This is a genomic window from Symplocastrum torsivum (assembly GCF_059505465.1).
Genome location: NZ_JCACKQ010000061.1, coordinates 1 through 40,447, shown reverse-complemented (window position 1 = coordinate 40,447; position 40,447 = coordinate 1). Strand labels below are relative to the sequence as shown.

32 protein-coding genes are annotated in these 40,447 nt (G+C 47.4%); 10 read left to right on the top strand and 22 right to left on the bottom strand.

The annotated features are described in order from the left end of the window. Window positions 1-21 precede the first annotated feature (21 nt). Window positions 22-447, top strand: a complete 426-nt coding sequence (locus AC5JL3_RS19050; protein WP_496075983.1) for a hypothetical protein — start codon at window positions 22-24, stop codon at window positions 445-447. A gap of 208 nt (window positions 448-655) precedes the next feature. On the opposite strand, the gene AC5JL3_RS19045 is transcribed toward AC5JL3_RS19050, so the two are convergent. Continuing rightward, a complete protein-coding gene (locus AC5JL3_RS19045) occupies window positions 656-1,060 on the bottom strand; it encodes a hypothetical protein (protein WP_496075982.1) in 405 nt (134 codons plus the stop codon). Window positions 1,061-1,560: 500 nt separating this feature from the next. Here AC5JL3_RS19045 and AC5JL3_RS19040 point away from each other — a divergent pair, with 500 nt between their 5' ends. Next, window positions 1,561-1,914: a hypothetical protein gene (locus AC5JL3_RS19040; protein ID WP_496075981.1), complete on the top strand. Its 354-nt coding sequence runs from the start codon at window positions 1,561-1,563 to the stop codon at window positions 1,912-1,914. 230 nt (window positions 1,915-2,144) lie between these two features. Here the strand turns inward: AC5JL3_RS19040 and AC5JL3_RS19035 are convergent, their stop codons facing one another. From AC5JL3_RS19035 to psb34, 6 genes are all read right to left on the bottom strand, one after another. After that, complete coding sequence (locus AC5JL3_RS19035; protein WP_496075980.1) at window positions 2,145-2,513, bottom strand: transposase-like zinc-binding domain-containing protein; 369 nt, start codon at window positions 2,511-2,513, stop codon at window positions 2,145-2,147. Between the two features lie 17 nt (window positions 2,514-2,530). Then, a complete protein-coding gene (locus AC5JL3_RS19030) occupies window positions 2,531-3,703 on the bottom strand; it encodes a recombinase family protein (RefSeq protein WP_496075979.1) in 1,173 nt (390 codons plus the stop codon). Then, a complete protein-coding gene (locus AC5JL3_RS19025) occupies window positions 3,591-4,127 on the bottom strand; it encodes a recombinase family protein (RefSeq protein WP_496075978.1) in 537 nt (178 codons plus the stop codon). The genes AC5JL3_RS19030 and AC5JL3_RS19025 overlap by 113 nt, the downstream gene beginning before the upstream one ends. Window positions 4,128-4,454: 327 nt before the next feature. After that, on the bottom strand, window positions 4,455-5,543 hold the full coding sequence (locus tag AC5JL3_RS19020; protein ID WP_496075977.1) for a hypothetical protein: 1,089 nt from the start codon (window positions 5,541-5,543) through the stop codon (window positions 4,455-4,457). A gap of 299 nt (window positions 5,544-5,842) precedes the next feature. Beyond that, window positions 5,843-6,925 (bottom strand): photosystem II q(b) protein, encoded by a 1,083-nt coding sequence (psbA, locus tag AC5JL3_RS19015; protein ID WP_496075976.1) that lies wholly within the window; start codon window positions 6,923-6,925, stop codon window positions 5,843-5,845. Between the two features lie 569 nt (window positions 6,926-7,494). Then, complete coding sequence (psb34, locus tag AC5JL3_RS19010) at window positions 7,495-7,674, bottom strand: photosystem II assembly protein Psb34 (RefSeq protein ID WP_496074715.1); 180 nt, start codon at window positions 7,672-7,674, stop codon at window positions 7,495-7,497. Between the two features lie 532 nt (window positions 7,675-8,206). Here psb34 and AC5JL3_RS19005 point away from each other — a divergent pair. Beyond that, a complete protein-coding gene (locus AC5JL3_RS19005) occupies window positions 8,207-9,442 on the top strand; it encodes a hypothetical protein (protein WP_496075975.1) in 1,236 nt (411 codons plus the stop codon). Between the two features lie 668 nt (window positions 9,443-10,110). Here the strand turns inward: AC5JL3_RS19005 and rppB are convergent. From rppB to AC5JL3_RS18975, 6 genes are all read right to left on the bottom strand, one after another. After that, window positions 10,111-11,535: a two-component system sensor histidine kinase RppB gene (gene rppB / locus AC5JL3_RS19000; RefSeq protein WP_496075984.1), complete on the bottom strand. Its 1,425-nt coding sequence runs from the start codon at window positions 11,533-11,535 to the stop codon at window positions 10,111-10,113. Next, window positions 11,522-12,223, bottom strand: a complete 702-nt coding sequence (gene rppA / locus AC5JL3_RS18995) for a two-component system response regulator RppA (RefSeq protein ID WP_496075974.1) — start codon at window positions 12,221-12,223, stop codon at window positions 11,522-11,524. Before rppA ends, rppB begins: the two co-directional genes overlap by 14 nt. 11 nt (window positions 12,224-12,234) lie before the next feature. Then, window positions 12,235-12,732: a copper resistance CopC family protein gene (locus tag AC5JL3_RS18990; protein WP_496075973.1), complete on the bottom strand. Its 498-nt coding sequence runs from the start codon at window positions 12,730-12,732 to the stop codon at window positions 12,235-12,237. Between the two features lie 285 nt (window positions 12,733-13,017). Further along, the gene (locus tag AC5JL3_RS18985) at window positions 13,018-13,308 is read right to left on the bottom strand and encodes a hypothetical protein (RefSeq protein ID WP_496075972.1); all 291 of its coding nucleotides are present in this window, start codon (window positions 13,306-13,308) and stop codon (window positions 13,018-13,020) included. 146 nt (window positions 13,309-13,454) lie between these two features. Beyond that, window positions 13,455-16,580, bottom strand: a complete 3,126-nt coding sequence (locus AC5JL3_RS18980) for an efflux RND transporter permease subunit (protein ID WP_496075971.1) — start codon at window positions 16,578-16,580, stop codon at window positions 13,455-13,457. Between the two features lie 68 nt (window positions 16,581-16,648). Further along, the gene (locus AC5JL3_RS18975) at window positions 16,649-18,346 is read right to left on the bottom strand and encodes an efflux RND transporter periplasmic adaptor subunit (protein ID WP_496075970.1); all 1,698 of its coding nucleotides are present in this window, start codon (window positions 18,344-18,346) and stop codon (window positions 16,649-16,651) included. A gap of 307 nt (window positions 18,347-18,653) precedes the next feature. Between AC5JL3_RS18975 and AC5JL3_RS18970 the strand changes: the two genes are divergently transcribed. From AC5JL3_RS18970 to AC5JL3_RS18960, 3 genes are all read left to right on the top strand, one after another. Then, complete coding sequence (locus tag AC5JL3_RS18970; protein ID WP_496075969.1) at window positions 18,654-19,613, top strand: tyrosine-type recombinase/integrase; 960 nt, start codon at window positions 18,654-18,656, stop codon at window positions 19,611-19,613. Window positions 19,614-19,680: 67 nt separating this feature from the next. Then, window positions 19,681-20,442 (top strand): ParA family protein, encoded by a 762-nt coding sequence (locus tag AC5JL3_RS18965; protein WP_496075968.1) that lies wholly within the window; start codon window positions 19,681-19,683, stop codon window positions 20,440-20,442. Next, window positions 20,439-21,395 carry a ParB/RepB/Spo0J family partition protein gene (locus AC5JL3_RS18960; RefSeq protein WP_496075967.1) on the top strand — a complete coding sequence of 319 codons (957 nt, stop codon included), beginning with the start codon at window positions 20,439-20,441 and terminating at the stop codon, window positions 21,393-21,395. Before AC5JL3_RS18965 ends, AC5JL3_RS18960 begins: the two co-directional genes overlap by 4 nt. A 515-nt stretch (window positions 21,396-21,910) precedes the next feature. Here AC5JL3_RS18960 and AC5JL3_RS18955 read toward each other — a convergent pair. Further along, window positions 21,911-22,642, bottom strand: coding sequence for a DUF7873 family protein (locus AC5JL3_RS18955; protein WP_496075966.1), 732 nt, complete (start codon window positions 22,640-22,642; stop codon window positions 21,911-21,913). Window positions 22,643-22,740: 98 nt separating this feature from the next. Here AC5JL3_RS18955 and AC5JL3_RS18950 point away from each other — a divergent pair, with 98 nt between their 5' ends. Further along, window positions 22,741-22,863, top strand: coding sequence for a hypothetical protein (locus AC5JL3_RS18950; protein ID WP_496075965.1), 123 nt, complete (start codon window positions 22,741-22,743; stop codon window positions 22,861-22,863). 170 nt (window positions 22,864-23,033) lie between these two features. Here AC5JL3_RS18950 and AC5JL3_RS18945 read toward each other — a convergent pair whose 3' ends face one another. Genes AC5JL3_RS18945 through AC5JL3_RS18930 form a run of 4 tightly spaced genes read right to left on the bottom strand, consistent with a single transcriptional unit; the run spans window position 23,034 to window position 33,756 of the window. Continuing rightward, on the bottom strand, window positions 23,034-27,347 hold the full coding sequence (locus AC5JL3_RS18945) for an amino acid adenylation domain-containing protein (RefSeq protein WP_496075964.1): 4,314 nt from the start codon (window positions 27,345-27,347) through the stop codon (window positions 23,034-23,036). Then, entirely contained in the window at window positions 27,344-33,454 is a 6,111-nt protein-coding gene (locus AC5JL3_RS18940; protein WP_496075963.1) for an amino acid adenylation domain-containing protein, read from the bottom strand. Before AC5JL3_RS18940 ends, AC5JL3_RS18945 begins: the two co-directional genes overlap by 4 nt. Next, on the bottom strand, window positions 33,454-33,624 hold the full coding sequence (locus AC5JL3_RS18935) for a helix-turn-helix domain-containing protein (RefSeq protein ID WP_496075962.1): 171 nt from the start codon (window positions 33,622-33,624) through the stop codon (window positions 33,454-33,456). The genes AC5JL3_RS18940 and AC5JL3_RS18935 overlap by 1 nt, the downstream gene beginning before the upstream one ends. Next, window positions 33,625-33,756 carry a hypothetical protein gene (locus tag AC5JL3_RS18930; protein WP_496075961.1) on the bottom strand — a complete coding sequence of 44 codons (132 nt, stop codon included), beginning with the start codon at window positions 33,754-33,756 and terminating at the stop codon, window positions 33,625-33,627. A gap of 527 nt (window positions 33,757-34,283) precedes the next feature. On the opposite strand from AC5JL3_RS18930, the gene AC5JL3_RS18925 reads away from it, so the two are divergent. Then, a complete protein-coding gene (locus AC5JL3_RS18925; protein ID WP_496075960.1) occupies window positions 34,284-34,466 on the top strand; it encodes a hypothetical protein in 183 nt (60 codons plus the stop codon). Between the two features lie 288 nt (window positions 34,467-34,754). Here the strand turns inward: AC5JL3_RS18925 and AC5JL3_RS18920 are convergent, their stop codons facing one another. The 4 genes from AC5JL3_RS18920 to AC5JL3_RS18905 form a co-directional block, all read right to left on the bottom strand. Then, the gene (locus AC5JL3_RS18920; RefSeq protein WP_496075959.1) at window positions 34,755-36,032 is read right to left on the bottom strand and encodes a M23 family metallopeptidase; all 1,278 of its coding nucleotides are present in this window, start codon (window positions 36,030-36,032) and stop codon (window positions 34,755-34,757) included. A 2-nt stretch (window positions 36,033-36,034) separates the two neighbouring features. Continuing rightward, window positions 36,035-36,220: a hypothetical protein gene (locus AC5JL3_RS18915; protein WP_496075958.1), complete on the bottom strand. Its 186-nt coding sequence runs from the start codon at window positions 36,218-36,220 to the stop codon at window positions 36,035-36,037. 64 nt (window positions 36,221-36,284) lie between these two features. Continuing rightward, the gene (locus tag AC5JL3_RS18910; RefSeq protein ID WP_496075957.1) at window positions 36,285-37,394 is read right to left on the bottom strand and encodes a hypothetical protein; all 1,110 of its coding nucleotides are present in this window, start codon (window positions 37,392-37,394) and stop codon (window positions 36,285-36,287) included. Continuing rightward, on the bottom strand, window positions 37,391-38,281 hold the full coding sequence (locus tag AC5JL3_RS18905; protein WP_496075956.1) for a hypothetical protein: 891 nt from the start codon (window positions 38,279-38,281) through the stop codon (window positions 37,391-37,393). Before AC5JL3_RS18905 ends, AC5JL3_RS18910 begins: the two co-directional genes overlap by 4 nt. A gap of 178 nt (window positions 38,282-38,459) precedes the next feature. Here AC5JL3_RS18905 and AC5JL3_RS18900 point away from each other — a divergent pair, with 178 nt between their 5' ends. Both AC5JL3_RS18900 and AC5JL3_RS18895 read left to right on the top strand, forming a co-directional pair. Next, window positions 38,460-38,990: a hypothetical protein gene (locus AC5JL3_RS18900; RefSeq protein WP_496075955.1), complete on the top strand. Its 531-nt coding sequence runs from the start codon at window positions 38,460-38,462 to the stop codon at window positions 38,988-38,990. Between the two features lie 18 nt (window positions 38,991-39,008). After that, window positions 39,009-39,338 carry a hypothetical protein gene (locus AC5JL3_RS18895; protein WP_496075954.1) on the top strand — a complete coding sequence of 110 codons (330 nt, stop codon included), beginning with the start codon at window positions 39,009-39,011 and terminating at the stop codon, window positions 39,336-39,338. Window positions 39,339-40,447: the final 1,109 nt, after the last annotated feature.

Sequence of the window (40,447 nt, the reverse complement as noted above, 5' to 3'; positions counted from 1 at the left end):
TGGATTGAGGTTGGTAATTGAATGAAAACCAATTTGATTACGCGAACCTCTCCCAGTCCCCTTGGAACCACAAGCGGTAGAGATTCGGCGGCACCTTCCTCCGATTGTGCGGTCAGTAGCCGAATCTCTGGCTCGACGCGACCCAGACAGTATACTGATATCAACTGGGTTTGGCGTAACCTGCTGACACAAGGAGAGCGGGAGAAGTTAAGGACGATCACGCAAACTGAACAACTTAATTTGCTCTCTCTAGCTCCAGGTGCGGCTCAGGCAGAAGTTTCGACAGCGGGGGCAGAAGTGGTAGAGGTTGTCTTTGCTCCAGGTGACAAAGTACCTCATGCCGAATTTGGCGAAGGGATTGTAGAGCAGCAGATACGAGATATGGTATTTTGCCGATTTGCCTGTGGTAAGCGTTCGCCTAGGGTTTGGGAGGTGCATCTCACATAAACTTATGTTTGTGTTGGGTATTAGTTGTAACTAGCTTTTGCTACTAACTAATAACTGAGTATTAGCTACACCAACGAATTACCAATAAAGCGGATGACCCACACCCCAAATATCAATGGGAGATTTCAGATGAAGCCTGGGTTATTACCCAGTGGTGCCAGTGCAATGGCTTTTACACGCTCGAAAATGGGGAGACTTTTTATCCATCTCAGGACGTTCGTTCTGCTTGAGTAGCCACTGTTACTATACGAACTCTGGAGAGGGAGGCTCTCGCTGCTCCGTTCCATCCTCGGCGAGTTCGAGGAGAGCGAGTTGTGATTGCAAATAAATAATGAATTTGATATTGGCTAATCATCCTTAGCCAAAAAATATTTTCTATATGAAAACTATCGAGTAAAGGACTTCTAGCAAACTCCTCTATTAAGGTCGAAATACTACAGTCTTCCTCCTTGGCTTTGGCATCTAATCTAGTAATTCCCGTTGGGGTAATTGTTAGGTTTAATTTTTGCTTTCTCTCGTCATAAATTAATCCTTCGCCTCGCTTTCCTTTCTTGCCTTTGTGAGAAGGTTTTTTTCGGTATCTTGAATCACCAGAATCTTGTTTCCTAGCCATTTGCAAGAGGTTAGTTTATGAACATGAGCTTATTTTAGGCGAAACTGGACAACCTCTTGAGAAAAAAGGCTGTGTTACATAGACTGGAAACCGCTTCAGACATAACTTTAGTTTATCCGCCTTAACGGATAATTTTGGGGCGTTACATAGCTATGTAACCGAGCTTATGTAACACTTGCTCTACAAAAACGCCTCGCTCTTTGACTCAACTTAATTCCTGTAATCCTTACTATCTCTAAGTTCTGGTGACGTTCCAAGCACTACCTAGAGGCGCTCTCACGTCGATTTTCCATACCCCATTGTTCTTAAGGTACAGTGTGCAAAAAAAAACAATCATTCTACTGTCCAAAACTTTACGGACAGTCCATAAAGTTTTGGACAGACCGTAAAGTTTTGGTAGTTCATAAAGCTTTGGACAGTCCATAAAGTTTTGGACAGGTAAAATAAGAACAATAAAGGCATAAACACCATTTATTAGTGAGTCATTAGTGAGAGAGTTCATGACAAAAGAGGAGTTCTTAATGCTTAGCTGTCGGGCTTTAGAGGCAAAAACAGGAATCGGCAAAACCCAGTGGAACAACTGGTTTCGAGAGGAGAACTCACCCACACTCAAGACGTTACGGGATACCGCAAGAATAATGAAAATGCCGCTGATAGATTTCATTGAGATCTTTGTTGCGCGGATTGAAAAGGCTCAGCAGCGGCAGTTAATTGCTCAGGAGGCAACAGAGCCTATAAAGGCTGCCAAAGAGTTCTCTACTAAAAAGGAGTACAGAGTCGTCTACCGTCCTTACGCAGTAATGAGACTAGTAGATGTTGTAGAAGAAGACCCTGGAAAAGCAGCCGATCATTGACTTCATTTCATGTCGATCGTGGGAATGCTTGAGAGAACAAGCTTTTCTTAGCTGTTCTTTAGCTTAACGACTAAAATTTCTCCATCAGTATACAAAGGCTTTATAGAAAAAACTCTTTTAAAACAACTAATTATCTCCCTAAATTTGTGCAATTGTCACTTCAGTGACTCCTAAGGGGTCTAAGTGATGACCACTCAAACCCCTTGTCAACTAACTCCCCTTAAAATCGGTCATTTCGGTTGAGGCGGTTGAGGCAATACACCTTGCAGTTGTTCAACACTCCAATCAGCCAATTCCTTAACCCGTTGCTCAGCCGCTTGCAGATGAAACTGGAACTGCGGGCAATCCTGACACTTGGGAACTTGCCCAACCACCAAACAATCACACTTAAACACAGGACGTTCGTGGAATCGACGCTTGCAACGACAGCAACCGTAGCGCTGTTTGCCATTTTCAACACCGCACTTGACGAAATCAGTAGACTGACAAAAAGGACATTCACGTCCGTAAACCCTTGGTTGATGCCCATGTTCAACCAGCACTTGCTGAAGAGCCACCTCAGCCCGCAGCTTGATAAGAGCGAAATCGGATTTAATCATTGGATGCTCCTCCAGAGCTAGGCTTTTAACTCAATTGATTTGACAAGTCCATTAGCGACCGTAATGCGCTCGACCAACCGGGGAATCACCGCCATCCTTTCATCAGCACTCAGCAGATTCCAAACCGCTAAATTATTTCCAGCTTGGATAATTTCTTGAGCCGTCTTACGCTCCAAAGAGCGCTGGGAAAAAGGATTCAGCTCGTCCTGAATTTGTTGGCGGATATCTTCCTTGAGACGTTCTAACTCGTTCGAGTGCATCTGCATCTTTTCCAAGCTGGCTAAATCCGCCTCCAGTTGCTTGAGTTTCTCAGTGTGCTGAGGAACGACTTGGGACATGTCATTTGGTTCAACGACAATTACCTGAGACTGCTGTAAAAAGTACTTGCTCAGTTCCTCCTCAATCAGGTGTTTACGAGTGCCCTTCAAGTTGTTACAAGTTGTTCGTGCGTTGCGGCAGGCGAAGTATTGGTAGACTTGCTGACCATCCTTGTAGTACTTGGTTTTTGTGGTTGCTTTGGCATGGCACTCAGCACAAAAAACTAAACTCCGAAGATAGGAAAACTCTCGGTAGTTATCAACACTCTCTAAATCCGCCGTGAAAAAGTTTCCACCAACATGACGGGCAGTGAACTCAAGGATTTGATGAATCTGCGCCGCCTGTTCCGGCGTAAGTAAGCACTCTTGGGGATGCGTATCCCGGACAATCTGCCACTGCTCCGGCGGCAAGTGTTGTCGTCTCCCATCGGGTAACGTCCGGCGCTTCTGGTAAGCCGTATGTCCCTGTAGAACCGGATTTGTTAACCAACGTTTTAGACCAAGCGGGTTCCAGTGGAAGATTTTGTCATTACCATTCTTCTTACTTCTAGAGCGCTGGATACCATATTTGTTAGCAATGCGCCCAACGGCTTTACTAACGCTTTGAGTTTCCAAGAAAAGGCGTATACAGTCCTCTCCAAGTTGTGCCTTAGACAGTCCTGGTAACGGCTCCAGCTCGAATTGGTAAAAGTCTTGGTAGTTAGCCGGACGCTCCTCTAACAGACAAAGAAACAGAGTACGATCCAGAGCATAGCGTTCGTTAACCGTGGTGTAGGCAAAAGGGATACAAGAAGAAGCGAGCTGTTGATTGCGTCGGTGCTGATTGCCGTGGTGTACCCCGCTCGGAGAGTTGATCCACCTCCATCTCAGCAAAACTTGCTAAAAGATTGAGCATGAGCCGTCCACCGGCATTACCTAAACAGATGTCTTGATCTAACACCCGCAGGTTGACCTCGTACTGTTGGAGGAGATCCACGCATTTGCGAATGATTGCAATACGTCTGCCTAAGCGGTCGATGCGAGTGATGATAACTTCAGAAACCTCACCCCCTTGAATCAGGGCTAATACCTCCATTAGCCCTGAGCGATCATCTTTTTTGCCACTTTGAACATCATAAATAATCACATCAGGCTTTTCATTTTCCAGGCGTGTGAGTTGCTGTTCAAGGGCATGAGAATTAAAGGCTTGTTCACGAGAGGAAACCCGTCCATAGGCAACAGACTTTTTTTTCCTAGGAGTTGTTGAAGGCTCGGAATCTATTGGTTTAAAGCCACGTGGCGGTGGGAGTTGTGTCATGATTTGTTAAGTTCAATTAGTGGGTAGTTATTGACAAAAGAGCAGCAAGAATTTGTGCATCACCAGGAGGAGAGGGTGATGCACAAATTCCTCGCAAAAACTCTTGAGTAAAACGCGACAAATCTCTTTTTTGTCAGGTCACTACTCTGGCTTTTGGAGATTTGGTTGAAGCCGTAAGTTCTTAAAAGGTCTAGAGTTGATGGTGTTTTGGGTAGGAGAAAACTGGCCATAAGGTGTCCGGGTGTCTATCAACAGAAAGAAAGGTGCTATAGACACTACCAACCCGGACAGTTAGTCAAGCGGTTTTTTTGAAATTGTAAAGAAATATTAAGCCCAGAGCCAAAGAATATAGCCGAGTGGGTCTATGACTCCTTCAACTCGTTCCACCTTGTTACTTGCCCTTTTCTTATAAGGTTGTCCTCCACGCCACTCGAACGTCGAGACATGTAATTCTTTCCCAGCTTTCAAAGTCTTGATGTAATCAGAGAACCGACGGCTGAGTTGCTTTTCCCCAAGTTGCTCTTTGTCATAGAGTTTTCGCAGGGGCAGGAGCCACTTATCCTCCCAGCCAGCATTCTTCAAATATTTAAGATAGTCTTTTTTCATCTGTGGGTAAGGCGGTCTCAGGGAATTCCCTGGTAGCCACTTGGTCTTTTCCAGAAGCCGTATCCGCGCAGAGATGTTATCTTTTTGTTGTGCCTTAGATAGCCAATAGGGTTCTGAGTTCATTGGACCTAATTGCCAAAGCACTAGGAAATTCTGCTTTTGAATTTCTCTGAAGAGTTCGAGCGCGTTGTTAAAGGGGTAGGGAATCTTTTTTTTAACTGTCCACTTTTTGATGTGTCGCTCTCCCATAACTAGCAGTCTGAGTTGAGCTACGTCCATATTTGTGAGTAAGTCCAGGTCTTCTATAAGGTTTTTTGGTAAGTAACGTCCGAGAACTCCTTGTTCTTCGATTGGGTTGGGAATCACTCCAAAAAGCTTATAAGCCAAAAGGACTCCTCTTGCCTGCCAGTAGTAATGCTCGGTCTTGAGCCAGTAAGCCTGATTCTGGTTTTTGGGGATGATGTTAAGGGAAGGAATAATTTCTCCGAACGCGTTGGCAATGTTGAAAAACCTTCTTCCAATCGGAGTGTCTGGGATGTATATCTCGGATGTGGGAATCCAGGGTCGCTCAATCGAAAGTCGCAAGTCATCTAATGTGGCTTTTGCCATCCATTCATTTAAGGCTGCTATTACAATTGGCGACTCTTGAAAAAATTCTTCATATCTCTGAAAAAAATACTCTGGGACGAGAATCAGAGGTAATTCCAGCAGAGCTGGTTGCCGCTGAAATATCCGTTCCGCCCAAGCTCTTTTTTCTTCTTCTGTAGTTGGAACTACTCGGTCAGTCAGGACTCTGTAGGAGCGCACCACGGGTTTCAAGTGAAGCGAATGGTTCAGAATCAGTCTACTGCCTTAACCGACGTTAGTACAAGTGTTCGCTAACCTGAACCATCCTAAATTCTTTTGTGCTGAGTCGTCGCTCATTATTTTTGTGTCTGGGATGGGGAAGCCGTCGCCACAGTACAAAAGGGTAAAAGAGGGTAAGCTCTCAACTGTCACACCGTTCACACGCAACTAGAACGCAATAAGAATCTTTATTGAGGATGGAGTGTCATGCAAAAAGCGCCCCCTTAAAGGAGGCGCTTCTGATTAAGCTAGATGCTTAAGAATTAGCCATTGATAACTGGAGCCGTCAGAGCAACAGGAGTTGCCTCACCAGCAGCTAGGTCTAAGGGGAAGTTGTGAGCATTGCGCTCGTGCATCACTTCCATACCCAGGTTGGCGCGGTTCAACACATCAGCCCAGGTGCCAATCACACGACCCTGTGAGTCAATGACCGACTGGTTGAAGTTGAAACCGTTCAGGTTGAACGCCATTGTGCTGATGCCCAACGCGGTGAACCAGATACCGATGACAGGCCAAGCCGCGAGGAAGAAGTGCAAGCTGCGGCTGTTGTTGAATGAAGCGTATTGGAAGATGAGACGACCGAAGTAGCCGTGAGCCGCAACGATGTTGTAGGTCTCTTCTTCTTGTCCGAACTTGTAACCGTAGTTCTGTGACTCGGTTTCGGTTGTTTCACGTACCAGTGAGCTGGTTACCAAGCTTCCGTGCATTGCACTGAAGAGTGAACCCCCGAATACTCCAGCTACACCTAACTGGTGGAACGGGTGCATCAGGATGTTGTGCTCAGCTTGGAACACGAACATGAAGTTGAATGTTCCACTGATTCCCAAGGGCATTCCATCAGAGAAGGAACCTTGTCCGATTGGGTAGATGAGGAATACGGCGGTTGCTGCTGCTACAGGCGCACTGTAGGCTACGGCAATCCAAGGACGCATCCCTAAACGGTAGGAGAGTTCCCACTCACGTCCCATGTAGCAGAATACGCCGATGAGGAAGTGGAAGATTACGAGCTGGTATGGACCACCGTTGTAGAGCCACTCATCTAAGCTAGCGGCTTCCCAGATTGGGTAGAAGTGTAAGCCGATGGCGTTAGAAGAAGGAACTACTGCACCAGAGATGATGTTGTTTCCGTAGAGTAAGGAACCAGCAACAGGCTCGCGGATACCATCGATGTCTACTGGAGGAGCAGCGATGAAAGCGATGATGAAGCAGGTGGTGGCGGCAAGCAGTGTTGGAATCATCAACACGCCGAACCAGCCTACATAGAGGCGGTTGTCGGTTGAGGTTACCCAGGAGCAGAAGCGTTCCCATTGGGAAGCACTGCGCTCTCTTTGTAGTGTGGTTGTCATTGTTTTATAAGTGCGGTTGACTTGTGTAGTCGGAATTTGATGATGTATTCAGAATAGTCGGGAAGTTTAAGTTTTGTAAAGATTGTTAACAATAGCGTTCCTTATCAGAGTGATAAGTCTGGCTGATAAGGTGTCTTGACTTGAGGCACTGCCCTGTTAAAAGGTATTAGTTTCTAATACAGTTGAGTATCCGCAGCGTGGCAGCGGCGGCATTGTTACATCGTGCCGCCAGATTAGGATTAAAGGCGTTTTCCGTGGTCTAAAAAAGAGTGCCGGGGGTGGAAGCAAGTTTGAGAATGTGCGATCGCTTCTCGGCGCTTCATGAGTTCAAGAAAACAAAAAGCCCTCACGCTTAAGGTGAAGGCAATCATCAGGGTGCATCTACCTCTCTCCTATTCGCTATCACAGTGGTTAGATCAGGAGAAATCAGTCGGTACCTCTAGAAGTACTTCTTAGAAAAGCTTTTTGGAATTGACTTCAAAAACAAACCCCAGTAACCGTCTGGGGTGGGGAGATTATAAGAATAATTCATCGAACAATGCTGTCAAGGCGGTTTCCCTCTGGAGGAACTAGCCTAAAGAGCTAACGGAAAACGCAATCACAATCATTAAGCCAACGAACACAGTAGCGAACGCACCTTGTAGAGCGTAGCGGCGCTGCTCCCATACGGCTGGGTACTCGGCTGTGTAAACAGCGACTTTCGGAGCGTAGTTGTTGAGGATACCGTCTTCGTTAACTGTGGTGAACATGTCGTTTTCCTCGTTGCCCTGGTGTGTTAGGGGTTTATGTAAATAAATGTAACTGACTATTTACAAAAAAGCAAGGGGTGAGCTAATGGATTGGGTTCTCTCTCCAATATGAAATCTCTCACTGACGGGGTAAACCTTCACGACAAATGTAGTGAATGTACTCGGCAATTCAAGGAATACTCATCTCCCTTGGGGTATGCCGCTGAAATGAAACAGCCAACTGATTCATCCAGTCCAATTTGTGGATTGTCCACTCCTGACTGACTCAGCACACCGACCTCTACTCAGACTCCTAAAAATCGCTCAAATCTTTTCCACTATGCATTCAAGAGTTGCCGACACTCCCGTCAACGAACTAAGGCGATTAGCCGTTAAACAACCATAAAGGTTTGCCTGCACAAGCCAAGCTCTCGGACGCTCACTTGCGCTTTACAGTCGAATTGTTGACGACTCTGGAAGGAGGTGAACCCAACACCAAACTTCTATAAGAGTCATCACCGCCGTCATTCGAGCCAGGAGCCGAGCTTTTACCGTGAACGCCACCACCACCAACTCCCTACATCAAACTTCTTTCTCAACCGACAACGCTCCGGAAAATTCTACTGTTACTGACACAATGGCGTTGAGTGAGCTATTAAAAGAAGAACTGATACTTCAGCTTGGTTCCCTACCCAGCAACGCTCTTCTCGTAATCAACCGCATCGTGGTAGAAGTCGAACGGATTTGTACCAAGAGTGAGCGCATCCAAAACGGCGGTGACGTTCGTTCGTGGGAGTTAACCTTGGCACGTCATCGTCTCTCTAAGTGTATTGAGTACTATAAGTTGGGTTCAAAGCAAGGTCGTGTGGAACTGCACAGCCACCTCAGCGTGATGATATATCGTCAGGTGGCACCTGAAAGAGCGCAGTTAAGCTTTGCGGCTCGATACCTCTTAATTGAAGACTTCTTGCAAGACTTTTACGCCGATTCCCTCAAAGCCTTGAGGCGGGAAAATTATTTAGCTGACAACTACACCCCGCGTACAAGAATCGAACTCGCTGAATACATGGCGTTTACTGAACAATACGCCAAGCGACGAGTGATGACGGGTTATGGTGCTGTGCAATTACTGGTACTTAGAGCGAAAAGCTTTGCCAAACGCCAACCCAGCGATACAGTCATGGACATTGAACAGGTGACCGAGTTTGCCAAAGGTGAAGAAGCACAGATGCAAAACCGCTCACCCGTGATGCAGCAGGTGCGAGAGCGTCTAGTTGCTGATACTCTTGACCCTCATGATACGGTTGTGCGAGAGCGCGTGATTGGTGAGCTGGTGCAATACCTAGAGTCTCAGGGTCATAATGATTGTGCGGATTACTTAATCTTAAAGCTGCAAGACTTGGCTGCCCCGGAAATCGACGACATCTTGGGTTTAACACCACGCCAACGGGATTATCTGCAACAGCGTTTTAAATACCATGTGGAAAAATTCGCTCGCTCTAGTCACTGGCAACTGGTACACCAATGGTTAGGTGCAGAACTTGACCAGAAGTTGGGACTTTCCTCTCCGCAGTGGGAGGCATTTGTCGGTCAACTTGACCCGAGGCAACAGCAGTTGTTATCACTCAAACGGGCGAACCATAGCGATTTTGAGATTGCTAAAGCGCTGAAAATTACACCGAAACAGGTGCAAAAGCGCTGGAGTCATCTATTAGAGATGGCAAGTCTTGTCCGCAACAAGGCACCAGAGAGTTGCAATAAAGGCATTAACCACTCAATCGCTGCCTAATTCCCCGATTTATAAAGTAATAGAGGTTAGTTGTGGGGCGAACGGCGACACTAATGTCGTGTCTGCTCGGATGCGAGCGCTTTTGGTGGGTGAACATTAGCCTGAGCAACACTATTAGCAAGATAAATCATTCAATCTCAATAGTTCTGGGTTAGTTCTCAATAACCTCGGAAAAATCGGTACTCGATAAGTTGTTTTTTCGGAATTAGCCCTATCAACGATATAACGTCATTAGAGCCATTGTCCTAGGTTGCGTACTGTGAGATTATCGGTATTAGTTAGTGTGAAATACGTCACCATTGATAATTTTGGCGAAATAACATCAGTGAAATAGCTTCAGTCCCGTGATTTTTGTGTCCCAGATAAACATCTCTCTAATTCAGACAATCTTGCCTGGGGTGCGAGGGTACGAAAGAATCAGAGTGAAAAAGGACAAATTGTTCGGGGGTTCAAATGGAACTTAAGCGCTCCAGGTTACTCCCCAGCCCGGAAAACCTGCCCGACCGTCAAGTTCAACTCAGGGAACGAGGGTGACGAGATTGTCTCACCTTCCCTGAACTGTGTCACCAGATACTCACCCTTGACAAAGTGGTAGACACTGATAGTAGGTCGCTTCGGGTTGCCAATGTACCGCAATCCTCCGTTTTTGAGAGATTAAATTGACGGCTCTACCTTTTGAATCTAAACTTCTTTTTGGATAGGTGGCGATACAGCCATTTGAATTGAAAGCTAGAGCGATCGCTTTCAGGCGATGTAACTCCCAAGGGTAATCGAATGGTGAACGTACTACCTTTGCCCGATTCACTCAGCACTTGTATGCTACCTTGGTGTGCTTGAACAAGTGCTTTTGCGATCGCAAGCCCCAATCCCGACCCACCTGTGCCACGAGAGCGATCGCTATTCACTCGGTAGAAGCGATCAAAAATCTGCGTTTGCTCAGATGGCGCAATGCCAATGCCTGTATCGCGTACTTGAATCAATGCTTGATGGTCGTTGCGATCTAAGACAACTGTTACCTGACCCTCGGCAGGGGTGTATTGGATAGCATTAACGATTAAGTTAGAAACTAGGCGATAAAGTTGCTCTTCATCACCCACAACGTTCAGTGGATTATGTGTCTGTACCAAAGAAGTCAGCGCCACTGATTTAGAGAGTGCCAACGCGGCAAATTCCTCTACTAAATCGCTGACAAGATCATTCAGGCAACTCATCTGACATCGCCTTGGCACGGCTTGTTGCTCCAGACGAGCCAACAGCAGCAAATCGGCAACTAGCTGATTCAGTCGCCGATTCTGACGTCCTATCGTATCGAGTATGTCCTGCACCTCTTTTTCATCCAACTGAGGCATTGAGCGTGCTGATTCTACCGTCGCCTGTGTTGCGGCTAGAGGTGTCCGAAGCTCGTGGGCAGCATCCGCTGTAAACTGTTGGATCTGTCTGTAGGATTTGTAAATGGGTTGCATCGCTAACCCGGCTAACCACCAACTGGAGATGCCTACCAGAATCAACGTTGTTGGGCTACCCAACTTCAAAATCCATTTCACGTTATTGAGGTAGTCGTTGAAGTCTTTAAGACTCCGCCCTACTTGAAAATACCCCCAATCACGATTGGAGCGAGTATGCAGGGATAGAGAAATTTGGTGATAAACGTTACCTTTGCCATCTTCTAGAGTTTGCCAGCGTTCCTTGTTTAATACTTCGGGGAGTCCCTCTGGATGAACACCCGCGATGGCAATCAACTGTCCTGAACTATCAAAGAAACGGACATAGTAGTTGCCTTGGTTAACGGCGCTGAGAACATGGCGAGAGGAACTCAACGGCTGTGTCATACAGTTATCGCCTCGATGACAAAGATTGGGTAAAAGCTCCTCTACAATTGGCTCTAAGCGTCCGGGTTGGTTCAATTTCAGTTCAATACTGTCATGCAGCGTCCCCGCTACAGACTCCAACTCACGGTCTAAGGCTACCCAATGGGCGTGCGCGATCGCTTCGTAGACACCGAGTCCAGACACGCTCAATATAAAACTCATGACTCCTGCATACCAAAGAGCCAATCGCCAGCGAGTCCGGTTAAACAGTTTATTTTGATGCATCTGGATTGAAGCGATATCCCATACCATGCAACGTTTCAATCAAGTTCGACCAACCAAAAGAAGCCAGTTTGCGACGCAACAAACGCACTTGAGCTGCCACTACATTACTAATCGCTTCTGCATTCACTTCCCAAAGCTGATTCCGAATCTGGTCACTGGTAACAATCTGGTTGGGGTGCTTCATGAAGTACTCCAACAGTTGGAATTCCTTAGTAGTCAGGGAAATAATCTGCTTTTCACTCAAGGTCTTTTGAGAACAAACCGTGCGGGTACCGTAATCTAAAATAAGAGTGCCAACCGTTAGCTGTTGCGGTTGGAGTTGAGGCGATCGCCTCTGCAATGCCCGCAAACGTGCCAGCAGTTCTGCCATCCCAAACGGTTTCACCAGATAGTCATCCGCGCCAGCATCTAGCCCAGCGACCTTATCTTCCATTTGGTCTTTGGCTGTAAGCATCAAAACTGGCAGAGGGCTGTGCTGCGATCGCAGTCTATGCAGTAGCTCTAATCCTGACAGTCCTGGCAGTAACCAATCGAAAATCGCCAGCGTATACTGGGTTGCTTGGTCATCGAGAAAGTTCCAAGCTTCTGTCCCATCAAGAACCCAGTCAACGACATACTTGTTCTGATTCAGAACTCGCTTGATAGCCGCACCCAAATCAGGCTCATCTTCGACTAGCAAAACTCTCATAAAATCGATAGTTATTGATTAAAACTAAAACGACCATCTACCTTTTGTCCGTCAATGTCCGAAGTGACTTTTACCTGATACTGACCCGATGCATTTCCGGGAAGTAAAGCTGCGTAGTGTTTCCCTTCAGCGTCATAGGTAAGGGGAAGGGTCTTTTGAGTCCCATCAGGTAGCTGAACTTGAGCCGTTACTTTGGCATTAGGGATTGCTTCGTGATTGTCGCCTTTCTGCAAATAAAAATCTAAATGAGTTCCGTTATCTTCTTTCTCAGGGACAAACTCCAAATGGTAGGGTCCTGACTCAACAACTTGACCGCCTGCTAGGGGTTTGGCTGCATGACTGGACGATCCTGCTTTAGCGGCATCAGTTGGTTGTACTGTTGATTCAGCGGGTTGGGTAGTTGTCGGGCTACTATCTGAGTTTGTGGCTTGATTGTTGTTACCACAAGCTCCCAGAAAAATCAGGCTCACACTGCCTAGAGCAATCAACATAAACTTGAGAGATTTCATACTTTTGGTTCCTGACACTAAACAATTGCAAGTTTCTTTTTCCATAAGAAAATAGCAGCACTAACTCAAAACAGAGATGGTGCCGCTGTTTGGTAATTCGAGCCTATCCCCCTGCTAAAAATTCATAAGGGAATCTACACGCATTAGGGGGCAGCAAAGCTCACTTTCTGTACTCATACCCCTTCAATCCTTTTCAGCAACAGCGTTAAATCACATCAACTCTCCTTAGAGTGACACCCGAAAATGAAACCCGGATGAAATTTCAAAGGGTAAAAGGAGAAAGTCCTATCTGGATTGATTGCTCTGTCCACCCATCATTCCCGGCATATTGTTCATCATGTTTTTGCAACAGCTACATACCGTTTGGTTTGGTTGCTGTGGCGTCTGGTTCGTTTGCGCCGTTGTTTGGCCCGTCTGCTCTTGAGCCAGTTTTGCCTCATTGGTACTGGAGGCTGTAGTAGGTGTCACGGTCTCATTGTGAGTGTCTGCTAGCGTTGGACTCGCTGTCAACGTTAGCAATGCCATACAAGCGATCGCACCACTCAATACTGTTTTAGCTCGTGTAGTCAGGCTCATCTTTTACTCTCCGTGCTTGTGTGAATTTACAAATTCTTAGCGAACTAAAGCCATACTAGACTCTCTAGTCAAGTGGAGAGTCAAGCCAGTCATTCAAGAAATTTGCATAACCTGCTCATAAATCCTGGCAAATGAGGGCAAGACAATTACCTCTCAAAGACGGCTTTGACTACCTTTCCATTGTTAGAAACTGACGGTATTTGTTTAGGCACTAAGAATTTCCCAAACTTGGCGTACAACGCTGGTAATACCATTAGCGTTAATGCTGTAGAAGTAAACAACCCACCCAGCACCACTATAGAAAGTGGTTGCAGAATTTCCTTCCCTGGTCCACCCTCTACTACCAGGGGTGCTAAACCCAGTGCAGAGGTGAAAGCCGTCATCAGGATGGCGTTGAGCCGTTCCATCGACCCAGAAATCAGAACTTCTTTAAAGGGCATCCCTTCTGCAAACTTAGTATTGTAATTGTCCACCAGTAGCAGTCCATTACGGGTGGCAACCCCAAACAAGGTAATAAAGCCAACTAGAGAGGCGATGGAAACGATGCCTCCAGTCAAAGCGACCGAAAATACTCCCCCTACCAAAGCTAAAGGCAAATTAATCATGATCGCGGCGGTAGAGGGAATAGATTTAACAGAAAGGTACATGATTACTGTAATGACGACAAAGGCTATGGCACTGGAAATTAACATATTCTGGGTGGCTCGTTCTTGGGCTTCAAATTGTCCCGCATACTGGATATAGTAACCAGCTGGAACTTGCACTTGTTGCTTAACTTTGTCTTGAATTTCATTCACAACAGAACGCAAATCTCTCCCCTTCGCATTAGCCGCCACAACAATCAATCGGGAAACATTCTCGCGGTTGATGGTATTCGGACCCGTGCCATTATCAATTATTGCAACTTGGGCTAAAGGAATTTTTTGATTGTTTGGAGTATCAACTAGTAAATTGCGAATGGCATCCAGATTTTGACGAGCATCTGGCTTTAACCACACCACGAGGTCGAAGGTTTGTTGCTTTTCTAAGACTTGGGACACGACTCGCCCATTAAGTGCTGTTTCAATAATTTCAGAAAGTTGTCCGACCTGAAGACCATATCGAGAAGCAGCAGCTCGGTCAAATTTGATTTGGATCTGTTCAATTGGCACTTGGGGTTCGAGTTGTAAATCTACGATTCCCTCAACCGTTTTCATCACATCATTAACTTGTTGCCCAATGATGCGAAGTTGTTCTAAATCGGGTCCGAAAATTTTAACGGCGATCGCACTTCTGACTCCAGACAAAACTTCATCCATCCGGTGAGAGATAAACCCCCCAATATTAGGCGCAACCCCTGGTAATTTGGCAAATTCCTCCCGTAGCTTCTCAATCGTTTCCTCCCGGTTTTCCATTCCGGCTTCGCTCAACTCGATGTCCAAATGCCCCAAATTGACCCCCCCTGCATCAGCATCCCCTGGCGCACGTCCCGATCGCAACTGCACGTAGGGAAATCTGGGGTCACCCTTAAGTGCCTCTTGAATTGCTCCTCCAGCGCTATTGGTAGTCTCTAGAGAGACACCAGGATATAGCAGCACGGTATTCACCAAAGTTTGCTCCTGAAACTCTGGTAAAAACACCCGTCCAAACGAAGGAACAATAACAATTGCCGCCACAAAACTAGCAATAGCGAGGCTCAAGATGATTCCAGAACAACGCAGAGAAAACGTTAAAAGGGGATGATAAAGCCGCTTAAAAAATCTCGCTACCCAAGGTTCCCGTTCTGGCAAGCGACCGTGAGGTAGTAAGATGGCGCATAAAGCCGGAGTCACTGTTAAAGCCGTCACGCTAGAAGCAATAACTGCCGCCATATAGCCCAACCCCATTGGAATAAAAATGCTACCTTCTACGCCAGTCAAAGCGAAAATTGGGGAGAAGACAACGATTGTAATGATGGTGGCTCCGAACACTGAGTCGCGTACCTCTTGGCAACCTTCAAATACAACATCCAAAACGGGACGGGGGTTGGGAGAATATTTATTTTCCCGTAGAGAACGGAAGACATTCTCCGCGTCTACAATCGCATCATCAACGGCTGAACCAATGGCTACTGCTAATCCTCCTAAAGTCATCGTATTCAAACCTTGTCCCAGCCAATTGAGGAGTAGGACTCCGATTAGCAAAGACAAGGGAAGAGCCGTTAGACAAATAGCAAGGTTTCGCCAATTCATCAAAAATGGGATAAGGATAAGGGCAACAATAATGCTGCCTTCAACTAAAGCCTCCCTCACATTCTCAATAGAAGAATCGATGTAGTTTTCCTGACGGAATGTAGCAGTAACTTTTATATCTTTAGGTAAGCCTGCTCTCACCTCTTCCATTGCCGCTTCAATCGCACGGGTGACAGTGGGAGTATCGGCAAGAGGCTGTTTATTAATCATCACGATAATTGCCTTTTGACCGTTAAAGCTGCCATCGCCGCGTTTGAGTTCTGCACCAATTTGTACGTCAGCGACATCTGCTATGTTGACAGGCTTACCATCGCGAGCCGTAATTACCGATTGCTGTAAGTCTTCGATCGATTCAATCCGCCCAATACCCCGGATTAGCTTTTCTCGGTCAGGGGTGATTAAATAGCCACCCGGAGCATTAACATTGGCAGCGGATGATGCTTCCACAACGTCTTCTAGAGAGACATTAAAGGCTTTTAGTTTCTCTGGATCAACTAATACTTGATACTGGCGGATATCGCCGCCATACGCTACCACTTGACTAACCCCAGGAACAGCCAAAAGACGATTGGTTACTTGCCAATCAACAATACGCCGCACTTCCATTAGGGACGTTGTTTGGGAGGTGAAGGCATATTGGAGTACAGTGCCGACAGGGGAGCTAATCGGAGAAATTTGTGGCGTTTCCACCCCTTCAGGAAGCTTACTTGCCGCTTGCTGTAGTCGCTCTGTTACTAACTGGCGAGCTTGATAAATATCGGTTCCCCAGTTAAAAATGACTTTGACAACGGAAATCCCCGCAGCACTAGAAGAGCGTACCGCTGTCACTCCTGGTGTCCCGTTAATCGCACTCTCAATCGGTAAAGTTACCAGAGATTCCAATTCTTCTGGCGCAAGTCCGGGGGCTTCGGTTTGAATTTCAACTTGGGGAGGGGCAAAGCTAGGGAAGACATCCAGCGGCATCTGGATGATCGTGCGAAATATCCAAAAGGTAACAACAATTGTACCGAGGATGACCAGCCAGCGTTTAGCGATCGCCCATTTGATAATAGCGCTCAGCATCTTTAAGTATTAGCTAAAAATATACTTTTGAGTTAAGGAGCTTTTTTAATTCAAAACTCATCACTCGTTTAAGAGCGCGGTTCTTGAGGCTCGTCATGCTCCCCAAGACGAGAGCTAGAATGAGACGCGATCGGCTGCTTGGAGTTGTTGAGATGAGGCTCTGTTTCATAGCTAAGGGCGTTGTACTCCATGTTGCCTACGGACAGCAGCCGACGCTGAGTTCGACGTGCAGCCCACGAAGCTCCAGCCAAAAAAGTGCCAACAGCGATCGCACCCCCAGTAGGAATGACCAACCACCAAGGAAGCTCAGAACCCCTCTTGTTAGAATCAGTCGCCTGAGAGGGTGCAGGAGCCTGATCATGTGCATCGTCGGCATTAGCACTGCTACCACCTCGCAATGATTGAGCATAAAGTTGAGGCGCACGCTGGGTAACTACCAAATCCCCCTCAAATAGACCTGTTTTCACCTCAACCATGTCTGCTGACGTTTGACCTAACGTGACTTCAACAGGCTGATAGGCATTGCCATTTTGGAGATAGACTTGTTTCTTGCCGTTCGCCTCAACCACGGCTGAAGTAGGAATGGCTAGGATAGCTGCCACTGTTCGATCTGTTAGGACTTCTAGTTCGGCAAACATCCCTGGTTTGAGTACTCCGCCAGGGTTGTCGAGTTCCGCTTTCACTGGCACCACCCGCGTTTCGCCTTCCACCACCGAAGCGATCATGGCAATCCGTCCACTGAAGGTACTCTTAGGCAAGCTACTGACCTTGACACTCACCCGTTGACCCGTCTTTACTTTGTCTAAATCTTTTTCGTAGATATTCGCAGTCGCAAAAACACGATTGTCATTTACAATCGTCATCAGCTTGCCGCCCGCATCCTCGAAGGCTTGACCGAGGGTAACTTCGCGATCGCTAACTGTGCCAGAGATGGGAGATGTCACCGTCACCAGTCCTTTGTCATTGGCACGAGTTCCCAATTGTTGCAGCCTTGTCTGATAGGCGGTATCACTCAGGCGGATACGGGACTGGGCTACCTCAACAGCAGCTTGGGCGCGTTTGAGTTGGTTCTCTGCTTCCAGAACTTCCCGGCTACTCGCTGCCTTGACGAGTTGAGCCTCGCCTTCTCTCAGGTGCGATCGCGATTCCAGCATCTGGCGTCGTGGCAGCGCTCCTGCACTCACCAAACCTTGGTCTTTGTCATATTGTTCGCGAGCTACCTCAACTTCAGTGCGAGCTTGTTCGATTTCAGCAGCGGCAATTTGACGTTGACTCTCTAGATTTTGTTCGGCTAGTCTCAAGTCCGCTTGAGCTTGCTGTAAATCGGCTTGAGCCTCTGCTTGTTTTTCCTGGGATTCGACGCGCAGTTCCACTAAGTCCGGTGCAGCTAGGACAGCGACAGGTTGACCTGCTCTCACAGAAGCACCAGGTTCCACCAATAGCTCAGCAACTTTCCCTGGAATTGGTGCAGTCACCTCGACTTTTTTACTGGGCAGGGTTTCAATCTGACCTGTAGTTTTAATCCCAACCACTAGCTGCTGGCGTTTGACTGGCTCAACTTTAATTCCCAGCCGTTTTGCGATTTCGGCATCAACTTGAATAGAACCAGTCGCTTGACTCGCTTCATCTGTGTGTTGAAATTCGTTACCATGACCGCCGTGAGCTAAAACAGCTACGGGAGTCGTCAGGAGGATAAGGCTCAGGAGTGCAAAAGAAACGCAACCAAGCGGCGCAGGGAGTTGGGAACGGTCAGACTGACGCATCATTGGGAATGTCCTTAAGTACCGAAGGAGCTAAAGTAATGTCAAAAGAAAGGCAGTAAAGAAACAAGTTGCATAAACGGCATAGCTAAAAGTTTTCGTATCCCATTGAAGAACCCCCCCATTAGCGTGAGGCGTTGCCTATTAACTGGAGAGAACGCAAGTTTCAAGGCAGCGCTGCTGCACTTACTACCCAGTTTTCCACCCAAAAATGAAATCACGATGAAATGTTCCTACCTCATTAGTAGGAAATCGTTACTACCTCAACAGAAGGTGAGAGTATAAGTCGTGAGAACGTTTTCTTGAACGAGTAATGACCCCTCATCGAACCGACTCTCAGGCTCCGGATAACCTGAAGCTTGCTGCACCCGTGCCACTCATACTGCATCCAGCAGCCGTTTATTTATCGGGGTTGGGGAAGGGGTCACAGGCGACAATCCGTTACTCCCTTAACTGTATCGCCGAATTGCTAACGTCAGGTGAGTGTGATGCCTTGACCCTAGATTGGTCAAAGTTGCGCTATCACCATACTGCCGCAGTGCGGGTGGCTTTGATGGAAAAATTTGCACCGGTGACAGCGAACAAAATGCTTTCTGCCCTGCGTCGAGTTCTTCTGGAAGCTTATAGACTGGCTTTGATGGAGGCAACAGATTACACAAAAGCTGTGGATTTGCCCAACATTAGTGCTCAAAGCGAACCGAAGGGGCGTGCCCTCACCGAATCAGAAATCGCGGCGCTCTTGAAAACTTGCGACTCACAAAGGGCCATTGATGTTAGAGATGCCGCAATCCTCGTGATTTTGCGAGGGACAGGAATACGTCGGGCGGAACTGGTTAAGCTGGAGCTATCTGACTTTAATCCCACAGAAGGCGCGTTGGAGGTACGCAAGAGTAAGAGGGGCAAAAGCCGTAGAGTGTATCTGCCGAGGTCAGCGATCGCGTTTGTCGAAAGATGGCTATTAGTTCGGGGAAGAGAACCGGGTGCGCTGTTTTGTCGAATCCGTAAGGGAGGTCGCTTGCAGCTAGACCACATGCATCCTGATGCTATTTGGCGGATACTCCAGAAGCGGGGTGAGATGGCTGGTTTGGAGTCGTTCTCCCCCCATGATTTTCGCCGGACGTTCTGCTCTGACTTGCTGGAAGCTGGGGTGGATATTGTCACGGTGCAGAAACTTGCGGGTCATGCTTCGCCCCTCACTACTGCTAAGTATGACCGTAGGGGAGAGGAGACCAAGCGCAAGGCTGTGCAGAATTTGTCGATTCCTCAGCTTTAGAAGATAGAAAAACCGAGCAAAGGGAATGCTATTGTTTACGCTAAGAACAGAAACCGAGTAGGCGTTCGTGGCAAAGGTCATATCCATCTTCAATCAGGCTGGAGGTGTCTCCAAATCGACGGTGACGCACAATCTTGGCTACCACCTTGCCATCAGAAAGCATAGCGTTCTCCTGGTTGATATGGACCCTCAAGCCTCTCTCACCACCTTTATGGGGTTAGAGCCGCCTGACCTGAAAAAGACGATGTACGATGCCCTGTCGAAGGAAGAGCCACTGCCCATTGAGAAAGACTTAGATGGTCTGGATTTAGCCCCATCCAATATCCTTTTGGCGGATTGTGAGCAGGAGTTGGTACTTGCCTTAAAAAGGGAGGAGCGCCTTAAAGAAGTCTTGGCTCTCGTCACAGAGCAATACGATTTCATTTTGATTGATTGTCCCCCCAGCCTAGGCCTATTAAGCTTGATTAGCTTAGTGGCATCGAATCATGTCCTAGTACCGATTGAAACCCAATACAAGGCTTTTAAAGGGACGGATTCACTTCTCAAAACAATTAGTAAAGTTCAACTTCGGCTGAACAAATCTCTACGAATAGCCGGCTTTGTGCCTACTAAGTACGCTTCCAGAAACTCGCTTGATCGGCAAGTTCTAGAGGCAATGCAAAAACAGTTATCACCCCTAGCTCCAGTCTTTTCTCCCCTCCCTACCGCTACGTCTCTGGCACTCGCTTCAAAGAAAGGAGTACCTCTAGCCCTGTGTTCTGGCAGCAGTAGGAATCAGCCCATTCTCACTTTGTTTGACGAGCTAGCGGAGGCAATGGAAGAAGTATGACCTCCCGTAAGCGCTCGACTCGCTCAGATGATGACCGGCTAAATCTCAGGAATACCAAGTCGGTCGGGATTGTCAGCCAGTTGGAAGAGGACGTTCCTAATGCGGCAACAAACCTCCCCCTCGACAAAATCTCGCTCTCTCCATCTCAGCCACGCAAGTACTTTGATCGTGAGAAGATGCAGCGGTTGGCGGAGTCAGTCAGACGTGACGGTATCCTCCAACCTTTGTTGGTACGTCCCTTAGCAGGTGAGTGCTTTGAATTGGTAGCCGGAGAGAGGCGGTACAGGGCAGCCGAGACGATGGGATTAACTGAAGTCCCTGTCACGATTCGGGAAATGTCAGACGACCAAGCTAGACAATTCGCCCTAGTCGAGAACCTGCAACGGGAAGACCTTAACCCAGTAGAAGAGACAGAAGGCATCTTAGGACTTTTGGCGCTCCGTCTAGAGAAGACTGTTAAAGAGGTTATCTCTCTCCTGCGGCGCCTGGAATTTGAAGTGGGGGGGAAGGCTACCAATAACGTTATTGGTAGTGAGGACTCGTCAGCCGTGGTTGAGGTTTTTACCAGCTTAGGACGGATGAGTTGGGAGTCATTCGTTAAGAATCGGTTGGCAATTCTGAATTTGCCATCAGAGGTTTTGGAAGTCTTGCGCTCTGGTCAACTTGAGTACACTAAGGGGAGAGCAATTGCTCAAGTCAAGGATGAGTCCTTGAGGCAGCAGATCTTGGAAGAGGCGGTTACACAAGGGCTATCTCTTAACCAAATTCGAGAGAAGATTAAGGCGTTGAAATCGCCTGACTCGCTCCAGCCACCGCCAGAAGCAGAGGAACTCCGAAAACAGTTGGGGAAACTTAACAGACTATCAAAGAAGTCTAAGGCTTTAGAAAGTTTTAAGACCAGGCAGCAGGTAGAAAAATTGCTGTCTCAGCTTCAAGATTTGTTGTCTGAATAATGAGTAATTGAGAGCAAGTTTCTCTAGTTAATTGCCGCTACACCGGAATAAATTACGAAAGCCTCCTTGCGGAGAGTAAAATGAGCGCCACTCGATGCCGGAGGAAGTACTCGATTGCTCCCAATTTTAAACCCCGGCACTCGTATCCTGAATACCGGGGCAGATTTAGATCGCTGAGCCTGTATAAGAGATTTCCAGTTTCCGCAGAATCAATCTGATGCTGTGAGGTTTTTCCACTAAACTACCTCCCCACACTCAAAGGAGAGGGCAGGATTTGAACCGGCGTCTCGCTAGCCTTGTTCTACAGAGAATGATACAGGGAACGAGTTTTCAGTCATCAGCTTGGAGCAATAGCTTGAGCTTTATTGTGAGCTTAAGGCGCTAGGGTGGCTTTACCATTTGCCTACCCCCAGATCAATGGCTAAATCAACTAGCAGATAGACTGGGGGGCAGGATTTGAACCTGCAAATACCCTACTCGCTAAAAATGAACTTGTACTCCAAATTCAGTGTAATCTAATCGGCAAATAGATAGCTAAATATTGCATTGGCAACTTGTCGCTGCTGCACTTCCCTACCATTGGCTTCTTCTCTAGCTTGAATCACGGCTTTTTGTAACATATCCACTCGACGCAGCATTAGATTCACCCGATCTTGAGGAAGTGCGCCTGAGAACTCAATTAAACTCCAGGTTCCTTCTACAACATCTTTGGAAACTTCTTTAATTTGAGCAGGGTGATGTTCCGTTGCTTCATAGGCAACAACAAAATCAGTAATTTTTTTGGTTTTCACAGTTTCTTTTGGATTGGTGACGTAGCATCCTCGATTGGGGTCATGCTGCCAGTCTTTGTCAATTGAAAGTACGGGTAGCGACGCAATGAATGTCTTCACATCCTGAAGCTGCTTTTCGAGAAACAATAGATAGGAGACAGGGACATCTGAAACAATAGTCTGTCCCTCCACGCTCACAGAGGCTCTAGCCTCTGTATTAGCGTAGTCCTGAGTAGCGGCTAGGTCTAAAAATTCAGCACAAGATTGCACAAACTTTTCGATCAAGTCATCAGCCTTCAGCGTCAGTTTCTGTGATTCAGGAGGATAGACGAATCCATCCTCTTCTCTAGGCTGATAGGTTCGGCTCAATCCTTGAAACAATGCACTCTTGTGACACAGTTGAGATACCTCTGTTTTACCCTTATTGGCATTGGCTTTAACAGATTGCAATACAGCGAGCAACTGATTTAGCTTCATATAACCCCCTTTCCTGTCAACTCAATTATTGCCCAGCCGATAAACCTGACCCGTGAACACCGGATAAGCCTTTATCGGCACGCTGGCTGGGCAGTTCTGTGAGTAATATCAGTGGTGAGCGCCAAAGAAACTTGCAAAAGTCCTTTCAAGTAGGCGTTTTAGCGTTTTCCCTTGTCGGGATTGTCCGGTTAGGCGACATTCGCATATTTCCCGGTTCCTAATGTTTCGATTAACCCTTCATCAACAGCAGCGCAACGCAAAGAGCTGTGCGCTCTGATTAGGTGAGTCAATGCTTTTTCTTGGCTTTGGGCAATTGTTTTGGAGGTTGAAAGAGGTTGACAAATACACCCTAAAATCCGAAGTTATTTTTGGACAGCTCAATAGCGGCAGATCACAAATGAGTTTCTGCCTGAGCCTTATCTAAGTAAGCTTTCAATTTTTCGGCTAACACTTGTACATGGGGTTCTTGTAACATGCCAAGGTGGGTACCAGGAACCTCATGGCGCTCTAATCCTCCAGTAGCAAGTTCCCCCCAGCCCAATTGAGGGTCACGGTAAGAGCTTATATCGATAATCTGATCTCTAGACCGGAAGAGGGTTACTCGACCAGGGTAGACTTGCGGTACATAGTTTTTTGATGCCTGATTGTTTTCCTGTTGAAAAGTGAAGTCTTGAAGATTGTCAGGCAAGGGTCGTCCGATACCTAGGTAAAACTTGCAGCCAATCTCGTTGAGGCTATGATTGAGCTTATCGTTGAAACTCTGGATTTTTCCCTTCACGTTATCCTTCGCCTTCTTTAAAACATAGATGGGTCCGAGTTTTAAAAAGTTATTCCAGTGAGCAGAGAACCGCTCACCGCTTGATATTTGTTTGACTGCCTCTGAAGCGTATGTATCGAATAAGGCTAGCAGCGCTACCTTTTGACCTTGCGCGACTAGCTGCTGAGCCATCTCAAAAGCCACACTGCCCCCAAAAGACACACCAGCCAGAAAATAAGGTCCCTCGGACTGGAGAATCCGCAATTCTTTAATATAGTGAGCGGCTAGGTCTTCAACCCGATTTTGGGGAGCATATTTTCTATCCATAATTTGTGCGGCTAGTCCATAAAGGGGTTGTTCTAGACCCAAATGATGTGCCAAAGGGCGGTAGAATTTGAGACCTCTGCCAAGGACATGGATACAGAATAGAGGCGGTTTGGAACCATTAGGTTGAATCACTATCAGTGAGGAACAAGGCGCTGACAATCCCGACTGATTCAGAAGGTTAGTTGCGCTCTCAAGCTGCATTGTTGATTTCTTCTGTTCTGAGCTATAGTCTTGTTGGTTGAAAAGGCTAACTAGTTCCTTAATAGTCGGTGCTTGGAAGAGGTTAGCTAGAGGGAGATTTCTGCCCAATTTCTTCTCGATTTGTGCGAATAGGCGTGCAGCCAGCATGGAGTGCCCCCCCAATTCAAAGAAGTTGTCGTTAATACCGACCTGTTGTCGTCCCAAAACTTCAGCCCAGATAGCCGCTAAGATTTCTTCAGTAGGGGTGCTTGGTGCGACAAAATTATCTTCCTGTTCCCTCCGAGCACTATCTGGTATAGGTAGGGCGCGGCGGTCTATTTTCCCGTTGGGAGTTAGAGGCATTGCTTCCAAAAAGACAAAGGCTCCGGGAACCATGTAATCTGGCAGCTTGGCTTTGAGGAAGGAACGCAATTCCCTATTAGTAGGAGGCGATGTCTCTAACTTAGGAACAACATAAGCCGCTAGGAACTTGTTGCCAGGAATGTCTTCTCGGACAATCACCTCCACCTCCCGCAGGTCAGGGTGTTGTACCAGCAGCGCTTCAATTTCTCCCAGTTCGATACGGAAGCCGCGAATTTTCACCTGCTCGTCGATGCGACCGAGGAACTCAATGTCACCGTTTGGTAAATAGCGAGCTAAGTCACCAGTTTTGTAGAGGCAAAGTGCGCTGTCGCACCCCGATAGCTTCTCCGGAGCTGCTCCGCTAACGCTTGGATTGTCGATAAAGGGGTTAGCGATGAATTTCTGAGCAGTCAAATCGGGGCGGTTGAGGTAGCCTCTGGCTAAACCCTCACCACTGACGTATAGTTCACCAGGGATCCCAATGGGTATTAGCTGCAACTTTTCATCTAGCAAATAAACCTTCGTGTTAGCAATTGGTCGCCCAATCGGAGGAGCCACATCGGTTCGCGGTTTAGCAGGAATTAAACCGGAAGTAGTGACGACAGTGTTTTCAGTTGGTCCGTAATTATTTACCAGCTCAAAAGGAATGGAGGATAAAGGATAGTTATGGAGTTTGTCCCCCCCAGTTAGCAAAGTTCGCAAAGCTACATTAGTAGACCAATCCAACGACAGAATACTCTCTGCCAGTGGTGTTGGCAGAAAAGAGATGGTGATTGCATTCTTTATTAGCCAATCTCGAAGCTGCTGAGGGAGAACACGGGTCTGTTCATTCGCAATGTAAATACTTGCTCCCGCACTAAGATAAGGCCACAACTCCCAGACTGAGGCGTCAAATGCAGACCCAGCTAATTGAGTTGCCCGGTCTTTTGGCGACACAGCAAAAGTTCGTCGATGCCAGAAGACGAGATTCAACAATCCTCGATGTTCAACCAGAACCCCTTTTGGTTTCCCTGTCGAGCCTGAAGTGTAGATAACGTATGCCAAATTTTTGGGTGTCGCTCCGCTGAAGGGGTTTTCCTCGCTGTATTGGGCAATAACCTCCCAGTCCCCATCCAGACAAACGAGTGGGACTTGATGTTGAGGAAGAGACTCGACTAACCGCGCCTGGGTAAGTAGTACGGACACAGAGGCATCTTCTAGCATGAAAGCCAAGCGCTCTAGAGGATACGCGGGGTCGAGTGGAACGTAAGCACCACCTGCTTTGAGGATGCCAAGCAGTCCCACCAGCATCTCTAGGGAGCGCTCCACGCAGATACCCACCAAAACTTCTGGTCCAACGCCCAGCACTTGAAGGTAGTGCGCTAGTTGATTCGCTCTTGCATTTAGTTCTCTGTAGGTTAGCTGTTCCCCTTCAAATACCACCGCTACGGCATCGGGTGCTTGCTCCACCTGAGCTTCAAACAACTGATGGATACATTTATCCTGGGGATATTCTTTTGTGGTGTTGTTCCATTCCACCAGCAACTGATGTTGTTCGGCTGCTGTCAGCAGTGGTAAATCTGAGAGACGCTGTTGAGGGTTGGCGACGATACCTTCCAGTAAGGTCTGGAAATTCCCCAGCATCCGAGTAATGGTGGCGGCGTTGAAGAGGTCGGTGTTGTATTCCAACGAGGCTCTCAGTCCCTGTGCTGTCTCTATCATGAATAGGGTTAGGTCGAACTTCGCCGTTTTGCTGTCAATGTTCAGAGAGCTGACGGTCAGACCTGGTAACTCTAAGGCGGAGGTTGGAGTGTTCTGTAGAACGAACATCACTTGGAACAACGGCGTGCGGCTTCGGTCTCGTTCGGGCTGTAGTTCTTCTACGAGCTTTTCAAAGGGTAGGTCTTGGTGGGCATAGGCTCCTAAAGCTACCTCACGTACTCGACCGAGCAGTTCTTGGAAACTTGGGTTGCCAGTGAGGTAGGTACGCAGGGCTAAGGTATTAACAAAAAATCCAATCAGACCCTCGGCTTCCATCTGGTTGCGACCGGCGATGGGAGTACCTACGATCATGTCTTCTTGCCCGGTATAGCGGTAGAGGAATGTCTGGAATGCTGCTAACAGGGTCATGAACAGAGTGACCCGCTCCTGCTGGCTCAGGGCTTTGAGTGCCTTGGTTAGGTTTTTGGGTAATTCCAGAGATTGGTACCCACCCTGATAGGTCTGAACTGGTGGGCGCGGGTAGTCAGTGAGCAGTTGTAGTATGGGGAGGTTGCCATTTAGCTGCTGTTTCCAGTAGTCCCGCTGAGACTCTAGGACTTCACCCTGTAGCCACTCGCGCTGCCAGTGGGCAAAATCAGCATATTGGATGGGCAGTTCAGGGAGGGGTGAGGGCTTGCCACTGGAGAAGGCATCGTAGAGCGCTGCCAGTTCCCGTAAGAAAATATCGTAAGACCAGCCGTCGTAAACAATGTGGTGCATGGTCACGAGCAGCATATGTTCCGCTTCTTCCAAGCGCAGAAGTTTGACGCGAAACAATGGCCCAGTAGATAGGTTGAAGGGTTGTTGAGCCTCCTCGGCGGTAAGGAGTTGAGCTTCAGAAAGCCCTTGGTCTGGAGGAAGTTCCCTCAGGTCTATTACTGGCAGTGTTAAAGCTGTATCTGGGGAGATGACTTGCTTAGGTTGGCCATCCACAGATGGAAAACTGGTTCTGAGGACTTCATGGCGTTGGACAATTTCATTCAGGCTCTGCGAAAGTGCGGTCACGTTGAGTAGACCGGTTAAGCGAAAGGCAGCAGGAATGTTATAGGCAGGACTGTCTGGTTCCAATTGAGCGAGGAACCAGAGTCTAGCTTGAGCAAAGGAGAGGGGGAGGTTTCCGTCCCTTGGGACAGGCAATATGGGCGAAAGATTGGAACTAGTTGCCGCATTAGCCTTGTGCAGAAATGCCAGGATTTCTGCTTTGCGCTCTTTTAGCTCTTGCCGCAGGGCGGGTGTCAGTGTTTCTTTGGGAGCTTTATAACGCAAGCGATCGCCTTCGTTCCATAACTTCACGTCTAGACAGCGAAGCTCAGACAAAAACTCATCAATCGTTTTCATAGTTCTCCCTCTTCATAATCGCCCATTGTGTCGCTCTTATGAGCTTGCAACTCTTGCGCTGCCCAACGAACTGTCTCAAGGCGAGTGCCTAAGTCAGCCACAGTAGGTGCTTCAAATAAGGCACGCACGGGGAGTTCCACTCCGAAGGCTTGGCGCAAGCGAGAAATAACTTGGGTTGCCAGCAGGGAATGTCCCCCCAATTCAAAAAAGTTGTCATGGACGCCGACCTGCTCCAGTCTTAGGACTTCAGCCCAGATATCAGCTAGCTGCTGCTCTATGGAGGTGCGAGGAGCCATAAACTTGACTGACTGGTCTGGTCGTGACTGGTCAGGCACTGGTAGAGCGCGGCGGTCTACTTTGCCGTTAGGGGTTAGGGGCAGGGTATTTAGCAGTACGAAGGCTGATGGCACCATGTAGTCGGGCAGTTTCTGCTTGAGGAAGCGGCGCAGTCCATCAATAGTGGGTGTCTGCTCTGGGTTAGGTACGATGTAGGCTACTAGACGTTTATCGCTGGGGATATCTTCTCTGGCTATGACTGCGGTTTCTCGCACGCTGGGGTGTTGCAAGAGTGTTGACTCAAGTTCGCCTAGTTCGATGCGGAAGCCGCGAATCTTTACCTGATGGTCGAGGCGACCGAGAAACTCAATGTTGCCGTCGCTTAGGTAGCGGGCTAAGTCGCCAGTTTTGTAAAGGCGTTGCCCAGGTTCATCGCTAAAGGGGTTGGGGATGAACTTCTGGTTGGTTAACTCCGGGCGGTTGAGGTAGCCTCGGGCGATGCCTGCGCCGCCGATGTGAATTTCGCCTGGTACACCTATAGGAACAGGATTCAAATATTTATTCAGCAGATAGATCTGCATATTGGCAATGGGGCGACCAATCGGAACCTGTGTTCTGATTCCCGAAGGCTGACAATGATATACACTGCTCCAAACCGTTCCTTCTGTTGGACCATATTCGTTGAACAAAGATGTGTTCGCCAGCAGCTTGCTATGGTGTTCAACCAACTCTCTGGAACACGGTTCGCCTGCCACAATAACAGTACGAAGACAAGTGAGCTGTTGTGGTTCCGCTTGCTCCAAAATCAGGTTATAGAGAGATGGAAGACTCAATAAATGCGACACATGATGTTGAGCAATTAACTTTGTAAGCTGTAATAGCTCTTGTTGGAACTTTGCTGGTGGTAGTACAAGTATGCCTCCCTGGCACAATGTCCAAAAGATGCCCGCGATCGAACTGTCAAAGGCAAACGACGAAAGTAATAGGAAACTGGTGACGGGTTCGCTGTAATAAGAAATACGAGCACTGGTGGAGTGGACTAGGTTTTGATGGGTTACCAACACTCCTTTGGGTTTCCCTGTAGAACCTGATGTGTAGATTGTGTAGGCGAGGTTATCAGTCGTTACGCTGCTGAGGGGTTTTTCCTCGCTTTCTTGGGCGAGTACTTCCCACTCAGTGTCCAAGCAGAAACGGTGCCCTCCGTACTCAGGAAGATCTGCCACTAGCTTCTGTTGGGTTAACAGCACCGACACCTGGGCATCTTCCAGCATGAAGGCTAGACGCTCCTGAGGATACGATGGGTCTAACGGCAAATAAGCCCCACCAGCCTTGAGAATGCCTAGGAGTCCTACGACCATCTCTAGCGATCGCTCTACACAAATTCCGACCAGCATCTCTGGCTCGACACCCAATTTTTGCAGGTGGTGTGCTAGTTGATTCGCCCGTTGATTCAACTGGAGGTAGGTTAGCTGTTCCCCTTCAAAGACCACCGCGACGGCATCGGGTGTGCGCTCCACCTGCGCCTCAAACAGTTGGTGGATGCACGCCTCCAAAGGATAATCCGCTTTTGTGTTATTCAACGCCATTAGTTGCTGCTGTTGGGCTACCGTCAAGAGCGGTAATTCCCAGAGGCGCTTGTCCGGGTCAGCCACAATCCCTTCGAGTAAAGTCTGAAAGTGGTCGATCATCCGTGAGATAGTGCTGGCGTCAAACAAATCCGTGTTGTATTCAAAGCGACCAATAATCCCTTCCGGTCTTTCGTCTAGTTCGAGGGTCAGATCGAGCTTCGCCGTATCGGTTTGGATATCCAGCTGACTCATAGTCCAGCCACAATTCAAAGATGGCATTGGAGGTTCCAAAACAAACGCCACTTGAAACAGGGGGTTATGGCTTAGATTGCGATCGGGTTGGAGTGTCTGTATTAGCTTCTCAAAAGGCAAGTCTTCATGGCCATAAGCCCCTAGTGTTATTTCCCGCACTCGTCCCAGTAGCTGTCGAAAACTAGGGGAACCTGACATATCAGTACGCAACACTAGAGTGTTGAGGAAAAACCCGATTAGCCCTTCAATCTCCGGTCTGTTGCGACCTGCGCTGACAGTGCCCACCACAATATCTTCCTGCTCTGTGTAGCGATAGAGCAAGGTTTTGAACGCGGCCAGCAGCGTCATGAATAGCGTGACTCCCTCTTGTCGCGAGAGAGCTTTGAGCGACGAGGTCAGGTCTTTGGATAGTGTCAGACATTGCCTTGCACCTCGGAAAGTCTGAACGGCGGGTCGCGGACGGTCATAAGGCAGCTGTAGTACAGGCAGGTCGCCCCGTAGCTGCTGTTTCCAGTAGTTTAATTGACTTTCCAGAATCTCTCCAGCCAGCCATTGTCGTTGCCAGAGGGTAAAGTCAGCGTATTGTATGGGCAGTTCTGCAAGTGGGGAGGGTTTGGCGGTAGAGAAAGCTTCGTAGAGTGCTGCGAGTTCTGGAACAAACACGCTGTAGATCGAAACACCATCAATAACGATGTGATGAACGGTCAGGAATAACCTGTAGTCCTGATCTGCCAGTTGCATCAACGTAGCTCGCAGCAGTGGCCCAGAAGTTAGGTCAAACAGCTGCTTAGACTCCCTAATTGCCAACCGCAAAGCTTCGGCTTCCCGTTGGTCTTCTGGGAATTGTCGGAGATCCACTACGGCTAGGTTGAAAGTAGAGGGTGGATCGATCACCTGAACGGGTTGGCCATCTATCGTGATGAAGCGCTCGCGCAGGCTTTCGTGACGTTTGATGATTTCATTGAGGGCTTTTGAGAGTGCATCTACGTCTATAGCACCCCCAAAGCGAATGGTGAAGGGTTCATTATAAACAGGACTATTGGGTTCTAATTGTGCGAGGAACCACAGTCGCTGCTGGTTCCACGAGAGTGGCAAGTTTTGGTTCCTGGAAACGGGTCGGATGGGGGGAGCTTGCAAGAAAGGCTTTTCCTGATGACTTGCCTCGATGCGCTTGGCTAGTTCGGCTACAGTTGGAGATGCAAACAGGCTACTTATAGGTAACTCCACCTTTAAGGTGTCACGCAATCGACTTACAATCCTGATAGCGAGTAAGGAATGTCCGCCCAATTCCAAGAACTTGTTGTGGATGCCGACTCGCTCGATGCCGAGCACTTCAGCCCAGATTTCTGCCAGCATTTTTTCAACGGGCGTGTGAGGAGCCACAAAATCTTCTTCCAGATCGGATCTGGTGGGGTCCGGCACTGGCAGAGCGCGGCGATCCACCTTACCGTTGGGTGTCAGCGGCAGCGCTTCCAGCAGCACAAATGCCGAAGGCACCATGTGGTCGGGCAGTTTCTGCTTTAGGTAGCGACGCAGTTCACTGGCTGGCAGGACTTGCTCCTGACTGGGAACCACATAGGCTACTAAGCGCTTGTCACCAGGGCCGTACTCCTGGTCTATAACTAAGGCATCCTGCACAGCCCGGTTTTGCCTCAGCACTGCCTCAATCTCGCCCAGCTCGATGCGGAAGCCACGAATTTTTACCTGATTATCGATGCGACCGAGAAACTCGATGTTACCGTCCGGTAAATAGCGGGCTAAGTCTCCAGTTTTGTACAGACGTGATCCGGGTTCATCACTAAAGGGGTTGGGGATGAACTTCTGGGTTGTCAACTCCGTTCGGTTGAGATAGCCCCGCGCTAAGCCATCGCCACCGATGTGCAGTTCACCCACGACCCCGATGGGGATGGGTTGGAGAGACTGATCCAATATATAAAGCTGAGTATTGGCAATAGGACGACCAATTGGAACCAGACCTGATAGGGAGGTCTGAGTCGGAACCTCATAGATACAGCATCCAACAACCGTTTCTGTTGGACCGTATTCGTTGACTAGTCTAGTTTCAGGTGCGTGAGTCTGCCAGAATGAAATGCTCTTTTTCGACAGAGCCTCGCCACCGATAATTAAGGCTCTTGTCTGACCCGCCGCCTGCTTACTGGGTAATAACTCACTGAGTAGTGCTAGATGGGCTGGGGTGATTTTGACGAGGCTAAAATTACTTTGAGAACACAAGACGGCACTAAGAGCCTCTATCTCCTGCTTCTCCGGGAGGAAGACTACACTCTGTCCCACCAATAGGGGAGAGAATAAGCTGGTAATGGTCGCGTCGAACCCAATCGAAGAATGAACCGGAGAACCAACCCCATCGGCTACTGCATACGCTTTTATGCACCAGCTAAGATAATTGACCAGTCCTTGGTGGACAATCATCGTTCCCTTTGGTTTCCCGGTTGACCCAGAGGTGTAAATTATATAGGCCAAGTTGGTGGGATTAACCCTGCTGTTGAGATTGTCCTCACTCTCCTGAGAAATTACGCCCCAGTCTGTATCCAAGCAGATCGCCTCCGCACCCTGCTCAGGCAATCCAGCTAGCAACTTTTCTTGGGTCAATAGCACTGACACCTGTGAGTCTGACAGCATGAACGCTAGACGTTCTTTCGGATATGCCGGATCTAGAGGTACGTAGGCTCCACCCGCTTTGAGAATACCGAGAAGCCCCACCATCATCTCAAGCGATCGCTCTACGAAAATCCCCACTAAAACTTCCGGTCCCACCCCCAGTTTTTGCAGGTAGTGCGCTAGCTGATTCGCTCTTGCATTCAGTTCCCGATAGCTCAACTGTTTGTCTTCATAAACTACCGACAGGGCATCAGGTGTCAGCTCCACCTGCTCCTCAAATAACTGATGGATACACTTATCCTTGGGGTAATCTGCCTGAGTATCATTCCACTCCATCAGAATTTTGTGACGCTCCGGCTCAGATAACACAGGCAGAGCGGCAACGCGCTCTTTGGAGTCAGTTACAATGCCTTGCAAAAAAGTAGTAAACTGATCCAAAATCCTGACAATGCTGTCACCATTTAATGCCTCGGTGTTATAGAGCCAACAGCATTCTTTCCCCTCTGACGGAATGACCAAGGTCAACTCATTACCAGACCCAGCTTGGTGATAGTCTAGTTTTTCTACCCGTTCTACGACCACCGGAAACAGCGACTCACGACTCAGCTCAGACAGTGAACGAAGAGCCGGATACCTAGCTACGACATCACGCCCATAAGTCTTTTGAAGTTTCGTCAACTCCACTTGCTTCCTAAAAGCTTCAAAAACTTCCTCAAAATTTTGCTCGTAGTCTATATCTACGCGGCAAGGAACAATTGAGGCAAAAAAGTCTTCCAGTCCTCTCAACTCCCGTTGCAGCTCAACATCTCTAAATCCGATATCAAAACATCCTGTTCCTCCAATACGGGTTAGATAAGTGGCAAATGCAGCAAACAGAAAGTCGCCTTGATTCCATTCCGGCTGGCGCTCCTTTAGGAGGGTTGTGACCTCATGCGGTATGAACATCTTTACACTCGTGTACTGCTTCTGTTCCAAGTGTGATGCCGTCCGATTTGCATAGGGAACCGTGATGGGCTGTAACGTCGCCAGCTTCTCTACCCAAAAAGCTTCGTGCTTAGCGATTAATCCATCAAGCCTCTCAATACGCTTCGCGCTATCTGGCTCAATGTCCTTAAATCGATACCCAACTTGCAGTCCAAATCTCTCGACCAAATCTGGAATCGATAGCACTTGACCATCTATGGTTAGCACCTGGGACAGCACTACCTCGTTACTTGCTGTAGAAACTGTAAGGAAGCCAGGTTCAATCGCTGTTATCGTTCCAGGAGGGGACTCAGACAGGTCGCCTTTGACTTCGAGTTTGGGGATAACGATCAAGTTGCTCCCTATTGCCAACTTCGCCAAACCAAAAGCATTGGGGTAGGAACCAACACGTATTAAGCAGTAAGCCATTAACTCTTATCCTTTAAAAAATACTGCTCCAGCAAATCCTCCCCGCGAACGCCCATCTCCTTCACCATCACCTCAATCTGCTTGAGAACTATCGGCAAAGGCTTCGTCTTGCCCCGTTCCCTACGGTTCACTGACTGAAAGGACATCCCCAGTGTTTTGGCAAACTGCAATTAAGTCAGCCCCAGGCGCTTTCGGCTTTCTTTGATAAGCACAGCAGTGGATAGCGATTCAGTTGTCGGCATGGCGGGAATGTCTCCCAGATAGTCCTTATCGAGGCTAACCGAAAAGGCATTGAATCTCACCTGGTATATTCACCTAATTTTCTAAGCCAAATGGCGTGGACTGAGTATTTTCTAAGGGATAAAACTAAGCCGAGAGTTAGGTCTGTGTCATTAAAACGACCCGTTTCTGGTATAGTCTCGCACCTTATTAAAAAATGGCACTACAGCCTCTAACTCTGTACCAACAACTCGTCACTTAATCTACGTCACTAAAACCCCGGCTTTCTATCTTTTTGGGACGTTGTAGGCATGAGACCTTTATCAAGAATATTTCTTAAGACTCCGCTTAAAGGCATTAGCGTAGTAACAAATTTGTTACTACAGTTGAGCAACTGATAACCTTTCCTTTCACCTCGTAGCTACCTGTGATGTATTTATACTTATCATCACTATCTAACGTACTACAGCATATTTTACAGCTAGTTTACTGATTCTAATTCTCAACAAGTACTTAAAAACAGGCTCCGAAATTAGAAGTCTTGCTAAAACAACGGTATAACGTTAATTAATGGTTGATCTTTTATTATTTGAGCAACCTTAAGAACAAGATGAAGAACAACCGTAACGGTCAAGAAGCAAGGCGGAGCTATGCTGAACAGCAAAACCTGAAACGCCCGAATAATCTTTTGGTTTCTACGTCAGCAGAAATTCTTCTAGAAAGATGTACCAAACTTGGCACATCTTTTACCTTCATCACGGAGATCCGTGACCGAGCCGCTAATTCGTTCTAGATATCTGTGGGTTAGAGATCGTGACGCTAACGATGACCAGGGGAACAAATCTCCCTTTGTGCATAATTTTACCCAAGTAGTTAGTTTACCGCAAACAGCAGCTTTCTACTGCTGAGGACGGGAACAGATTAAGTGCGATCGCTATTGGCTAGGGAAGTTTATGGAGAAAGCCCTTTCTCTACTTGTTGAGCCTCAGCACTCTGGTTAAGATATTAGTGTAATTGAAACGCCATTTCTTCCGTCTCCAGTCGCGAACTTGAATATAGGAATCCCAGGATTGTTGATTGTTCATGGCTTCTTCCCTGTAACAAACCAGTACAACCATCCACTTCGCACTCTTAGCGAGTTGCCTGAAATTAGTGAATTGATTTGTAGGTGTAGATGCGGACCTGTACTATTTCCAGTGCTTCCGATGTAACCGATGACCTCACTCTCCTTTACGAATCGTTTATTTGTGCATCGGCTCAAGTGTAGAAGCTCAAATTCTAAACCAGGAAATAAATTTGAAGTAAACGAAACCACGGTTCCGCCTCCATAGGCATCTTGAAAACATTTCACTTGACCATCTGCGAGCGCATATAAAGGAGTACCCAGAGGTGCTGCTAAATCAACACTTCCGTGATATTCCGGCTTCCCATCTTTCCAATCTTTTCGCCATCCTCGCGCCGATGACACTGCGTATCCGGCTATCATATCTCCTGTTTTTGGGTCTGACTGCCACTTTTTCTCCCAGGTGGCGATAATCGCTTTGGTGTCTGCAAATTTCGAGACAGAGTTGACCGAAGAATAGCGATTCCAGATAGAAGCTGTGTACTCGGCAATGCTGGGATATTTACGCCCGTTACTGTACTGAGGTTTCGTGTTGTTCCAGAGTCGAGGTTGTCCTGAGTACCAGGCGCTGGCAACTCGCCTAATGATTTCTTCTTCGCTTCGCCCTGGTTCAGACTGTTGGTTTAGGTAAAGCCCTAGGCGATGTTTGACAATCTCGTGCTGAATCTGAGGTGAATTCATGAATTGACTATGACTAACCTCACGACCTAAAGCCGCTTTCGACCAACTAGGGATATTGCTTGGCATAACTTGCCATTTACCGCTGGCTCCAGAGTCACCATTGATGACGGTGTGATTCTCGTTTGACTCCTGAGTAGCGATCGCCTTCATCAATCTTTCTAGAGAAATTCCTTGTTTGGCTACAGGTTTAGTCTCCGGTTTAGGAGCTGGTTTAGTTGTTGGTTTAGCTATGGGTGGTGCTGGTTTAGCTAAACCTTTGTCTAAACCTGGCTGCACTTGCTCAGTATGAATCTGAGATTTTTCGCTACTAAAGAATCTCGCTACGGGTGATGAATCAAGACTTCGCATTACGCCAGTAGTAAGTATCGCTGTCGCGGCGATGGTAAACAACCGCTCACGAAGGTAGTCTCTGTCTGAACTTGGCTCAGCATTCAGAGCTTTGAGCAAATTGTTAATCTCTTTCTCAAGCTGCCAAGGATTACGAGTTTTGAGCGCGTGTAGGTCACGCTCTAGCCTGTCTATTTTGTTTGCTATAGATATAGATACACTGCTCATGATTACCTGCTGAGTAGATAGACGATGATGGCGGTTATCAGGCAAGCGCCGCTGGTAACGATGATTCGCTGACGCTTCAAACGTTTAACCTCCTTCCTGAGTTTGATAAGCCGTTGTGCTTCTTCTTCAGAGGGGTCACGCTGGGAGAGAAGTTTGTTGAATTTGATAAACTTGGGTCGATTGGGCATTACAAAAAAGCCCTCGACTCTCCGAGGGCACAAACTAAGGTGAACATTTTGGGTCGCCGCGATGTTAGACTTGCTTTGCTAGCTGGACAAGTTGAGCGGTCACGTTGGCAATGTCTGGCTCATCCACAATGTAGCGATCGCTTCCTCTCATTTCGTCTAATAGGTCAGCGCCGAATAGGTGTGCGCCACCGCCGCCGATGCAAGAACTCTCAATTTCTGGCGGTGTATAATCAGCTATTAATTCGCCTAGTTCTCCGATGTACCAGCCTTTTGCTGTCTCAATTGCCTCACCCAGAGGGGTATCCTCGAAGGCTCCCTGGGGTCGGTAAAATTCAGCACCGCTGTTTACAGCTTGTATAAATTGTGGGTCTTCACTGTTATCTATCCCGGCTTCTTGGGCTACCCATTCATAAAATAGTGATGTTCCTTTGCCATCAAAACTTTGGCTTCGATTGTCGTCAAAGAATCCGTAGGGGTCAACAAAGTTAAGAAGAAAAGTCCGATACCCAATGTCGTAACGCGCTGACCAGACTCCCTGAATTCCAGGATTTTCCGGGGTTGATAGGGCGCGATAAAAGCCGAGGTGATAGCCCTCCGGGTGAAGTTGCAAGCTCTTTATTATGTTAGACATCCGCCCTTGTGGAGTACTCCAAGTTAGCTCTCGTTGTACCTGTTTTAGTGCAGAAGCCTCTTGCGCTTTGAATTTGCCAGCAGTAAAGAAAGTAGTTACAGATAAATCAACTTCTTCCCCATTCCCTAACCCCATTAGGGTGAGAGCGAAGATAATTCTTAGGGTCAATTTGTCCATTTTGTCGCCGTGTAAACCGCTTACACCTCCTAGGCTTGCGCCTTTCATGTCAGTGGTGAAGGTCTTGCCCCTGTAGGTAACTTCTAAGTTTCCTTTAACAGGACTGCTGGCACGGGATGAAGAAACTCTTGTTTTACCCCTTGGTTGCTCTGCAATCAGGTTCAACATCTTTTCAATGGTGATGCCAACCCCGTCGCCAATGGTAACTAGCATTGCAACTTTCTCAAACAAGCTCCCGTTGTCTATAGCGATCAGGGGATTTTTGCTGGGCTTAACTCCCATGTCTGGAGTGAGTGAGATGTTGATTGAGCTGCCGCTATCAAAGCGCGTCATGCGTTGCTTGGTTGGTAAAGCTCTACTAGTCATAAATCTTCGTCGTCCTCTGTAGTAAGTTCTGGATTAAGTGCTACTTCGCCGTAGCGTTCATCTACTGCAATGCGGGTCTCTATGCCTTTGTCCTCAGCAAGCTTGAGCAGCTTGTCTTTAAGAGAGTCAAAGTATTTATCGAACTGTTGGTAGGTAGCTTGACCGACTAGCTCAATTTGCGATCGCAGCTTTGAGTGTCTTTCGTCTCTTTCCTCGGCTGGTTCTGAGTCAAAAATCCATTCAGCCTCGCAGACTTCCGGTTCGGGTTGCCCCTCTGGTATTTGAGTTTCAAACCAACATTGATACTCTTGGCTGCGCTTAGCTACCTCTTCCCAGTACCGGACTCTCAACGGGTAACGATGGTTAGCGATGCCGACTTTCTTAATGTCGCCTCGCTTGTATTTGCTCCAATCATCTGAGGGATAGGTAGTTCGAGCCGTGTTTAAAATCTTGGTTTTGATTTCTGCCACTCCCTCTGGAGTCAGACCATAAGAGTCCCATAGATAACCTGGGGGGAACTTGAAGGTCATTAGCTCTTTAATGTGTTCTCCTACCCTTGCCGCTGAGATCTTGAACACATTCTTGCTGGCATCTTCACGAGTTCGGTACAAGTCCCGATTCTTAGGAATGCCTAGAGCTTGATGCTCATGCTCTCGAAGTTTCCGAAATCCTGCTTTAAAATCCTCCTCCGTATCTGGGATGAGGTGGCGTAGTTCTACCTTTGTCTCCTCAGATTCGGCTTGTGTGGAGGGCTGCGGCTCCTCGAATTCAGTATTAACTGCATACACGTCCTCTACCACCTCCGCTTGAACTGAGTAGGGCGGTTCTGTCGGCGGTGGCACAAGCCCGTTAGTTTCAGGATTTCCCCGCGTCACAGAAAGTCCCATTTATCTCTTGTCTCCTTTAACGCTGTGCATAAGGCAATTGAGCAGGTTCATACCGCAGTAATTCACGGTTCCCTGATGTTGGGGGACTACCTCATCAGAACCGTTTACTTATATTTAGCACAGTTTTATAGAAATACAGTACATTTTTATAGAGATATCTCTGCGAAGAAATGAGAAAATGAGTGAAACTATAGAAACATCTGACTTAATGGCTGAAAAGTTCACCCTGACCTATTACTATGTCTCGCCGCAAGACTCTAAAAGGATTGAGGACTTTAAGAACTGCTCAGGTGATTCAGAGAAAACCTTGGTTACCCAGTATGTAAGGGGGTGGTTAAGCAGGAATAGGGATTACTACTTGGAGCTGGCTCGAATCGATGCAAATGCTAGAGCCATTCCTTTTAGGGAGTGGGGTGAGACTGTTGTCGAGGAAGGAATAGAAGCCCTGCCGGAATACAAGCAGGAAATCAAAGACATCCCTCTTAACCCACTGAGAGACGTAGCACTGTCCCCTGATGCAATTAGGAAAGGAATAAACTACATTGCTCTTGGCAGACAGAACCTAGCTCTACTCAGAGTAGGCATCCTCTACGACCGGGATAATGCCATAGGTTTCGTATCGCGTATCGTCAGGGAGCATTTAGCTCGGAACTGGGATAAGCTCTATGCCCATCAAGTAGAAGCTGAAGACTTTGAGAATTGGAAGTAATTGGAAAGATTAACAACAATGACTACGACAATCAACACTGAACTCAATCTAGAGCGTGTAAATCAGGCCATTAATGCAATCTTGGCAACATTGGGGGAGCCTGAATCTGATTTGCACAGTGAAGCACTTTCAGCTTTTCGTAGAGGTGATTACCAAGTTGTGAAGCGGCTGGCAGCAACTAACTTATCTGATTACTATTGCAAGGCTTTAGGCTATCTAGGTGGCGCACTAAAACTTACTCCAAATACTGATACCATCCTTGCCGAATCAGCACGAGCAGCGGCTGATTTTGTGCGTGAGAGAACGTTAGCCAGATTGGGGGCTGAGATTGCTAAAGCGTTAGGTTGATTAATTAATCAAAAGAGGTGATCGCCATGCCAATCGCAAAAATCCACTTACCGACCATCACGTCAATAGGTATCCTTGTTGTTTTTTGCGATCGCCTCTAGCAGTTCCGAATTCTCAGTGATGGCTCCATATACGGACATACCAAGACCTACTACACGGCTGATGCAGCAGAGAAAGCGGGTCAGGAGTGGGTAGGTTTGGGATGATAGGAAGCGTGAGCTTCCGTGAGCAAAATCAACTTACTCTGTACGACTCCAATTAACGTCTTAATGTCGGGCAATTATTGCCGGGATTAATCGGAGTTGGTTTCTACCTTGCTTACTTGCTACTGGAGTTTAAACTCCAGTAGCAAGTAAGGGGAAGAAAACGTTCGATAATCAACAACAATCTCTGGAAGTTAATCGAACAATGCCTCTATCTACCCTTTGTAAAATGGGTTTTATAGTTTTGCTTTATATTGCCACAAAAGCCTTGCCACAAAAGAGATTGAACTTTAGTTTGTTATTAAAAAAGACATCGGTTCCATGTCTAGCGATGGTGAGGCGTAAACAGCGAAAATAAAATAAGATACTGGTTATCAAAACTCAGTATCTCAATGTACAATCGTGTTATCTGGTTTTTCGACTAAAGGAGAAAGCCTATAGCCTAACTAAATTAAACAAGGATTTTCAATATTTGTTTCAGATTTCACGGAATGGCTGGGAAATCATTTCAAAGGATCTGAAACAAAGCTGACCTTCGCTTTGATTTTAAGTTTATCACAAGCGTTGGAGCTTTGTATGCATTTTCGAGCAAAAAGTAAAAGGCAACAGCGAGAGCTAATTCCTTTAATTACTTGAGAAGTTGTATTAGCCAAGTTGCGCTGTTAGCGCAAGACAATCGCTATCACCAAGACAAAAATAAAGTATCTTCACCATAACTCATAATTTCCCCTGTCTTCAAACTGCAACTCTACTCAAGTATATAAAGAAGAATCACTCTAGCTGAGCCACCGCTATACACAATAACGAGGTTCAGCCCATGACAAGTACAAGTAATCAGAATCGAAGCACAACGCAATCCTTTCTAGAGTTTGACCAAGAGCAAGCCAATCAGCAACTCGAATTATT

Bases quoted from the DNA above. Each gene is read 5' to 3' on its own strand.
- AC5JL3_RS18960 (WP_496075967.1), top strand. From the start codon at position 20,439: ATGACCTCCCGTAAGCGCTCGACTCGCTCAGATGATGACCGGCTAAAT.
- AC5JL3_RS18990 (WP_496075973.1), bottom strand. From the start codon at position 12,732: ATGAAATCTCTCAAGTTTATGTTGATTGCTCTAGGCAGTGTGAGCCTG.
- AC5JL3_RS18945 (WP_496075964.1), bottom strand. From the start codon at position 27,347: ATGAAAACGATTGATGAGTTTTTGTCTGAGCTTCGCTGTCTAGACGTG.
- AC5JL3_RS18955 (WP_496075966.1), bottom strand. From the start codon at position 22,642: ATGAAGCTAAATCAGTTGCTCGCTGTATTGCAATCTGTTAAAGCCAAT.
- AC5JL3_RS19045 (WP_496075982.1), bottom strand. From the start codon at position 1,060: ATGGCTAGGAAACAAGATTCTGGTGATTCAAGATACCGAAAAAAACCT.
- AC5JL3_RS18895 (WP_496075954.1), top strand. From the start codon at position 39,009: ATGACTACGACAATCAACACTGAACTCAATCTAGAGCGTGTAAATCAG.
- AC5JL3_RS18900 (WP_496075955.1), top strand. From the start codon at position 38,460: ATGAGTGAAACTATAGAAACATCTGACTTAATGGCTGAAAAGTTCACC.
- AC5JL3_RS18920 (WP_496075959.1), bottom strand. From the start codon at position 36,032: ATGAGCAGTGTATCTATATCTATAGCAAACAAAATAGACAGGCTAGAG.
- AC5JL3_RS18980 (WP_496075971.1), bottom strand. From the start codon at position 16,580: ATGCTGAGCGCTATTATCAAATGGGCGATCGCTAAACGCTGGCTGGTC.
- AC5JL3_RS19035 (WP_496075980.1), bottom strand. From the start codon at position 2,513: ATGATTAAATCCGATTTCGCTCTTATCAAGCTGCGGGCTGAGGTGGCT.
- rppA (WP_496075974.1), bottom strand. From the start codon at position 12,223: ATGAGAGTTTTGCTAGTCGAAGATGAGCCTGATTTGGGTGCGGCTATC.
- psb34 (WP_496074715.1), bottom strand. From the start codon at position 7,674: ATGTTCACCACAGTTAACGAAGACGGTATCCTCAACAACTACGCTCCG.
- AC5JL3_RS18975 (WP_496075970.1), bottom strand. From the start codon at position 18,346: ATGATGCGTCAGTCTGACCGTTCCCAACTCCCTGCGCCGCTTGGTTGC.
- AC5JL3_RS18985 (WP_496075972.1), bottom strand. From the start codon at position 13,308: ATGAGCCTGACTACACGAGCTAAAACAGTATTGAGTGGTGCGATCGCT.
- AC5JL3_RS19040 (WP_496075981.1), top strand. From the start codon at position 1,561: ATGACAAAAGAGGAGTTCTTAATGCTTAGCTGTCGGGCTTTAGAGGCA.
- AC5JL3_RS18940 (WP_496075963.1), bottom strand. From the start codon at position 33,454: ATGGCTTACTGCTTAATACGTGTTGGTTCCTACCCCAATGCTTTTGGT.
- AC5JL3_RS18925 (WP_496075960.1), top strand. From the start codon at position 34,284: ATGAAGAACAACCGTAACGGTCAAGAAGCAAGGCGGAGCTATGCTGAA.
- AC5JL3_RS18910 (WP_496075957.1), bottom strand. From the start codon at position 37,394: ATGACTAGTAGAGCTTTACCAACCAAGCAACGCATGACGCGCTTTGAT.
- rppB (WP_496075984.1), bottom strand. From the start codon at position 11,535: ATGCATCAAAATAAACTGTTTAACCGGACTCGCTGGCGATTGGCTCTT.
- AC5JL3_RS19025 (WP_496075978.1), bottom strand. From the start codon at position 4,127: ATGACACAACTCCCACCGCCACGTGGCTTTAAACCAATAGATTCCGAG.
- AC5JL3_RS18905 (WP_496075956.1), bottom strand. From the start codon at position 38,281: ATGGGACTTTCTGTGACGCGGGGAAATCCTGAAACTAACGGGCTTGTG.
- AC5JL3_RS19050 (WP_496075983.1), top strand. From the start codon at position 22: ATGAAAACCAATTTGATTACGCGAACCTCTCCCAGTCCCCTTGGAACC.
- psbA (WP_496075976.1), bottom strand. From the start codon at position 6,925: ATGACAACCACACTACAAAGAGAGCGCAGTGCTTCCCAATGGGAACGC.
- AC5JL3_RS18970 (WP_496075969.1), top strand. From the start codon at position 18,654: ATGACCCCTCATCGAACCGACTCTCAGGCTCCGGATAACCTGAAGCTT.
- AC5JL3_RS18915 (WP_496075958.1), bottom strand. From the start codon at position 36,220: ATGCCCAATCGACCCAAGTTTATCAAATTCAACAAACTTCTCTCCCAG.